Origin of the sequence: Metabacillus mangrovi (assembly GCF_009711125.1) — a bacterium.
GTDB lineage: Bacteria > Bacillota > Bacilli > Bacillales > Bacillaceae > Metabacillus_B > Metabacillus_B mangrovi.
On sequence record NZ_WMIB01000005.1, the window covers coordinates 1 to 55,488 of the forward strand.

Below are 55,488 nucleotides of genomic sequence, written 5' to 3' on the forward strand. Positions count from 1 at the left end.
AACAAGGAAAAAACTGAATAACTACATGATAAAGGATCCACGCCTTCTCTTTAAGGTGTGGATCCTTTTACGCTTACGATAAATCATTAATTTCGGAGATAAAATGTTTTTTTCGAAGATAAGACCGCTGCTGCTGTGTTCAGGCTCAGGATTTGAGCTTCTTACTACGCAGTAAATCCACTTTACCAACTTAAACGCTATTTTACTTGGTCGTTTCTCCACGTTTTTCACCGAAAACCAATCCTTCCGCTGCGATGTCAGGTACCAAGTTTATTACAGCATCCGGAAATTGAGGCCGAAGAGGGTCCTGCCTCCTCCCCTTAGCCGATGACTATGCCGGAATATTAGTCTCAGGAGCCTGGGATCAGACCCACTCCCCTCCTATTTCACCACAAGTTTCACCACCAAAAGGACAGAGACCCTCCTAAAAAAAAAGCCCCCAGAGCCTAACCGCGCTATCACGCCTAAGCTCCGGCACCTTCTAAAAGTTCTGCCGCAATTTATCGGAAATCTTCTTTTTCACAGCCTCGCATACTGCAGAGGCTTTACTTTTGGCAGCAAGTCAAGCGCTGTCCGGAAATCCTCAATCAGGTCCTCTGCTTTTTCGAGGCCGACGCTTACGCGCAAGAGACCGTCGGTGATGCCTCTCCGGTAGCGTTCTTCTCTCGGCATGGCGGCGTGTGACATTTTCGCCGGGTAGGAAAGTATGGTTTCGACTGCGCCGAGGCTGACTGCGAATACCGGGAGCTGTACGTTCTGTACAACTTTCCTTACTGCGTCTTCGTCAGCCAGCCGGAAGGAAAGGACGGCTCCGGGGCCGCTTGCCTGGTATCTCTGCACAGAGCATCCCGGGTGGTAAGAGAGGCCGGGATAATACACTTCTTCAACGGCCGGGTGCTTGGATAAAAAAGCAGCCAGTTTGAGTGCGGATTCGGTTGATTGCTTCAGGCGGACATGGAGGGTTTTCAAGCCCCGCAGTACGAGCCAGGAGTCCTGTGCGCCTAATATGGCGCCGAATGAGTTTTGCAGTTTGTAGAGCTGGTTTCCGAGTTCTTCATCCTTTACCACTGCGAGCCCTGCGACAACATCGCTGTGGCCGGCCAGGAATTTTGTGGCACTATGGAGGACGACATCTACCCCCAGCCCGAGCGGCTGCTGAAGGGCTGGTGTTAAGAAGGTATTGTCTAAAAAGGTGAGGCATTCGTTTGCTTTTGCGAGCTTGACGATCCCCTCTATATCTGTAATTTTGAGAAGCGGATTCGATGGTGTTTCGAGATAGATGACTTTTGTGTTCGGGCGGATTTCGGAGGCTACGTGATGCAGGTCCGACATATCCACGAACGTATATTCAATGCCAAAACGGCTCAGCACTTCCGTTACCATCCGGTATGTTCCCCCGTATACATCTTCCGTCACCAGAACGTGATCTCCTTTTGACAGCAGGAGGAAGGCTGTGGAGATGGCGCTCATTCCAGAAGAAAAGGCGAACCCTCTTACACCACCTTCAAGATCTGCGATGGCGTTTTCGAGCACCTCTCTTGTCGGGTTGCCTGAGCGGGCGTAATCGTATTTTCCAAATGCATCAAAGTCCGACTGGTGAAAGGTGGAGGACAAATGGACCGGAACGCTGACCCCTCCGGTTTCTTTGTCCGTCTTATGGCTATTATGCAGCAGCTTTGTCTGGATGGACCATTCAGTATTGCTCAATTTTCTCCTCCTCCTTTACAGCCTGGAATGCCTGCTTCAGATCGGCTTTTAGATCTTCTGCGTGCTCGATTCCGACCGAGAAGCGCAGAAGCCGGTTACAGACTCCGTTTGCCGTGCGTATTTCTTCTGGTATATCCATATGCGTCTGGGTTGCCGGATAGGTCATCAAACTCTCGACGCCCCCCAGGCTTTCAGCAAATGTAATGACGTTCAGATTTTTCAGGAACGGGTTGACCCACTCCTCCCGGGCGATTCGGAATGACAGCATCCCTCCTCTTCCCGGATAAAGGACGTCAGTCACTTCGGGCAGCTCCTTCAGAAAAGCGGCCACCTTTGCAGCATTTTCCTCATGCTGCTTCATTCTGAGTGCCAGTGTCTTCAGTCCGCGGATCAGCAGCCAGGAATCAAACGGGGCAAGAACGGCACCAATCGCATTATGATGGGATGCGAGCTCCGCACAGAGCTGCTCCCCTTTTGCCACGACAATTCCGGCAAGGAGATCATTGTGGCCGCCCAGATATTTGGTTGCGCTGTGAATGACGATATCTGCCCCGTGGCGAATTGGCTGCTGGATCACCGGTGTATAAAACGTGTTATCGACAATAAGCAGTAAGCCATGCCGTTTCGCAAGCGCAGCTACTTGTTTTACATCTGCTTCCTGCATCAGCGGATTTGTCGGTGTTTCCAGGAAGATCGCTTTCGTGTTTGGAAGGATGCGCGCTTCCGTGCTCTCGAGATCAAGGAAGGTGTCATATTGAAAGCTCAGTCCATACTTGCGCCATTCCTGCTCAAACAGCCGGTACGTGCCCCCGTAGATATCGGAAGACACGATAAGGTCATCTCCTGTTTTGAATAGAGCCATGATCGTCTGGATGGCACCCATTCCCGAACTGAATGCAAAGCCCCGGTCTCCTCCCTCAAGATCTGCGAGGGCTTGTTCAGCTATCGCACGCGTCGGATTGCCGGTCCGTATGTAATCAAATCCGGTAGATTCTCCGATTCCTGTATGCCTGTAGGCAGTTGTCAGGTAGATGGGCGGATTTACGGCTCCTGTCGTCTGTTCACTGCGGTTTCCAATTTGGGCAAGGATGGTTTCTGTATGCTTTGTCATGCGATTCCCTCGTTTCGTTAATATAATTGACTGTGTTAAAGCAAGGTGTGGATCACTTCTTGATTGGAGCGGAAGGCGTGAGCGTTTAACAGGAACAAATAATAAAAGCCCTCCTCTTAAAATAAGAAGAAGGCTTAGCGTTCAAAGGTCTTCCTCTTATCTCCCAAGCTCCGAATTGCTTGCTGGATTTAGCACCTTGGGACGCATATGCATGCGCGTCTACCGGTTGCTGAGGTTTCGCAGGGCCAGTCCCTCCACCTCTCTGGATAAGAATAAATCGTCGGAAATATATGAATTTTTTATAACCTTAACGTACTTTTTCAACTTTTTCAAGGGGTAATACTTAAGTTTTTCCAATTTACTGAAACAGCATTTTTCTGCAAAACATGCTAAAATAGGTGGAAGCGCTTATATTGTATCTTACATCTGGAGGATTTGACGTGGAAAAGCAAACTGGAGTTGTCAAAGAATCTTCTTTTTTCTCAGAATCATTAAACGAAGAACTGACTGTCCTCACTTATTTGCCAAAAAGCTATTCACCGCTGTATAAATACAGTCTGCTGATCGCTCAGGATGGACAGGATTATTTCAGGCTCGGCCGGATCGCGCGCCAGTATGAAGCCCTGCTTGAAAAAGAAGAGGCAGAAAATGTGATCATCGTCGGCATTCCGTATAAGGATGTTCAGGACAGAAGAGCCAAGTATCATCCGGACGGTGAAAAATTCTCAGCCTACAAACGGTTCCTTGCCCATGAGCTCGTGCCGTATCTGGACAATGAATACCCTGTTTATCAGGTTGGACAGGGCCGGGCGCTTATAGGGGATTCACTTGCTGCAACAATTGGATTGATGACAGCTTTTGATTACCCGAATATTTTCGGCAAAGTTATCATGCAGTCTCCATATGTCGATGATTCAGTCATTGAAGCAGCAGAAAATTTCAGCAGTTCTCCTGATATTACGATTTTCCATCAGATTGGAAAAAAGGAGACGGAAGTCAAAACGACGGCAGGAGAAGTACAGAATTTCCTCGAACCGAACCGGATGCTGCAAAAAGCAATCGAAAAAAAAGGATTTCCTTACTTATATGAAGAATTTGATGGAGACCACACATGGACCCACTGGCAGCCTTTGCTTCCAAAGGCGCTGAAGGCCATGTTTAACTAATCTGCTAACCAACATTGGAGGGAACCCGAATGAGATATGGCATAGTTCTTTTCCCGGCAAAAAAATTACAGGATCTGGCGAATTCCTACCGTAAACGTTATGATCCGCATTATGCACTGATTCCGCCGCATCTTACATTGAAGACCCCTTTCGAGGCTTCAGATGAGGAAATCAAAGCGATATCAAAAGAATTGCGGCGTTCTGCCCGCGAGTTACGTCCTGTACAGCTGGAAGTGACAAAGATCAGTTCGTTTTCACCGGTCAATAATGTCATTTATTTAAAAGTGGAGCCGACAGAAGAACTGAAGGAGCTTCATTCCATGCTGCATTCAGGAGCGCTTGAATCCGAGCCGGAATATGCATTTGTCCCGCATATCACGATCGGCCAGAAGCTTTCCGATGCAGAAATGGCCGATGTACTTGGACAGCTGAAGATGCAGGATAACCATCATAGTGAACAGATCGACCGCTTCCACTTGCTTTATCAGTTGGAAAACGGAGCATGGACAGTGTATGAAACCTTTATTCTGGAAAAGGAAGAGATCTAATGCAGGCTAAGATTGCACAGACTGAAAAAGAAATGCAGGATGCTTTTTCGATCCGCATGAAAGTATTTGTGGAAGAACAGAACGTTCCAGCCGAAGAGGAATTGGACGAGTATGATGATACGGCTGTCCATGTCGTTCTCTACGATGAGGAAATGCCGGTTGGCACAGGCAGAATCCGGGAAGCGGATGGTTACGGAAAGCTTGAACGGATCTGCATTTTGGCCTCCTGCCGCGGCAAGGGTGCGGGCCGGATGATTATGAAAGAGCTCGAGTACACCGCAGCACCGAATATTTCCCGATTCAAACTGAATGCCCAGACTCAAGCGGTCCCTTTTTATGAAAAGCTTGGCTATGAGGTCTGTTCAGAAGAATTTCTTGATGCAGGAATCCCGCACGTCACGATGATAAAAAAGCGTACATAGCACGATCCGCAGCAGCCCGGGTATACGATCAGCGTATCCCGGGTTTTTTCTGCTGGCCGCCCGCCTGAGTATAAACTCCATAATCCGTGCATTCTAGTAAGGGTGATCTAAATGGAAATGTATCGGATAGCACTGGAATTGATCGTTGGCTTTTTTGGTCTTTTTTTAATGTCAAGACTGCTCGGCAAAACGCAAATCACACAGATCACTACCTTCGACTTTATCTCGGCACTCGTCCTCGGAGAACTCGTAGGAAATGCTGTTTATGATGATGATATCGGTCTGCTTGAAATCCTGTTTGCCATTACAATCTGGGGAATTCTGATTTTTGTGATCGAGTGGCTGACGCAAAAATCAAATAAAGCACGGATTTTAATGGAAGGACATCCTACGATTATCATACGGAACGGGGTAATCTTAAGGGAGCAGCTGAAAAAAGAAAAGCTCGATTTAAACCAATTGCAGCATCTCATCCGTTCAAAAGGAACCTTTTCTATGAGAGAAATCGAGTATGCAATTTTGGAAACAGATGGAAGTGTGAGCATCCTAAAAAAACCGGAATATGACATTCCAGTCCGGTCCGATTTCTCAATGAGGGGCAGTGTTCCTGTTCTGCCATTCAGCCTTGTTTTGGACGGATCTGTTCAGCGGGATAACCTGGAGGAAGCGGGACTGAGCGAGGACTGGCTGATTCAGGAGCTTTCCAAGAGCGGCATCCAATCCTATAAGGACCTGCTTTATGCAGAGTGGCGCAAGGATGACGGGCTGTATTTTGTGAAAAAAAAATAGACCGGCAGCCGGTCTATTTGCGGCCGCTCCTTCCGTCCGGGGCGGCCTTCCCCCTTTTATAGGTGACAATTAAGCGTTTATGCAATCGGGGTGCCATTCGCGACCGGTTCATCCGGCCTCAGCAGCACGACGTCGCCGCTCCCATCTGCAGCTCCAATGACAAGGACTTCTGACTGAAAGCCCGCGATCCGGAGCGGAGGAAAATTTACTACAGCAGTAATCTGAGAGCCAATCAGCTTCTCAGGAGCATACCGTTCTGTAATCTGGGCGCTTGACTGTTTTATTCCAATATCCGGTCCAAAATCAATCTCAAGCTTAATGGCAGGAATTCTGGCTTCAGGAAAAGCCTCTGCACGGAGAATGGTCCCTGTACGGATGTCGAGTTTTTTAAAATCTTCTATTGCTGCGAAATCATGCTCTGGCATCAAAGCTGATCCCTTTTCCCGGTTCAGAAGGCAGAGCACTCTCAGATGACCGTTTCATGCGGTCCAGTATCCTGGAAAAACGGCTTTCTTCATACTTGCGTTCTTCTTCCATTTTATCCTTTTGCAGATGAATTTTCGAGACACGGTCGAGAGAGGCATAATCATCTTTTACTGAAACTGAACGATTCGCATATTGTATGTACTGGTCGATTTGAACAGGCCCTATCCAGGTCATTTTCCCACTCTCCTTTACTTCGTATATACCCCGATTTTTAAGAAAAAACGCTCCGGTCACCTTTTTCTTTCTCTATGAGTCTGTTAAGATGGTTCTTGTCTATTTACATATAAAGTACGTTCTCAATTGAGATTTTATGGGAGGCACCCAATGTTTTTTGCGAAATTTTCTGATAGATTAATAGATCTCTCTCATTTTCCGAGAGAAGATTACCAGAAGCTGTTTGACTGGAGCCGAAAAGGACTGCTGGAATGCCCGGTCTGCGGAAAACCTGTAGCTATAAGGCTCAGCATCTCGGCTGCACCTGAATTCGAGCATAGCGATCATTCGGCAGCCGCCGGCTGTTTAAACGCTTACACTCCCCAGAAATCCGATCCAACCAATCGGGTGGCGGAACCTTCAGGCGCATTTCGCATTCCGAAAAACAGAAGCATTTCCGATTCCGCGGATCAACCGTCTGCTATTTGGAAAAATCCGAGTTTTCCAGGCATCATTGCTCCATTTACAGAAAAGAGTGATCCACTTATCACCCTTTTCGATGATATTACACTAAATCAAGCCCAGGCAGAAGCAGTGACCTCAAATGCTTCCTCTACACTCGTGCTCGCAGGAGCAGGAAGCGGTAAAACGAGAGTTCTCACTTCGAGGGCCGCTTTCTTAATCCAGGAACGGGCTGCTGCTCCTTCATCGATCATGCTGATTACGTTTACAGTAAAGGCCGCAAAAGAGATGAAAGAACGGATGGCTTCGCTGTACGGCCTTTCGGTCCAGCAGGTAAATGCAATGGTGACCGGCACATTCCACGGCATTTTTTACCGTATCCTCACCCATCATGACCGGAGCCGCTGGGACTCTAAAAACCTGCTGAAGGAATGGCAGCGCGAACAGTATGTAAAGCAGGCAGGCCGGGATTTAAAGCTTGATGAAACGGATTTCCCTTATGATCAGGCCCTGCAGCAGATCGGGCTGTGGAAAAATACCCGCCTTTCTCCAGGAGAAGTAAAGCCTGCCGATGCCTCGGAGGAAAAAAACGCCTACCTCTACAAAAAGTACGAAGAATTTAAAGAAGCGAACGGACAGTTTGATTTCGACGATATGCTTTTGCAGTGCCTGCACCTTCTTGAGAATGACGAAGCGATCCGGACTTCGTACCAAAACCGGTTTGAACATATCCTGATTGATGAATTTCAGGATATTAACCAGGTACAGTATGAAATCATTCAAATTCTGTCAGCCCATCATCAGTCGGTATTCGCAGTCGGGGATGATGACCAGTCAATCTATGCGTTCCGCGGAAGCAATCCCGCTTTTCTGCTCCGGTTTACAAAAGATTTCCCGGATGCAAAAGTGATTCATCTTGCCTCCAATTACCGCTCGAGCCACGAAATTGTAGCAACTGCCAACAAGATGATCGAGCGGAACCGCGAGCGCCATCAAAAGAAAATGGATGCAACCTTTGCGAACGGAATTAAACCGATGTTTTTCTATCCTTACGATGAAGAGGAAGAAGCGACACTGATTGTCAATGATCTGAAAGATAAAATCCGGAGCGGCAGAAAACCGCATGAATTTGCCATCCTCTACCGCACTCACACAGGGGGCCGTGCAATTTTCGAACGGCTGAGCGAGTCCAGCATCCCGTATTCGGTCGACCAGGAGACAGGTTCGTTTTATGAGCGCAAAATGGTCAGAACTCCGCTTGCTTATTTAAGATTAGCTGTTAATCCGGATGACGGGCAAGCGATGAAAGACCTTATTTTTGCCTTATTTTTGAAGTCGCACGTACTGCAGGATATAAAAGCCCTATCTATTCTAAATGATTGCACGCTGCTGGAAGCACTCCTTCATGTACAGGACATAAAGCCCTTTCAGCAGAAAAAAATTCAGGACATTCTTCCTTATTTTAGTAAAATCAAGGCGATGTCTCCGCTGGATGCCCTAAATCTGATTGAAAAGAAAATGGGACTCGCGGATGCAATCAAAAAACGCGGCAACGAAGGAAACAAAATGGATAAAGGTTCAGATGATCTGCAAGATCTGAAAGTCGCGGCCAAAAAGTTCAGTACAGTAGAGGAACTCATTGAGCATGCAGATCATATGACGGCCCTCTCTTCTAATCTTAAGAAAAACGGCCGCAGTCAGGCGAACGGTGTGCGTCTGATGACCATCCACCGCTCGAAAGGGCTCGAATTTCCGTATGTCTATGTTCTTGGTGCCGTCGATGGGAGCATCCCGCATGATTTTTCGCTTGAATCAGCCCGGAACGGAGACTTCACAGCGTTTGAAGAAGAGCGCCGCCTGCTCTATGTAGCGATGACCCGTGCACAGTTTGAACTCTATCTTTCTTCTCCGCAAACCCGGCGCGGAAGAAAAAGTGCCCCTTCAAGATTCTTTCAGGCCATTCAATAACGAGAAAACCCCGGATACTGGTTCCGGGGTTTTTTACCACACGGACTGCCTTGAACTTGTATCGTTTTCATCCGTAATATAGCGAAGATGTTCAAAATCTTTTGATGCTGCATTATGGTATAAGCGTTCGAGTTTTGCATGGCCTTTTCAATACATATCCACATATGTCCTTACTAACAGCACAAGCTAGCACTCACTATTTCCAAATTCCTCTTACGATCCGTTAAGGTGTGGATTTTTCCGTTCGGATATGCTTGCAAAATTACAGAGACGAGATAAAATTCGTTTCCCTCTATTAGATTCCTGAGATTCAGGCCATCCAGCCCGTCCATTTCCTTTGGAGTTTGCAGTTCACTTCCATCTGTTAAATAAAACTCTACTTCTCCGGCCGCCCATACATCGTCATTTATTTCTAAGGGGATCGAGGAATCTCCCATATTCATTATGGATTTCCAAACGGAGCCCTCGTTTCATTCATTATCTCTCCTCTCAAGTGACCCTTCACCCTTCAAAGGCTAAAAGACCCCCTTCAAAGTGACTATTTTCTTCAAAATTCTCACAAAAATAGAATTTTCAGTCTACTTTACTTCGGTAAAATGGTCACTTATTTCGACACCCTAAACAATATACAATAAAAGAGCAAGACTACTATATTTATAGGGGGTTCTGTATGAAAAAAACATTTGCTTCATCGCTTTTGGCTGCCTCTCTCCTGGTAGGGACCGCAGCAGCTCCTCAAGCTGCCATGGCACAGCCCGCACAAAACGGATATGAGTTCAATGTGACAGAAAAGAAGCTGATCAACAAGATCAACGCAAACAAAATGTACAACACGATTGCGGATTTATCCGAGACTCCCCGGGTTGCAGGCACAGAATCGGAATGGAGAGCAGTTCAGTACATCAAAAAGAAATTTGAATCATACGGATACAAGGCAAAAGTACAGCCATTTACCCTTAAAAGCTATAAATCTCCTGACAAAGTATCGTTGTCTGCAGATGGAAAAGACTATCAGCCTGGATTTTTTACATACACGGTAAGCGGCCAAGCCACCGGTGAACTCGTACTGGCAGGTCTCGGCAAAAAAGATGAACTTCAGTCGATGGATCTAACCGGTAAAATCGCTCTGATTAAGCGCGGAGAGATCAGCTTTGGTGAAAAGGTGCTGAACGCTGCTGAACGGGGTGCCGCCGCCGTCATTATCTACAACAATACGAACGGCCCATTAAGCGGTACACTTGGACAAGCCAATAGCAAATACGTCCCTGCTCTTTCTCTTCCAAAAGCAGATGGTGAAGCGCTTGCAGCTAAGCTGACAGCCGGGGAGAAGATTACAGCTTCTGTGCTTGCAGAAGGCTCAAAAATTGAAGAAAAAACCTCACATAATGTCATCGCAGAAAAGAAACCACTCGTCTCCAAAAACCGCAAGAGTGATATTATTGTTGTCGGTGCCCATCATGACTCTGTCGAATCTGCTCCAGGAGCCAATGATGACGCATCCGGAACAGCTATGACGCTGGAACTTGCACGCATTTACAAGGACGTTCCAACTGACAAAGAGCTTCGCTTCGTTACCTTTGGAGCTGAAGAGATCGGACTATTAGGCTCTTATCATTATGTAGACAGCCTGTCCGATGACGAAATCGCACGTACCGAAGCGAATTTCAACCTCGATATGGTCGGAAGCAAAGATGCAGGGGATCTTGTGATGTGGACGCTGGATGGCAAAGAAAACCTCGTGACTCAGCTCGTACAGAAAAAAAGCCAAAAGCTGAATGGCAAAGCTGTTCCTTTTTATCAGGGCGGACGAAGTGATCATGTTCCATTCGCCGAGGAAGGCATCCCGGCTGCTCTCTTTATCCACAGTCCAACGGAGCCTTGGTACCATACTCCAGAAGACACAATTGATAAAATCAGCAAGGACAAGCTCCAGGACGTAGCGGAAATTGTCAGCACAAGCATTTATGAACAAGCGAAGCTTGATATCAAATTGCCGAAGACGAAAGCCCAGTAAATTCAAAAAGCCTTCCGTTCACTTTGAACGGAAGGCTTTTTGCTATTTCTTGTTAATCATCTTGGAGATCGTGTTAAAATCCAGCTTCTCTTTCCCATTTACGATGGAATTGACAATCTTGTCTTCTGTTTCCTTCGGCACTTTTTTATTGGCAATCTGGGCAACCTTGCGGATCACATTTCGGACCGTCGTTTCATCACGGAAATTCGCATTTTGAAGGGAATTGGCCAGAGCCAGGATTTCATTCATGTTTACGCCCGTTTTCTTTTCAATGTTCTTAAAGAACTTATTATCCATTTTTCTGCCTCCTCACTGTTGCTTTATCCTATGAAGGGGCCCAGTCGAGTGTGCATGGGTCCCTCACAAGAACAAAAGCACAAGCGCCTTGCAAGATGAGTTCTTCTAATTAAACAGTGTCCCGCTGCAACGCATAACAGGCCGGCATCAAACGTGAGATCTGCAATAAAAAAGGCGATCGAGGCCCTCTGCCCCCTCGCAGAACGAACCAAGGTTGATGGACTTATGTATTCAGAACCTGCCAGACGCTGGAGCTTGACGAATATGTCCTTCAGTAAAAACAGATTCACACGTTTTCCCTTTAAAAACGGAGAAAGCACGGACACCCGGTCCGTGCTTTCCTGTCTGCATATCTTTGAAGGAGATTGCAAATTGATTAGTTGTAGAAAGAAGCACCAACGATGATCAAAAGAATGAAAAGTACTACGATCAGAACGAAAGTAGAACCGTAGTAACCGCCACCGCCGTAGCCGCCACCGTATCCATAACATCCATATCCGTAAGACATTAGCCATGCACCTCCCTTTCCTTCTTCTCTACAACATATGAAATCCGGCCAGAAAGGGTATGGACATTCGTGCAATTCATTACAGATTTATTTTTCACTCTTTTTTTCCTGCTTCATCCACCTCTCCGCCTCGTTTGCCAGGCTCTCCATTCTGGCCTCGAATTTTTCAGCCTCAGACTCCAATTTGTTCAGGTCCCTCTCTTTGCCAGAGAGCCACTTGTCACTCTTTTTCATGACTTCATCGTGCCCCTTGTAGCGGTTGCCGATGAACACTTCAAATTCCTTGCTCAGCTTTTTGCCCATGACAGCACCTCCCCTTCAGCTTATGCAGAAAAAGAAAGCCCGGAAATAAAAAAAGCAGATTGAAGGAGGTTCTGCTGCGTTCACCTTGTCCAGTTCTTTGTCAGGACTTTAACGCATTTTCAGAACAATAAAAAAAGCAGGAGCCTCCTGCTTTTTTAGTTCAGCGCTTTTTGCCGCAGCCGCAGCCCTTTTTCTTAACCGGCTTGGAAACATGCCGACTGTTCCCTTGAGACTGGGGCATGGATGGATTCATGTATGGCTTGTTCATGCTGCTCCACCTTTCTTCCGGAGATACAGCATTTTATGAATAGCGGACAGAATCCGTACTGAGTCAATAACCTAATCTAACATCCTTCCTACAGCTGTTTCGATGATCCCGGCGAGCCCGGCCAGAGCCAAAATGCAGATCAGCGGCTCCATTCCAACCGGCCACAGCAGCCATCCGCCATACAGCAGCCCCGTGCACCAGACACCGGTGCACCAATAGCAGCTGAGCAGCTCTCCAATCCACTTCCGGATGCCCTTTCCCTTCATCTTAATATAAATCCCATCCCCGGACTTATATTCTTCATGAAAAGGCCGGCGCAGCCAGTCTGTTATCTTGTCATACACGAAAAGACGGGTTAAACGGAAGATCGCAAGCCCAAACAGCACGGCCAGCAGCCAGCTATCTATCATGTTTCTCCACCTGCCATTCCCTTCTAACTTATGAAGGGACGCGGCATTTATGAAAAAAATCGGGAAGAATCTGTATGTTTTCATCAGTCCAAATACAGCTGTGCTGCATTAACTATGTATATATGGGAAAGGAGTGAATCATTTGTCTATGGATCGGCCCATCATGGAGGAAGCAGCACAGGAAGCCGGACAGGATCTTGTACTTTTTCAAGTATCAGATGAGGGAATCTTCATTAAAGATTCCGAAGACGTAACCGTCGAAACAACCGATACCCAGCTCGCCCTGTCCATCCAAGCTGCCATCCAGGTGGCCATCGCCCTTGTAATCAATTTGACGATTGCAGACAGCACGCGTGCAGAGCAAGTGACACAGCAAATCTTGACGAGTGCCGTGACCCAGCAAAGAAAGAAGCAGCGAATCATCATCATCGGATCTGAAAATGTAACCGTCAAAGCGACAGATACAGACGTGGCCATCTCCCTTCAGCTGCTCATTCAAATTCTGCTGGCACTGCTATTGCAGATTGATATCCTCTAACCCTTTCAAAAACCCTAAAGGAGTGAACAACATGTCAAGCAAAAACCTGAACGATATCTCTTCCACATTGATGCAGCTTTTCGTTTCTGATGTATTTAATAAAAACAACATCACAGACGATACGAAAAAGCAGCTGTCTGACGACCAAAAAGAAAAAATCAAAGCCGTAGTCCTTGATCTTCAAGCCAAAGTTGACGAATTTCTATCAGCGCAAACACAAAAGGCTGCTGAAGAAGCTGCCCCGGCTGAAGCACCTAAAAACACCACACTACGCGATATGATGAAAAACAAAAAAGCGAGCGAATAACAAAAATAGGCGTATGACTCAGGATGTTTGTCTAAACAAAAGCGGCCTTTCCAACATTAAATAGTATTACAATGAAAGGAGGAAAAAGAACATGTCAAATTACTCTTGGGTAGCGAACGACAGAAGCTGCTCTCACCCTACAGAAAACAGCAACAGACTTGGTAACTTTTGCGACCGTGATGGTGAAGTAGATCAAAACGCAGATCAAGTAAGCAAAACAGCACAGCTTTCTTCTGAAACCATCATCATCAAAGACTCTTGCGACATCGAGGTAACAACGACTGAAACACAAATCGGGGTTTCTCTTCAAGCAGCCATTCAAGTAGCAATCGCTCTAGTCATCAACCTTACAATCGCAGACAGTGCGCGTGCTGAAATGGTAACGCAAGACCTTCTTCAAAAAGCGACCATCACTCAAGCAAACGCTCAAAAACTGGTTATCGAAAACTCCCGCAACGTAAACGTAAAAACAACCGACACAGACATCGCAGTTTCCCTTCAGTTGCTTATCCAGATCCTTTTGGCTCTTGTCGTATCCATCGACATCTTCTAATTTCCCCGCATCAGCGAGAAAAGCAGGCTCCCCGCCTGCTTTTTTCTATTGAGCAAATCGGAAGCAGCCGCATGTGGCAGCGCCGTGCATTCCTGCCCGCGCTCTTTTGGCATGTACCGGTTTGCTGTTTTTTTATGGAAGGCTGCTTACCAGGCTGAAATCCATACCGGCAGCCCAATCGTATTTTTCTGCAGGGTTCCTCAAGACAGCAGCAGCCTCCTTATCCCGGACACTTATCTTAGCGTCAGTTCAAGTCATAAAGGGATCCTCCGCTTCTTTTTCCGCATCCATCCATGGATCCGTGACGTTCACCCACACCAATAGCCATCTCCCCACATATGTTGTTAAAGACTAATGTCAATCAACCAATATTTAAGGAGATGAAAACATGAGCTGCGGAAAATCCCACGGGAAATACGATTACGAAAGCTGCGTCTGCAAAGCCGTTGAAAACATCCTTGCAGAACAGGAAGCAGTAGAAGAAAGCTGCCCTACCAGCTGCTACAGCAACCTGCTGAGCCCAAGTGCAATGCCTGGCAGAGACACCATTCCGTTCTTGTTATTCGATAAAAAAGGAAAACTATTCTCAGCATTCGGCAACGTTGGCGGATTCATGGACGACGCCACTTGCTTCGAAACGATCTTCTTCCGCGTCGAAAACCTGAGAGACTGCTGTGCAACCCTCTCCCTGCTTAAACCAGTAGACGTAGAAGGCGACACCATCAGCGTATGCGATCCATGCGCCGAAGATTTCTTCGGACTTGAAAAATCCGATTTCTGCATCGAAGTAGACCTGAACTGCTTCTGTGCTATCCAATGTCTTTCCCCTGAACTAGTTAACCGCGTTTCCCCGAACAACAAAAAGAAGCACCACCACCATGGCTAACATTGATTAGACTGCCTAAAAGGTAGTCTATTTTTTTTGGTTCTGGAGGGGGTGGTTGGGTGGGGCGGACTTATCTCGGATTGGTTTCTTTAGTTTGGCGGGTTTTACGTGGGGGCGGTTTTCTTTCCATAGGCGGGGTTTGATGTGGGGCTGGGGGCGGTTTTATTGGGACGAGGCGCTTTATATGGGCGGTACTTACTGAGGACGGTGCCCATTTTTATGGGTAGTTCTTTTATGGGGCAGTTCTTACTGGTGGCTGCTTTTACTTAAGAAGGTTCCCTTTGATGAGGAGATCTTACTGGATGGGGAGTTCCTTTTATAGAGCTGACCGGCTGGTAACCGGGCTGCATATATAGGATCTAGTAATCGCAGGGGAAAAAACCTGAAGCAGAATTCGTCGAATTACCCCGAATAATCGATATATGGATTTTTTCGCCGATATATTTTTATTTTCGTCGATATATCATTTTTTTCGCCGATATATGAAAAAAATCGCCGATATATCTAATTTATCGCTGATAAATTATTTCGCCCCCCATTTTTAGTGGTTTTTAACCTGGTTTGAGGCTCATTTATCAGACCCCTGGCCTCTAATCAATGAAAAAACAGTTCACTCATCCAAATATTCTAAGATAAATCACCCATTCTCTTACGAAAACGGCATTCTTTTGCTCAAATTAAACCCCATGTAGCAACTAACCTCCTTTTGCCCGATAAATCAGTCCCAATTCAACATCTAATCCTATCTAACTGCCAACTTCCTTGGCTGATCTTCCTGGATCCTGCTTTCGAATTAAAATTAAGTCCACATCAGTACCTCTTTTAATCCCGTCCTTCACTGTGCCCATCCCCGGCAGCCTCCAGCTCCTCTGTAATTCCCTATCAGTCCTGACGCTTTCCACCCCATCCCCAAGCGCACCCTCCCCCTCCAGCCCCAACTCCCCTGCAAGCCCTTATCAGTCCCGACGCTTTCGCCCCCCATCCCCAAGCGCGCTCTCCCTCCCGATGACCACCGTTTCTCAACCCCCATTCATAAGCGCTCACCTCATACCCCACCCTCTGTTTCCCGCCTATCAAAAGCCCCGTCCCGTTTTTCCGGATACCTGCCTCCCTTCCCGGGCTGATGGCTATAAATAAATTTGATTTAATGGGCAGTTGCCCTAGCACCTTTAGTCTTGTACCTGCCTATCCTATTAGTGACAATAAATCTTTATCCGGGAGGGATAAAAATGACTCTTTCTAAAGACTTTGGCTGCGTGTGTGATGCAGTGGAAAATATCGCCGACTTGCAAGATGCAGTGGAGGAGCAGTGCTCGACCAGCTGTTACAGCAATCTTCTTTCCCCAGTTAATACATTAGGAGATACGATTCCATTCATTCTATATACGGAAAAAGGGGAGCCTTTTAAGGCGTTTGGGAATGTAGGAGAATTGCAGTCCGGTGATTGCTTCAACACGATTTTCTTCCGTGTGGAAAGCGTGAAGAAGTGCTGTGCGACGCTTCGTTTGCTGATTGCTTTCGATGATAAGAAGCATGTTTTGAATTTCCATAAAAACAGTGCTTGTGATGTGTTCCGTTTGGAGAAAACGGATAATTGCATCGAGGTGGATTTAAAGTGCTTCTGTTCCATTCAGTGCTTGAATCCGCGTTTGATTAATCGTACTCTTAATGGGGACGATTAAGTTAAAATGAAAAAAGAGCTGAAGCCGGAGTGATCCGGTTCAGCTCTTTTTAAAAGCCCAGAGGCTGGATGGCCTTGATGTCTTCTGCTTTTATACTGACTGGCTGAGAGCTTGCGCTTGTTCTCAAAAGGACGAATCCGTCTTTTTCTCCGGTTATGATGCCCCTGTACGTCTGGTCGGCAAGTTCTACCTGGCAGAGGGTTCTTGGAATGTTGCTTGGCAGGCTTGCGAAAAAGCTGATTTTTTCCGTTATGCTCATGGAGTTGAATGATTTTCTTGTTTTCCGTTCATATACCGGGGTTTCCTGGCTTGCGGCTCGTTCGCTTGCCGGTTCCGCCGGTTTTTTTGTTAAATCAATTTTGCCTGTTTCAGCAGGTGCGGCCAGGTCCGCGCTTCCGGCTTTATCGGCTTCCTGTACATTGTCAATTTGCTCGATTTTTTGTTCTTTTTTCGGTTTAGCTGAAACGGACTTTTTAATGGCGACGGCCTGCATGTTTGCCTGGGGCTTCACACTGTCTGGCTGAACAATATACATAAGCGGCTGTTTCGCCTGCTTCTCATTTTTTTCGCTCATCTTTCCACCTCCGGGTCATGAACTGTTCAAAACAGTTTATTCGCCTCGTTTGGAATTCATGACCAATCAGGAAAAGACAACCGTTTTGTTTCCATCGGTAAGAATCCGGTCCTCGAGATGCCATTTTACCGCACGGGAAAGGACACTGCGCTCAATGGATCTTCCGATTCGCTTCAGGTCATCTACATGGTCGTGATGGGTAACACGCTCGATATCCTGTTCGATGATCGGTCCTTCATCCAGTTCGTCGGTCACATAATGGGAGGTGGCGCCGATGAGCTTGACACCTCTTTCATAAGCCCGTTCGTACGGCCTGGCCCCGACAAAAGCAGGCAGGAACGAATGGTGAATGTTAATGATCCGGTTCGGATGAGCAGCTGTAAATTTCTTAGTGAGAATCTGCATATAGCGGGCCAGGATGATCAGTTCAATTTCATATTGCAGCAGCAGCTGCTGCTGTTTTTCTTCTGCTTCCTGCCGGTTTTCCTTAGAGGCCGGGATATGGTAAAAAGGAATGCCGAGCGACTCGACGATCTTACGGCAGTTTTCATGGTTGCTTATGACAATTGCCAGATCTGCAACAATGTCTCCGCTTTGCCATGCCCATAATAATTCCAGCAGGCAGTGCGGTTCTTTTGAAACAAAGATGGCGGTTTTTTTCAGTTCAGTAACACTTGTGATCTTCCATTCCATCTTAAAAGGAGCCGCTGCTGATTCAAATTCGGTTCTCATCTCAGCAAGTCTGCCGGCAAAATCCGGGCAATCAAATTCGATGCGCAGGAAAAAAGTGCCCCCGGAAGGATCTGAGGAGTACTGGCTGGACTCTATAATGTTTGCCCCGTGACTGAATAAAAATTGGGATACCGCCGCAACGATTCCCGGCTGGTCCGGGCATTTAAGCAAAATCCGTCCCCGGTTTCCGTATTTTCGTTTGTACTGTCCGGCATGTGTTTGGCTGAATAATTCCATCATGCAGTCCTCCTTCACGTAAAAAACGTCCTCCCCATTATATAGAAAAGTTGAATGGTTAAAAAGTAAAGCCCCCTTGACATTCCAATAAAAGTAAAGTACGTTTTACTTATCCGTAACTGGGAGGCAGGTATTTGATTTCACTGATTCGTGAAAAAAGGACAGAGAGCCGGATTACGCAGGAGGAACTGTCCCGTATTTTAGACGTCTCCAGGCAGACCATTATTTCTTTGGAACAAGGCAAGTACAAACCATCCCTTGTTTTAGCGCATAAGCTTGCCCAGGTTTTCAAATGCACCATTGAAGATCTTTTTATTTTTGAGGGGGATGAAAACATTGCTGAATAACATGATTGCTTTGGCGGGTTTATCCGGAGGGCTTCTGATTGCCGGAGTGTGTTATCTTTTTGCAAGACGGAACGCACGGAAAAAACGGGGCTTGGATGAACGGTACCGCTATATGATGTCTAACTCTAAAGCGCTTTCCTGGAACGTCACTTTTTTTGCCATTTTGCTGGCATGGGTCCTGGTCATTGCCGTGGAGGGCATTTCGCTTTCGTTTTTTGTAATGAGTGCCATTTATGTCATTCACAGTGTCTCCCTTATTGTGTTTACCTTTTATTTTTCAGGTCAGCATTCATGAAGCCTTCGAACGCCGCTGCCCTTATGGTCTCTCTATTTTTGCTGGCTGCTGTTCCACTCTTCCTGCTTGCCGTTTCCATGAGGACCGGTGAATGGACATTCTTCCTATACGGTCTGTTCCCTTCCTTTTTTGCAGGGTTTACCGGACTGCTGTTTACCCTTCAGCAAATCAGAAAAGAAAAAAGAGCCTGAATCAGGCTCTTTTCTTCATTCAACCGCCGATAATATGATAGCCGGAATCAACATGCAGGTTCTCGCCTGTCATGCCGCGGGAAAGGTCGCTGAACAGGAACAGGGCGGTGTCACCGACTTCTTCCGGATCAGTGGTCCTGCGGAGCGGTGCTTTTTCTTCGATTTCTTTCAGGATGGAGTTAAAATCACTGATTCCTTTAGCGGAAAGGGTCCGGATTGGTCCGGCTGATATGGAGTTCACACGGATTTTATGCTTGCCAAGGTCTTCTGCAAGGTAGCGGACACTGGCATCAAGAGAAGCCTTTGCCACTCCCATTACGTTGTAGTTTTTCACAACGCGTTCTCCGCCAAGATACGTAAGGGTCACGATGCTTCCGCCTTCCGTCATAAGGCCCTTAGCTTCCTTAGCCACAGCTGTCAGTGAATAAGAACTGATATTGTGCGCAAGAAGGAACCCTTCCCGTGTTGTATCCATGTACTCGCCTGCCAGGTCTTCCTTGTTGGCAAATGCGATGCAGTGGGCCACTCCGTGAAGGACACTGACTTCCTGCTTAATTTCTCCAAAGCATTTTTTAATTTCATCATCATTTGTAATGTCACATTGATAAAACAGTGAATCATCCCGCTCAAGTGTTGCAGCCAGGTCTTTTACCGGCTTTTCGAACCTTTCGCCTGCGTATGTAAAAATGACTCTTGCTCCTGCGCTGTGAAGGGATCTTGCAATGCCCCAGGCGATGCTTCGTTTGTTTGCTACTCCCATTACCACAATATTGCGGCCTTGTAAGGAAACGTTCATTTGGGTGTGCCTCCTGTTTTATACATGTTATTAGTACCTGGTTATAATTATAGCAGTTCCCTCATCAAAAAGACAGGCATCAATGATGCCTGTCCAAAGTACTAAATTTGCAGTTCTCTCTTCAGTTCCTGTACATATTCAAGCGACCCCGTTACAAGAAGGCGGTCCCCTTTTTCAAGTCTCGTATCCCCATGAGGAACGATTGATTCGTTGCCCCTGAAAATGCGGACGATGATCAGGTCCCCGGTAAACGGGAAAGATCTCAGTTGGACTCCAGCATACTTGCTGTTGCTCATATTCACATGATACAGCCCGGTTTCCTTATTGGTGAGGATCCGGACGATATCCGGAGATTCAATCCAGGCCTGCAGCAAAATCTTTGTGGAAAGTTCTACAGAGAAAACATCGATTCCATTGCTCTTCAATTTTTCAGCAAGCTCTGCTGAAGCTGCACTTGCCATCACACGGTTAACGCCCTTGTTTTTGGCAAAAAGAGCAATGTCCGCGTTTCTCTCCTCATCACCCGTGGCGGCTACAAGAATGTCAGCCTCAAAAACCTTTTTCTCGGAGAGCCTTTCAACAGAATAGTTTTTCAAATCTCTTATCTCAAAGAGTGATTCGGCAATGCCTTCACTCATCTTGTCTTGAAAAGTATGATAAACGACTGTTTCGTAATAGTCCGCATTCAATTCCCTTGTGACCGGCAATGTCATCTGATTGGCGCCGATCATGGCGATTTTTATTTTTTGCTGACCGAGTGATTTACGCTGAAACAGTTTTTTGAATCCGATCGGTGAAATGATACTTGAGATGACCGCTGTCAATATCAGTGCACCTGACATCTGGCTGTCGATCACCCCAGCCTTTTCACCAATGGTCGCCCCGGCGATAACAAGCGACAGTGTCGCTGTCAAAAGGAATCCGGCCGACAGCGTCGTACGCATGTCATACCATTTCAGCAAATACAAGACCGGCAGTAGTTTAGAAACAAACAGAGCGATCAGCAGCAGCGGGATTAGAATCAGGATTTTAGGGTTTTCAAACAGCTTCCACAAATCCAGCTCTACACCAATCATGACAAAGAAGATCGGGATGAGAAACCCGTAGCCGAAGGAATCGAGTTTCTGGACCATTTCCTTGTTAGGTGACAGCAGAGAGACGAGAACTCCTGCCAGAAAGGCCCCCAAAATATTTTCCGCTCCTATGGTTTCTGAAATTCCCACGAGAATAATGATTAAAGCGAAAACCGCTCTCGTATCAATCTGAACGGTCCCCTTCGACAACGATTCGATAAAGGACCGGTTTTTAAACCGGCTGCCGACAAAGTAAAGGATGACACCAGCCGCAAACAAAATCAGCAGCAGCCAGATGCTTCCTCCCCCATCTCCATACATGGAGGCGAATACCGCGAGCAGGATCATTGTGACTAGATCGGCAATGACTGCGACAAGCAGAATGATCTGGCCGATATTGCTTTTCATGATGTTTGCTTCTTTCAATGTTGGAACAACAACACCGAGCGAGATGGTCGAAATGATGAGCGTCATTAAGAATGCATTCTTAATCAGGCCTGTCCAGGCGAAAAGCAGTGACAGCAGGATGGAAAGAATAAAAATCCCGGCAAAAATAATGCCTGATGCTGCAAACGTATTCGGAACCTGCTTCCTGTTCGGAAGCACCTCCTTTTTCTTGCCGCCCGAAAAAGCAGTAAAATCAATTTCGAGTCCGCTTAAGAACATTAAAAAGATAAAGCCGAGTGTTGAAAGGGTCTGCAGCCATGCATCCTGGTGCACAATATCCAAACCGCTTTTTCCGATGACAAGACCCATCAGAATTTCCGCGACTACTACTGGCATAAAATTGAGTTTAAACCGGTGCATAAGTATCGGAGTCATAAAGGCAACGATGACCACAATCACAAGTGATGTTACGGATGCTCCATGTTCCATCCTGTTCCCTCCTTCCTAATGAAGATTTTGAATAAAAAGAGTGGCCAGTCCCAAATAAATAAGAATACTGATAATATCATTGATCGTCGTAATAAAAGGTCCCGAAGCCACAGCCGGATCGATTTTAAACCGGTGCATGATCAGCGGTACCATCGCTCCCGCCACTGCAGCAACAATCAGCGAGAAAAGAATGGCCGCCCCGACGAGCAGACCGAGGACAAGATCCCCTTTCCAGACAAAGACCACTCCTGTTACCGCCACACCGCAGACTGTTCCGGCGATCAGGCCTGTCCCTGCTTCCCGCATCAGGATTTTAAAGGCTGTCTCTTTTGCTGTTTCGCCAAGCGCGATTCTCCGGATTGCTACCGCCAGCGCCTGTGTGCCAGTATTTCCGGCCATCCCTGCAATTAACGGAATGAATACGGAAAGAATTGCAACTTGATCAAGGGTTTTTTCAAATCTCCCGATCAGGCTTGCTGTCAGCATTCCAAGGAACAAAAGAATGATCAGCCACGGCAGCCGTTTTTTCGCCGCTGAAAATGGCCCCTTATCCTGGGAATCAGCATCTGAGATCCCAGCAAGCTTTGAATAATCCTCCGATGCTTCTTCATCGATGACATCGACGATATCATCGATGGTAATGATTCCGAGCAGCCGGTCATGAATATCGACAACCGGAAGCGCGAGGAAATTGTAATCCCTGATTTTCCGGGCTGCTTCTTCCTGATCGACTGAAACAAGCACCGAGTAGACGCGCTCATTCATAATCTCGGAAATCATCGTATCATCCTCAGAAATAATCAGATCCCTGAGCGATACGACTCCAACAAGCCGTTTATCCTCATCAACGACAAAGGTATAATAAATCGTTTCCGCATTTGGCGCTTCTGTCTTCAGTATCTGCATCGCTGACCGGACCGTCTGCTGAGCATGAATAGCCACAAATTCGGTCGTCATGATGCTTCCCGCAGTAAACTCTTTGTAATGAAGGAGCTCACGGATTTCCTTTGCGGCATCCTCCTCCATCAAGGTAAGATAGCCAGCTACCTGGCTCTGATCCAATTCATTCAGCACATCAACTGCATCATCCGCATACATTTGGGCGAGCATTTGGGCTGCATATATGGAATCCATCTCAGAGAGGTACATTTCAATCTCTTTTTCATCTGTATCCAGGTTCTCAAAAATGGCCGCCATTTCTTCCGGAGAAAGAAACCTATACAGGATCTCTCTTTCTTCCGGCTCTATAGAAGCAAACCATTTCCCCTGGTCATAGGAGTGTCTGTCAAAAAAACGCTCCCGGAATTCATCCATTCTGGCATGCTTCAGATCATTCAGCAGCAGCTCCTGCTCCACCTCGTCCATTCTCTGCACTTCAGCCATAAGCACCCCTCCCGTCCGGCTTTTAAAAATAGCATAATAACATAGAGAATAGAATAACGCATCTCCTTACATTCTTCCACTCATATCCCTTTACTTCATTGAATGTTTACATTCCCTCAACATAGCACTTCTTTCTTCTCCATTTCCGTTTGGGTATAGTTTGTGATAACAGCTGCAAAATAAAACAAACCTAAGTGCGGAGTGAATACACACATGAAAATTGATGTAATCGGAGACATCCACGGCTGCTTCGCAGAACTTCAAACACTGCTCAGCAAGCTCGGATATGAAAATCAAAATGGAATACCCGTCCACCCTGAAGCCAGAAAGCTTTCATTCGTTGGAGATCTAACAGACCGGGGACCTGGTTCTGTGAACGTAATCCGCTGCATTTCAGCCATCATCCGTGCCGGTGCAGGCTATTACTCCCCGGGCAACCATTGTGATAAACTGTACCGTTACTTAAAAGGCAACGACGTCCATATTGTACATGGACTTGAAACAACAGTGAAAGAGCTTCAGCAGCTTGATGAGAAAGAACGCCGGGAAGTCCGCCGGCAATTTATGGAGCTGTATGAACAGTCCCCCATTTATCAGGTCCTGGATGACGGCAAACTGATTGTTGCTCACGCAGGGATCAAGGAAAAAGACATTGGACGATACACGAAGAGAATAAAGGAATTTGTTTTGTATGGTGAGGTTACCGGACGGACACTGGAGAACGGACTGCCGGAACGGGGAGATTGGGCCCGGCATTACAGCGGCAAGCCCTGGATTGTATATGGCCATACCCCGGTACTGGAACCAAGGATGCTGAACAACACCATCAATATCGATACAGGAGCCGTTTTCGGAGGACAGCTGACCGCTTTTCGCTACCCGGAGAAGCAAACCATATCTGTTCAATCCTCGCTGCCTTTTGACAGCGGCCGCTTTAGAGAATTCCCCGGCTTGTTGTAAAAATGGAAAAGGTAAGGTAAAATTTTCTGGATGATAATTGGAAAGAGAGAGGAGAAATATGGCTGAACGCGCAGGTTCCGAAGCTTATGAACAAAAGCAATTCATAGAATCCTTTCTAAAAAGACGCCACCGTAATGACAGTCCAAACCGCACAATTGAAACACCCGCAGTCCTCAAACTGATCGGTGACCCATCCGGTATTCATGTGCTTGATATTGGATGCGGAGACGGCTCACTCGGAAGTTTCCTTCTAGCAAAAGGATGTGCTTCCTACCTCGGAATCGAAGGTTCAGAACAAATGGCGGCCAAAGCTGAAGAACGGCTCGCAGGCACCTCCGGGATGGTCGAGCGAGTATTTATGGAGGAATACTCCTACCCTATGGAAAGCTTTGATTTAGTGGTTTCACAGCTTGCAATCCATTACTGTGCCGACATTGACTCGCTCTTTTCATCCATTATCAGGACACTGAAGCCGGGCGGCCGCTTGGTCTTCAGCATCCAGCACCCGCTTCTCACCTCCTCCTATAAAAGGGCAGAAGCTGGAACAAAGCGAAGTGACTGGATTGTCGATGATTATTTCAAAACCGGCAAGCGCGTGGAAAACTGGATGGGCGAACAAGTCGTCAAATATCACCGAACAGCTTCTGATTATTATGAAGCCTTGACCAAAGCAGGATTTAAGATTGAGAGATTCCTTGAACCAAAACCAGATCCATCTCTTTTTGAAAACCAGCAGGAATACGAGCGCAGACTGAGGATTCCTTTGTTTCTTTTATTTGCTTGCAGGAAGGAAGGAAAGGAAAATGAATAAGAGATTGATTACAGGGATGATCTTGATTTGTGCAGGAATGAGTCTATTGATGAGTGCACTTGTTCTTAAGCCGGCGGGCATAGCATTAGCAGCGCTTCTGGCTCCAAGCATACTATGCAATATCAGCGGAATCACATTTATTGCCCCCTATTTAAAAGAAAAAAGGAGTTAACGCTATTATGGGACTGGAAATGCGAACACAATGTGAAAAATGCAGCGAACCCCTTGCCTCTCAATCCGCAGCCTACATATGTGTACATGAATGCACCTTCTGTGAACCATGCACAAAAGAAATGGTAAACGTCTGCCCAAACTGCGGCGGAGAACTTGTAAAACGGCCGAGGCCTAGAGTGCATTGAAAGACAAGAGAAACGAACACACATTTGAACTTATAACCTATCTCATTCTTTTTGCAGCGGCAGCAGCGATGATTTTCTCATACACCATCACTGCCCAGCCCGAATACGCCATCCTAAGCGGATGCATAGCAGCAGGCACTCTTTATAGAATCGGGAAATCGATGCGAAAAAAACTTTGAAAGTGAGCGCTTGAGACCGAATCATTCGGATAAGGCGCTTTTTTTAAAGTAGCGGTGCCTGAGACCAGTTACACCTACGATTCGGTCTCCAGGGACACTATTTCTGCTAAAACACGCTTTTTTCCCGTGTTTCGGTCTCAGCGGACGCTATTTTCTCTGTTTCGGCTATTTCGGAGCTCTTTTTGGTAAAATAACGGTGCCTGAGACCGATAAGTGCGTTAAACTCCGTTTTTCTCCTAAATAGCGGCGCCTGAGACCGATAAATGCTCAAATCGCCGTTTTTCTCTTAAATAGCGGCTCCTGAGACCGGTTGTACCTGCGATCGGTCTCCAGAGACGCTATTTCTGCTAAAGCACGCATTTTCCCTGTGTTTCGGTCTCAGCGGACGCTATTTTCTCTGTTTCGGCTATTTCAGAGCTCGTTTTGGTAAAATAACGGCGCCTGAGACCGATAAGTTCGCAAATCGCTGTTTTTCTCCTAAATAGCGGCGCCTGAGACCGGTTGTACCTGCGATCGGTCTCCATAGACGCTATTTCTGCTAAAACACGCTTTTTTCCCGTGTTTCGGTCTCAGCGGACACTATTTTCTCTGTTTCGGCCATTTCGGAGCTCGTTTTGGCAAAATAACGGCGCCTGAGACCGATAAGTGCGGAAAACGCCGTTTTTCTCCTAAATAACGGCGCCTGAGACCGGTTGTACCTGCGATTGGTCTCCAGGGACACTATTTCTCCACGATTTGGTCTCCACGGACGCTATTTCTGCAACCCCGAGTTTCCATCACACCGAACGCTATTCCCAGACACATACACACTGTTCCCTACCATCCCCACACCATGCAAAAAGCCCGGAACCCTATCCCGGTTCCGGGCTTTCCACCTTACTCCAATATACTTTCATGTCCTCCGGCATTACCGTTTCAAATCGCATGGTTTTCTCCAGAAAGGGGTGCCGGAATTCCAGGACCTTACTGTGGAGAGCCTGTCTTTTCATGTTTTCGCTGCTTCCGCCGTAAAGGGTGTCACCTGCCAGCGGGTGGCCGATGCTGCTCATGTGCACCCGGATCTGGTGGGTTCTTCCCGTTTCGAGCTTTAGCTCCACAAGTGCCGCTTGCGCTTTGCTGCTGATTACCCGGTATGAGGTGACGGCATGCTGTCCGTCTTCCCGCACTTCTCTTTCCACAATGCTGCCTGCTTTTCTGCCGATCGGCTTTTCGATGATTCCCGATTCATTCGGAAGAGGATTTTCTACGATGGCCCAATATGTCCGGTGGATGCCGATCATTCTTTGCTGTTTTGAAAAAAGCGAATGGCTGAAGCGGTGCTTTGCTGCGAGCATCAGGCCGGACGTATCTTTATCCAGGCGGTTGACGATATGAATCGTGGAGGAAAGCCCCTGTTCCTTCAGGTGAAACAGCAGGCCGTTCGCGAGCGTTCCTTCCGGATAAAGACGGGAAGGGATGACCGGGAGTCCGGCCGGCTTGTTTAAAACCATGCAATGATCATCCTCATACACGATTTCCAGCGGCATCTTTTGGGCGATTAAGCCCGGGCTTGGCTGTTCGGCCGGGAAAAGAACGGTCACCCGGTCACCTTCTGACAGGACGTGGCGGACCGTCTGGGGTTCCCCGTTAACGGCAAGCTCACCTCCCGCAAATTTAATATCGGTCAGTGCACTTTTCGTGAGCTGCTTTTCCTTCAGATACTCTCTTAAAAGCAGGCCGCTCTCTTCTTCCGACACAGTCCATTCCTGCCGGAACTGCTTACTGTCCAATAAAAGAATCCCTCACACGCTTCCAGAACGGGAACTGGCGGAAGCGGGCAAACCGGACGTTTTCCTTCGCTACCCGGCACTGGATCGATTTTACATCTTTATGAAGTAACGTCAGATGATCGATGGTGATCTGGAAATCAGCATCATTGACGGGCTTCAGCATACACGTATGGTGGTCCGGCAGGATAAGCGGGGAACCGACAGTGCGGAACACGCGGTTGTTGATGGATGCCATTTCCGCAAGCTGAATTGCTCTTATGGAAGGGTGAAGAATGGCACCGCCCAATGCTTTGTTATAAGCTGTGCTTCCGGAAGGTGTTGAAATGCAGAGGCCGTCCCCGCGGAACGTTTCGAATTTCTGCCCTTTGATCTCAACATCCATGACAAGAGAATTTTCCACGGCTTTCACAGTGCATTCATTGAGCGCCAGGTACCGGGCCTCTCTGCCCCCGTCATTGTGGCGGATGATTACTTCCAAAATCGGATACTCAACGATTTGGTGCGGAGTTTTCGCGATTGCGATCACAAGCTTTTCAATCTCATCCGGCACCCAGTCGGCATAAAATCCGAGATGCCCTGTATGGACTCCGATAAATGCTGTTTTATCAAGCCTGCTGCGGTAACGGTGAAACGCATACAATAACGTTCCGTCTCCGCCAACTGAGATGACAATGTCAGGCTGGTCCTCGTCGTACTGCAGTTCAAAATCGCTCAGGTACGTTCTCATTTTCTGCATCAGCGTATTCGACTTGTTATCGCCTTTGGAAGTAATGGCAAATTTCATTTCCCGGACCCCTTTCCGCATTCATTTAATACCGGTCGTTATCTTCTGTTTTTCGGGAGAAGATCGCTTGTGCTTCCTGTATCTCCCCTTTAATGAGTGACATTTCTTCGTCCAGCCTGAAAGCGGCCTCTGCTGCACGCTGCAGACGGATGCGAATCGTCTCGGGAAAATTTCCTTTGTATTTATAATTGAGAGAATGCTCAACTGTTGCCCAGAAATTCATTGCCAGTGTGCGGATCTGAATTTCTACAAGAATCCTTTTCTCTCCGCTGATTGTCTGTACGGGATAGCGTGCTACAACATGGTAGGAACGGTACCCGCTATCCTTTTTGTGGGAAATGTAATCGCGTTCTTCAACAATTTCTATGTCTTTCCGTTTACGCAGCATGTTCACGACGACACGGATATCATCTGTAAACTGGCACATCATTCTGAGGCCTGCTATATCCTGCATATCATCGCAAAGTGTTTTCATATCAATATTTTTCCGTTTCGCTTTATCAAGTATACTTGCGATCGGCTTGACCCTGCCTGTGACAAATTCGATCGGCGAATGGCTGCCTTCCAGCTCATACTCGGATCTGGATCCCTTCAGCTTAACCTTCAATTCATCTACTGCCTGTTCATAAGGAGCCAAAAAAAGCTCCCACTCTCTCTCATTCATTCTCCATCGCCCCCGGCAACTTTAGATTTCTCGGTTGTTCAGCCAGCAAATATACCGGAAACCCTGCCTTCCATTTCATCCCCGTAGTTTGCATTTCCGGAAATGTTCTGCACAAGCTCTGTCAATTCCTCATGGAAAGATAAAAGCTCAAGTTCTTCTTCATTGATGACTGCCCATACCGAAACCGAATTCTGTCTGGCGTGCTCCAGATGCTGCCAGTAATCAGGTGAAATGCTTACGTAAGTAAAATGTTCGGGATCTTCCAATATGTATATAAATGCAAGCTGGTCGGAATCAGCCAGGATCTGTCCCTTTGCCTCGAGCCGGTCAGCATGGCCATCATACTTTTCTGCATACAGAAGCAGCTTTCCTTCTCTTTCTGCTGCCTCTATCACTTCGATTCGCTTATTCACATGAAAAACTCCTTCCAATACAAATACTGCACATCCATTTTACCATAAGGTCCCCTTTCAGTTAAAATGGGAGCTTCGCATTGCCTTCAATTGCAGAAAAAGAGATAATAGGCGAAAGAAGCTTAAATGGGGGTACATCATGGCACAGCACATTGAAATTGAATTTAAAAACATGCTTACGAGCGAAGAATTCGGCAGGCTCGAACTTGCTTTCGGCTTTGAAAAAGAAGATTTCCGCGAGCAGGTCAATCATTATTTTGACACGGAAGATTTCCAGCTTAAGCAGAAGCAATCTGCACTGAGAATCCGTCTGAAGGAAGAAAAAAGGGTGCTGACCTTGAAACAGCCTGCCGAGACCGGTTTGCTTGAGACGGAACAGGAGCTGACGGATGAAGAAGCAGACCGGCTCATGAACGGCCAGGGTTTTCCGCACGGTGAAGTGGAGGAACAGCTTAAGCAGATGGGCATCTCTCAATCAGCTATCTGCTATTTTGGCTCTCTTACCACGTGGCGTGCAGAAAAAAATGCAGAAAACGGCTTAATCGTTCTGGATCGCAGCCGATATTTATCAATAGAGGACTTTGAGCTTGAATACGAGGCACATGAAGCAGCGGCAGGTGAGCTTTATTTTGAGCGTCTGCTTGAAATGCATGAAATCCCTACCCGCGAAACAAAAAACAAAGTCCGCCGTTTTTATGAACGCAAATACCAAATAACCAGCCAATAAAGGAGATTGCCATCTATGGAGATTAAACAATGGCAGACGATGATGGAGATGCAGTCCCTCCGTTCCCTGGATTCCATGCAGCCGCAGCAAAACAGCCAGTCTGCAAGCAGCATGTTCAGCTCCCTGCTTGATACGATGCTGCAGTATTATACAGGCCAGCCTGCTGAAGAAACGGCTCCTTCTATCCGGAGCACTCAGCCGCTGTCCTTTGCCCAGCCGCTTCCTTCCCTGGAACAGATCAAATCTTCTTCCGTTAAGCTCCCTCCCGGCCCTGCTTCAATCGAAACCATCATTAAAGAGGCTTCGGAGCATTTTGGGGTCGATGCCAAGCTGATTCGCTCTGTGATTAAACAGGAATCTGGTTTTAACCCAAATGCGGTCAGCGGAGCCGGAGCAATGGGATTGATGCAGCTCATGCCGGCCACTGCTAGAGGGCTTGGAGTGGAAAACGCATTTGATCCTAAAGAGAATGTGATGGGCGGCACCAAATATTTAAAACAGATGCTGACAAAGTACGACGGTAATGTTTCACTCGCTCTCGCTGCTTATAACGCCGGTCCGGGTAATGTAGATAAATATGGCGGAATCCCACCGTTTAAAGAAACACGAAACTATGTCGCTAAAATTTCATCTGCTTACTTTGCTTGATCCGTCAGCCTTTTCCGGGCTGATTTTTTTTGGATTGAATCGCTGATTTGCAGCCTGAAAATGAAAAATAAGTCCCAAATAATGCGATTTGTTTGAGATATATGGTCCTCATTGTTAAAATAACCTTATTACATCAGTTGTGAAGGCATCCCTTCACACAGGATAGAATTCACAGGATCAGAGAAAATACAAAAAGGGGTAATCAACATGGCAGAATCTTTTGCAACTCCGTACGAAGCGATTGGAAAAGAGCTTCTATCCCAGCTTGTTGATGCTTTTTATACCAATGTAGGAAAACACCCGCTTCTCGCTCCCATCTTTCCGGATGAGTTAAGCGAGACAGCAAGAAAGCAGAAACAATTCCTGACACAATATTTAGGCGGTCCTTCCCTTTACACAGATGAACACGGTCATCCGATGTTAAGGGCGCGGCACCTGCCATTTCCTATAACTGAGGATCGCGCGGAAGCCTGGCTTGAATGCATGGACAAAGCAATGGACGAAACAGGGGTAGAAGGAGACATCCGCACCTTCATGTTCGAGCGGCTCACACTAACAGCACATCACATGGTAAATACTCCGGGAAGTGCGGATGATGAGAAAGGAGAAGTGCAGTAATGCCTCTTGGCCAAAAAAAGGATATCGGGCATTTTTTCTCCCATTGTCAAGGCAATGCCAAAAAACCGCTTGAAATTTATCTGTTTATTGACCCTTTATGTCCAGAGTGCTGGGCACTCGAACCGGTTATGAAAAAGCTGCTTATGCACTATGGCCGTTTTTTCACACTAAAGCATATTATCAGCGGAAATCTCGCTACACTTAACACACTATCCAAGCAGCGGCCGGAAAACCTTGCCGCATCCTGGGATCAGACAGGAAGCCGGACTGGAATGTCATGCGACGGATCCGTCTGGCTCGAAAATCCAATCTCCTCCCCTTATGCCTCTTCGGTTGCTATTAAAGCCGCAGAGCTGCAGGGCAGAAAATCGGGGATCCGGTTCCTCCGGAAAATGCAGGAAGTGCTGTTTACTGAAAAACAAAATGTTTCGGATGAAAAGGTGCTCGCTGAGATCGCTGAATGCACCGGCCTTGACCGGGACGAGTTCATTAAGGACCTGCACTCCGACAGCGCCATCAAAGCTCTGCAATGTGACATGAAAATCACTGCGGAAATGGAAGTCAGCGAGATGCCGACCATTGCTTTTTTCAATGAACGGGTAGAAGAGGAAGGCTTGAAAATTGCAGGCTACTACCCATATGAAATGTACGAGGAAGTGCTTTTCGAAATGCTCGGCGACACACCAACGCCTTCTGAACCGCCGCCGCTTCCCGTCTTTCTCTCCTACTTCCGTTTTGTCGCTTCCAAAGAAATCGCGCTCGTATACGGCATGAATATTGAAGAAGCCGAACGGGAAATGAAAAAATTCCAGCTTGCCCAAAAGGTAGAACGCGTGCCTGTCAAGCACGGAACCTTCTGGAGATCACTGGATTAAAAAGCCGCCGAACCCATGAATGGGTCAGGCGGTTTTTTAATTCCGACTTCCAGCTATTCAGCAATTCGAACACCCGGGCATCTTTTTCTTAATTCACTTACAAAATCGGTCAGATCGTTCGGCAAAATTTTTATATTATCACGATGCTTTAGAAACAACTCCAGCCCTCTATTGGATGAAGAAATCTGATAACCAGTCATTTTCTCTTCTGTATGGTAAGCCATTTCAATACTTTGATAAGTGATCCTTTCTTTAAAGGGGCCGCCTTTCACCAAAAGATACTCTTCATAAAAAACATACCTGATTGAACTCGTGTACCACCACATTAAAACTGCAGAAATTATTAAAATCGCAAACATAGAGAGTACAGTAGTGAATGTTGGGATCAAGGAGACGATTGATACAAATCCAATCAGCCAAATCATTGTATAAACAGCAGCCAGTAAAAACACATTTACCTTTGCATGATAAACCATTTGGTAAAGTCCGCCTTTCATACTTAGGTTTCCTTTATGTACAATCCACATAATACCAGCTCTCATTCAGCTGCCTGATTTCCACAATATCAGCCTGCACCTCTTCTTCGGCAGGCGGCTCGCCATCCGGAGAATAAATGTAGCCAGTGAAATTATCGATCACCCCCCGATTTGTGTAAAAAAGCAATTTGTCCCCAGCCTTGCTGATTTCACTCCCGTCTGATAAAGAGGAATCGACCTTGTAAAGCCCTGTACCATCTCTGCTTTGTTCAAGCTTCTTATCTTGAAAAAGGGAGACTGTCTCCATTCGATCCTGATATTTTAAAGAAAACTCGGCGGCTTGAAAAGCAGGCTGCAAAGGGTTTAGGATGATGCCGGCAAGCAAAAGCAGATTGAGCATTAAAGGAAGCAGTTTTTGCAAACTTGTTTCTTTGCCGCTTTTCCAAACGTGCGGAATCGTAATGAAAAGAAAAATAATCCCCGCAATGGCGGCGGCACCGAGCAGCGGGAGATAAAGAAAAAGATACTTAAAAAAGCCTGGGAAGTACACTTGAATTCCTTGCAGACAGAGGATGAATAAACACAGTCCCGCAAGGATCCCACTCAGATTTTTTTTCACTTCAACTCGCTCCTTTACGAGTTATACTTTAGCATATTTTAGGATTTCTGGATTTATTTGTTTTACCCAGGCCAAGATTCATCTAAGGGAACGGGACTTCTGACTAGCTCTATCAACGCTATATGATACTGACAACCTCTCATCCGGTCTCAGGAGACGTTATTTCCCTAAAAAAGGGCCTTTTTAGTGAGGTTCGGTCTCAGAAGACGTTATTTTTATAAATCGGGGTCCTAAACGGGCGGTTTATTAAAAATAAAGTTCCCTGAGACCGAAAGCCTTGCATTTAAAGAATTTTAGTTGAAATAACGGCTCTGGAGACCGAAAGTTCTTTATGCATTATTGTAACCGCTTACTTTATTAATTAAATTAAAAAAGACCATGCCGGGATAAGCATGGTCTCTTCTTGTATGTCTTAACGACAACAAAGGGGATGGGAGAAATTTTTCACGGTCAAACAAAGGGGTAAATGTTTGTTATGTGATCAATTTCACACCCTGAGTATATCAGAATATGTCGAGTTTTGACAAGAGTTTAGTTCTTATTTCACAACTTTGTCACAAACATACTTTTATCTTCTTCCTCATATCGTGAAGGACGGGGGTGAATAAGCATGAAACCTTTTGCTGCCGCTGCCTTCATTGTATTGTTTGCCGGCGCGTTTCTCCTTCAGGTTCTTGGCCTGATGAACATGGTTCCGCTCATTTTTTCTTCCGCTCTTCTCTTCGCAGTATTTGCCGGGATCATTTATTATTTCACACGAAAAAAGATTTTTAAAGGGTATTGAAAAAGCCGCTTATGTATTTCAAGCGGCTCTTTCTTTTACTCAGCTTCATTCAATAGCTTTTCGAGTTCATTCAATTTCTCTTCAAATACCTGGCACGCTTCTTCGACCGGTTTGGAGGAAGTCATATCGACGCCTGCCTTTTTCAATACTTCAATCGGATAGTCAGAGCTTCCGGCACTCAGGAATTCGATGTAGCGCTTGACTGCCGGCTCGCCTTCCTCCAGAATCTGTTTGCTCAATGCTGCAGCAGCACTGAATCCGGTTGCGTATTGATAAACATAATAGTTGTAGTAAAAATGAGGAATCCTTGCCCATTCCAGGCCAATCTCCTCATCCACTGCAATGTTCTCCCCGAAATATTTCTTGTTCAGGTCATAATACAGTTTCGTAAGCAGCTCCGGTGTGAGAGGCTCTCCATCTTGTGCCCGCTTATGGATGGTATGCTCGAACTCAGCAAACATCGTCTGGCGGAATACCGTGCCCCGGAAGCCTTCCAGATAGTTGTTCAGCAGGTACATCCGTTTTTTCTTATCTTCGATCGTGTTCAGCATGTAATCATTCAGGAGCGCTTCATTTGTGGTAGAAGCTACTTCCGCGACAAAAATCGAATAGTCCCCGTAAGGATAAGGCTGATTTTTTCTCGTGTAATAGCTGTGCACGGAATGGCCGAATTCATGAGCCAGAGTGAACAAGTTGTTCACGTTATCCTGCCAGTTCATTAAAATGTACGGATTTGTGCCGTATGTTCCGGATGAATAGGCGCCGCTTCGCTTTCCTTTGTTCTCATGAACATCAACCCAGCGGTTTTCAAAGCCTTCTTTCAATACATTCAGGTAATCCTCACCGAGCGGCTTCAGTCCTTCTAAAAGATAGTCCTTCGCCTCTTCGTACGTCACCTTCATCTTTACGTTCTGGACGAGCGGCGTATACAGGTCGTACATATGCACCTCATCCAGGTTCAGCACCTTTTTGCGGAGCTCCACGTACCGCTGCAGAAGATGCAGGTTTTTCTCAACAGTGGAAACCAGATTATCGTATACTTCTTCCGGAATATTGTTCCCGCTCAAAGCAGCCTGGCGGGCGGATTCATACTTGCGGACGGAAGCGTAAAAATTATCTTTCTTGATGGCACCTGAAAGAGTGCTCGCAAGGGTGTTTTTGAACTTGCCGTATGTGTCATAGACTGCTTTAAAGGCATCTTGTCTGACGCGGCGGTCTTCGCTTTCCATGAAGGTGATAAAGCGCCCGTGGGTCACTTCCACTTCTTCCCCGTCTTCATTTTTAATTGCCGGGAATTCCATATCTGCATTGTTCAGCTTTCCGAAAATGTCACTGGAAGCACGGAGAGCCTCTGATGCCTGGGCAAGGATCGCCTCCTGCTCAGCTGAAAGGACATGCGGACGTTCCCTGTTGATGTCTTCAAGTGAGTGGCGGTACAGCTGCAGGTCATTGTTCTCTTCAATGTACTGCTTCAAGGTGTTCTCATCCATCGAGAGGATTTCAGGAACCATAAAGGATGAAACACTCGATGCTTCGGTATAAAGGGTGGCTGCCCGGTCATTCAGCGCCTGGTACTTCGAGTTTCCTGTATCCTGATCGGATCTCATGTGCGCGTATGTATAAAGCCTGCCAAGACGTTCTGTGACAGAATCCTGGAATTTGAGTCCTTCATATAACGACTGTGAAGAGTCGGCAAGCTTTCCCTGATAGTCCGAAATTTTTGGAATCTCTGCTTTCAGGCTGGCAAATTCTTTTTCCCATTCTTCATCACTTGCAAAAATATCTTCCAGTCTCCACGTATCTTCTGCTGCAATCTCACTTCGAAGCGGTAGTTTTTTTGGTGCTTGCTGTTCTGGCATGGTAATCCCCCTTCTCTTAATAGCCTCAAATTCATCTTGTCTAAAAACAGCCCCGAAGTCAATTAATAAGACTGTTTATAGGTTATGCTTCACCCGTGATATTAGCCTGAAAAATTCATCATCACATGAATGGATTTGCTCTGCGCTGGAATGCCAGATGATTGGAATCAGTTTATATTGTTTATTCTTTCCCTTTTGTAAAAATCCTGCCTGCAGAAGCAAGCTTCCTAATTCACTTAGAACTTCCTCCATTGCCGGCCCACGAATTCCCCTTATGGCCACACGGCCTTCCATGGAAAGCTGCCATAAGCGATCCACAGCTTCTTCCAGCGTAAAAACCTTTCTTGACTCTGCCCATAGAAGAAGCCAGGTTTTCCAAATGTACGGTTCCGTTTCAATTGCATAATCGATTGGAGTCGGTGTGAACACAATAGAGGGAATCATCGATAAAGGAAGACCTTTTTTGGCGTAAAGGTGTTTTTGCAGGGGCAAAGCCTGTTTTGGAGGAGGAAGCTGGCGGTACCGGTACACTTTCCTTCTAAGCCATTCGAGAGGGAATGATTCCCGATAAGATGGGGGCGGGAATAGTACCTGATGTACTGCGAGTAGAGTGACTTGCGCGAAGAAAATCTGCTTGGAAAAGGGGTACAGCCCGCTTACCTGCAGAAGCTGCTGATCATCCGGAGAGTAGAAAAGAAGGTAAGGGGTAGAGGAATAAGGTATCATCTTTGCAAAGCACCAGTGGAACCGATTTAGACGGTATTCCGACGCACTCAATCTGGTCAGCTGATTCGCTCCGAGAATCCAGATCGGCTCAATGCCAATCTTCCGGTACCCGCTGCTGCGCCGCTCGACCTGTTCTGCAGGAATGGACGAGCATTGGTATTCAACAGCGTACTTTTTATCAGGGGTCTCAATAAGCAGATCAGGCCGCTGTCCTATTTCCTTTAAATATGGCTCTAGCAATACAGTTCCTGCAGACTGCAGCTGTTCATAAAGCTGCTGCTTTCCGAGCAGATGCCTCTCACTTTCCGGCTCCGAACTGTAATCACATGCCGATTTCCTCCGGTGGGCAAAATGGTATCTCTTAATGGCACCAAGTTTTAGATCGAGTCTCTCCCTGCATCCGGGGCAGGTAAAGACCTCTATTTCCCTCATTACAGTGAGTTCCTCCAGCGAGTAGGCTTTGCTGAGCAGGGAAAACGGACCTTTTGACGTTATGGATGTAAGCATATAGACCTCCTTATGGTTAGACCTAAAGACCATTCGCTGTGATCGCCTTCATTTCCTTCTTAATGCTGAATATTGAAATTCAGGAGGGAAAAGCAGTGATTTGAAGCAGAAAAACTAGATTTTATCTCTCATTGAGCGGAAGTGAAAAGACACGGCTGTCAGATTCCGGGCTGCATCATTCCATGTGTGCACGTTTTTGCACAAACAAAAAAGCAGCCGCGGCTGCTTTTACTAAGTTATAACATCGGGGACAGTAATCGTGAGAAGGATTCAAATACGCGCTGAAAGAAACTTCGTTTTGTAAAGTCATCCATTTCAAGCTTGATGGACTCTTTCAGATCGTTTTCGTATTCGTTTACAAGAGTTACTGTACTGTCTGTACGGTATAGAAAGGCGTTCACTTCAAAGTTTAAGTGGAAGCTGCGCATATCCATGTTGGCTGTGCCGATGGAGGCCAGCTCATAATCAACGATGACAATCTTGCTGTGCATGAAGCCTTTATCGTATTCGTAAATTTCTGCTCCGGCTTCCATTAACTCTGCGAAATAGGAGCGGGAAGCATAAAAGACGAGCTTTTTATCAGGCCTTTTCGGAACAAGGAGCTTGACGTCGATTCCGCTTAGGGCTGCGACCTTTAAGGCAGACAAGATATCTTCGTCCGGTATAAAGTACGGGGAGGCAATCCAGATGGATTCCTTGGCAGAGACAATCATGGAAAAGAACAGGCTTTTAATGTTTTCCCATTTATTGTCCGGCCCGCCTGCGATCATTTGGACCCCGCCGCTTCTTTCAGGCACCGGTTCAATTTGAACCGGCTGCAGATAAGTAGCTGTGTCCAGTTCCCGTCCGGTCATGTAATACCAGTCCTGAAGAAAAATCATGTGCAGGGTCTGAACAGCTTCCCCTTTAACTTCCATATGAGTATCGCGCCAGAATCCGAAAAAGTCCACTTTGCCAAGGTATTCATCTCCGACATTCAATCCGCCCATGAACGCTGTCTCTCCATCGATCACGACGATCTTCCGGTGGTTCCGGAAGTTGATTTTGTTGCTCAGAAACGGGAGTGTTACAGGGAGGAACGGCACCATTTCAATACCGGCCCGGTGCATCCGGCTGATATACGCCTTTGAGAGCTTCCAGCTTCCAACGGCATCATATAAAAATCGGACCTCTACACCTTCCCGGGCTTTGTCGATGAGGGCCTTCTGCAGATCCATGCCAATTTCATCATGGCGGACGATGTAATACTCCAGATGAATGTACTTCTTAGCGTTCCGGATTGCCTCAAGCATCGCCGGAAACTTTTGGTCCCCGTTGGTCAGAATTTTTGTTTCTGAAGCAAACGACACTGGGCTGTGGCTTAAGTTATGGGCAAGTCTGAACATAAGCTTTTGATGATCGCCCATTTTTTCTGCCTTTTCTTCATAGCTGGAGGAGTCCCCTTCAATCTGCAGAAACACTTGCTGATCGACGAGCGCTTTTTTCTCAAACAGCCTTCTTTTTCTTACATTTCTGCCAAACAGGAGGTAGAACAGAAAGCCGACTATCGGAAATGCCCCGAGCACGATCAGCCAGGTTAATGTCTGATTCGGTTTCCGGTTTTCCATAAAGATAACAAATCCTATAAAGATGATGGAAAGGGTAAAAATGATGCTCAGAGCACCCAGGATCCAGTCTCCCCAAAAATTCTTTGTCAGGAAAACGACACCTGCTACGAATAGGGTAAATATAATTACTTGAATAAATTTTTTCATCTCATCACCTGACTTTTTAACGGCTGCCTGTAGTACGAATTACATTCCCTTAAAGTTTCAAAGTTAATCATCTTATTATACCCAAAAAAAAGAACCGACTTCTGAAGAAATCGGTTTGAAATCTTACGCAAAATGCTGTCTAATTGTATGAAGTGCATGATCTTCCATAATTTTATTGCCGTACTCTTCAAGCCTGTGTACCGTTACCTTCGATTTACTTCCATACTCAGAAATGATGCTCAATACATTGTCCATTTCTTCTTCTGCCTGTTCAGCTGTAAAATCAAGGTACAGATAATATTGGGAGTTTAACGAGAAAAGGCTGTTCGTATATCCGGAAAGTCCTGTTTTCGCAAGCGAGATCAAATCTTCAAAATCTCCGAAGCGGATGACATGCTGCAGCTGCGGAGCTTCTTCTTCCTGATCGGAAGAATTCTTGGAAAAGTGGTCATCCATCAGGCTGTCTATATTTTCTTCAACAGGGATTTCATGATATTTATCATCACTGATTGGAAGTTCAAGCTTCTGTCCATCCTTGGACATCTGTGCTCTGGTGACCACTACCTCGAGTCCCTTGTCCATCGCCTGGACCTGGATCCAAAGCGGACCTTCCATCATGAAGTCTTCTTCTTCATGAACTTCGTCCATCATTTCCCAGAATAATTCTTCACTGCGTTCCCGGTTGTACCAGATTTCGTCACGATCAAACCCTCGGTCTTCTATATCACCATATGAAATGTAAAATTTAACGGTATGCTCATTGATGCGTTCAATTTCCATTTGGATTACACTTCCCTTCTTTTTTTGATGTTGAAGGGACAACTAAACCCCCGATAGTTGCACTTTCCTACACTTTACCCTAAAGTCCCGGATTTTAACCGCCAGCCTGTAACACAAGATGCTCCAATGCGTCAACTATAGGACAAGAAAATCTTGTACTCCTATTTTATGATAAATCAGCCATAAATGAAATAAAAAAACACTGAAATGAGTGAAAACAGTTATAAACCCACGATTAGTCATAATGCCATGAGCCATTCATATATTTGGTACAAGCAGGAGCCTTTAACTGGCATAAACGGGGGTATGGGATGGAGCAGGAATTCTTAATTTCCTTACTAATGATTATCGGAATCGATCTGGTTCTCGGCGGAGATAACGCCATTGTCATCGCGATGGCAAGCAGGAGGCTGCCGGAAAAGCAGCGGCAGAAAGCCATCATCCTCGGTACCCTGCTTGCGATTGCACTGCGGACGGCATTAACGACTGTAGCTGTGTATTTGATGGCCATTCCTTATTTACAGCTGGCGGGCGGGATTTTTCTTCTTTATATTGCTTTTAATCTCATGGCCGGAAAAGAGGAAGAACATGATCAGATAAAAAGCCATACCAGCTTGTGGAAAGCTGTTCAGACAATCGTAGCGGCTGATGTGCTGATGGGACTGGACAACGTTATTGCGGTTGCCGGCGCAGCAAACGGCCATACATTGCTTGTCGTCATCGGCTTGTTTATCTCCATTCCCGTCATTATCTGGGGAAGCAAATTTGTTTTGCAGCTGATTGACCGCTTTCCTTATCTGATTTATGTAGGCGGAGGCATGCTTGCCTATACAGCAGGAAAAATGATTTCACATGAAGATCAGCTTCAGTTCCTGGCTTCAAAGCCTGTTTTTATAGAAGGTATCCCCTATTTTACTGTTCTTCTTCTTATTGCGGGGGGATATTTCATGAAAAAAACCAGTTAAAAAAAGCCTTCATAAGAAGGCTTTTTTTCTGGTTATTCGTTAACGAGACGCTGTGCTTCACGAAGCTGATACGTACGGACTTTTCTCGGAAGGAAGCGGCGGATTTCATCTTCGTTGTAGCCTACCTGAAGACGCTTTTCATCGATCATGATCGGTCTTCTGAGCAGGCCGGGGTGAGCTTGGATTAGCTGATAGAGATCTTGCAAAGGCATGCTTTCCAGATTAACATTCAGCTTTTGGAATATTTTAGAACGGGTGGAGATGATTTCATCTGTACCGTCTTCAGTCATACGCAGTATTTCTTTGATTTCGTTAATAGACATTGTGTCAGAAAGAATGTTTCTTTCCGTATATGGAATTTCATGCTCTTCCAGCCACGCTTTAGCCTTTCTGCATGAAGTACAGCTTGGTGATGTATACAAAGTTACCATGGTACTTTCACTCCTCTGTACAAAGTTTAAAATAAAATTACTTTAAACAAGTAATATCTATTGCCCATTATACTATAAAAAAGTAAGTAAGTGAATATCTTTTCAGCAAAAGTTTGACAAAATGGTTACATTTCGAATGTTTCATTCAAATCCCAATGACTGATTCGCAGTTTAAAAGTGATTTCCTCAGTGTATCATTACATCTAAGTTTCTCAATTAGCTTTCCTCATCGAAAATATTCTTTGATTCATCCTCATCCCGGATTTTCAGCACCTGTGCTACATCCTCATACGATCTTCCGTACCACTCTTTATCCTTATACGTATGAATCTGCTCATAGGTTTCCTTCATCGCCTCAAAAATTTCAGTTTCAGGCCGGTCATTTGGGGACCAGTAAAGGATTTCCATGTGGTTTACCTTATTTGTTGCAAGCGATTTTCTTGAATAGCCAATTGTGCTTGCATGATGAAAGTCTTCCCGCTGATAAAAGCGCAGCCTTTTTGCTGTATCATCATCCGAATCATCTACCGGTTCTACCTCAAGAATAATCGGCTTATTTTTTTCTTTAAGCTTGGAGATCAGCTTATGGCCCAGTCCCTCACCCCTTGCATCCTTGGAGACATATATGTAATCAATAAACAAAAATTCCTCCAGTTCCGCATACATCAAAACATGTTTAGGACCTTCATCCTTATAATAAATATCACCTTTATCTTTAAGCAGGGCTTCGATATGCTCGCGTGACTTCATTTCTTCAATCGGAAAATACTGGCTCAGTTTTTCATACCAATTCATGCATTCTCTCCTGTAAATGTAGTTGTATTGGTAATTTACCCAATTAAAACGCGCATAAACATGAAAAAAGAGGATCCGGATAAATTACTGATAATTCTCATAAATTGAGCTATAATTTAAAGAAAGGAGTGATGGCCATGGCTGACTATTTTACGGATTTTGCACTTGTAGCGCTTTTTGTAATCGGGCTTACTGCAGTGATGGGTGTGCTGGCTAACGGAATTGGTTCTGGACTGTTTGGGGGAAAAACGAAGGACAAGTATTTTCTTCAGTCCGCTAAAACTCAAAAAGGCTGGAATGCTGTGAAAAGGAAATAGCCGCGGTACGTTTCCGCGGCTATTTGCTTACTTTTTTAAAGGTGTGTAGTCCACACCTTTCGTGTAATTGTTGCTTGCATTCCATAGAAGGAACTCATCGATTCCTTCTTCGTTTAAGGCTTTAATTTGGGCTTCCACTTCGTTCTTTCCGTATCTCAAGTAGTTTCCGCTCCCGAGGTACGATGCGGTGAAATCCTGCAGCCATGGTCTGGATACCGGTCTTGACTGCAATTCATCAAGCTTTTTGTTTTCAACTTTAGCATATTCCTTGATCAGCTTGTACGGCTCTTTATCAGGCTTCTCGATTCCGAAGTATGGTCCCCAGTGACTTGGATAGATCATGGATGAAATCACATCTACATTTTCGGAGATTTTCGAGAAATTCTGTCCAATTCCCGGAGCTTCAGGAAGAGTAGCCGAGTACCCGAAAATATCGACGGACACTTTTACTCCGTACGGCTTCAGCTTTTCGCGCGCATACTCTGTAAAGTCTGTTACAGCCTGTACCCTCTTTTGGGTATTATCCCGGCTGTCCTTTTGATAATCCCCTTCACTGAAGGTTAACCGCTTATCCATCGTTTCGAAGCCTTCAGGAAAGCGGACATAATCAAATTGAATTTCCTTAAAGCCCATCTTAGCCGCTTCAATGGCAGCATCCACGTTGTAATCCCAAACTTCTTTTACAAAAGGATTTACAAATTTGGCGCCTCCGCCGTTCTCCCACACCTTACCGTTTTCTTTATACGACCATTCCGGCTTTTTTTCAGCCAGAACATTGTCTTTGAATACGACGATCCGGGCGATCGGATACACCTTATGCTTTTCAAGTTTTTTCATCATTGCATCCGGGTCTTTTATGTACGAATGGCTGATTCCGTAAAAAGGTGACGTTTTATCCGGCTTATACGTCAAATTTCCGTAGTCATCTTTCACATCAATGACCATACTGTTAAGCTCTGTTTCATCCAGCAATTTCAGCATCGAATCCATTTTTTCTCCGCCTGCTGCAGGGCCGGTTGCATAAATTCCCCTTACGGCATCAGGATAGGAAAATTGATAGCCGGAATCGTATGCGAAACGCGGCATCTGATCAGGCAGCTCTTTATCTGTCATACCGATCTTGCTCAAAGCAAGTGTATCCTCTTCTGCTGCCCGTGCTGACTGACTGAACAGAGATGTTCCGCCCAGCATGAGCATACTGGAGAGAACAATGGTATACGTTTTCTTCAAATTGGTTCCTCCCCTTTTGTTTCCTTCTTTAAGTATAAAAAAGATTTTCATAGGCGGACAGAGGCTAAACTGCACATTATCCTCTTCCCTATCCCATGTGAAAAGAATCAGTATTTGGAGGAATTTTTCTTTTTTGAAGGTCTTCGTTCTTGTGAACAGAAAAATCCGCGCCATACCGGCGCGGATTTGTTTATACAGTAGCAGTATACTGTTTTTGATAGTTTTCGAATTCTTCCTTGGAACACATTACGAAGTGGCCGGGCTTAACTTCGCGGAACTCCATTTCTTCCCCGGGCTGTACTTTGTGTTTGGAAGGGTCATACGTTTTTCTTACACGTGTGCGCTCGTAATCCGGATCCGGCAGCGGAATGGCGGATAACAGGGACTGTGTATATGGATGGATCGGGTTCCGGTACAGCTCTTCTGCTGTTGTAAGCTCAACAAGCTTGCCGAAATACATAACGCCGATCCGGTCGCTGATATACTTTACCATGGAAAGGTCATGGGCAATAAACAGATAAGTTAAGCCCTTCTCTTTTTGAAGCTTCTTCATTAGATTGACGACCTGAGCCTGAATGGATACATCCAGAGCAGAAATCGGTTCATCGGCAATAATGAAATCCGGCTCAACAGCCAAAGCACGAGCGATTCCGATCCGCTGACGCTGACCGCCGCTGAACTCGTGCGGATAGCGGTTGGCGTGTTCCCGGTTAAGTCCTACTGTTTCAAGGAGCTCGTAAACACGTTCCATTCTATCTTTTTTGGATTTTGCCAGACCGTGAATGTCGATGCCTTCTGCGATCACGTCTGAAACCTTCATTTTACTGTTCAGGGAAGCAGAAGGATCCTGGAAAATCATTTGCATTTTACGGTTGAACTGCTTCAATTCTTTTTTGGATTTTTTTCCGTGTACGTTTTCTCCGTTGAAAAGGACGTTTCCTTCTGTTGCTTCATACAGACGGATAATGGTGCGCCCTGTCGTGGATTTCCCGCACCCGGATTCTCCAACAAGCCCAAGTGTTTCTCCTTTGAAAATATCAAAGGATATATTATCAACAGCCTTTACCATATTGGATTTGCCGCTGTTAAAATATTGCTTTAAATTCTGAACTTCAAGAAGCTTTTCAGCCATTTACTTTCCCTCCTTAATTTCAGGGAATAATTTCATTCGTTTTTTAACAGCTTCAGGAGGCTCTACTGCAGGCGCATCCGGGTGAAGAAGCCACGTAGCCGCATAGTGTGTATTGGACACTTTAAAGAACGGCGGCTCCTCTTCCATATCAATCTGCATCGCATATTCACTGCGGAGAGCAAAAGCATCGCCAACAGGAGGATTGAGCAGATTAGGAGGAGTTCCCGGAATCGCATAAAGCTCTTCCTCAGATGCATCCAGGCTTGGCATAGAGCTCAGCAGCCCCCAAGTATACGGATGCTTCGGGTTGTAGAAAATCTCATCCACTGTTCCAATTTCTACGATTTTGCCTCCATACATTACAGCTACACGGTCTGCGACATTAGCCACTACACCCAGATCGTGGGTGATGAAGATAATAGAGGTGTCGATCTTCTTCTGAAGATCCTTCATCAATTCAAGAATCTGCGCCTGGATGGTTACATCGAGTGCAGTTGTCGGCTCATCTGCAATGAGAACCTTCGGGTTGCACGCAAGAGAAATAGCGATGACCACACGCTGTCTCATCCCACCGGAGAATTGATGCGGGTATTGCTCAAACCGCGCTTCAGGATTCGGAATTCCTACAAGCCGGAGCAAATCCATTGCCTGCTTTTTTGCAGCAGCCTTACTTGTCTTCTGGTGCTTTAAAATTGGCTCCATTATTTGACGGCCAACCTTCATGGTTGGATTGAGGGATGTCATCGGATCCTGGAAAATCATTGAAATGTCTTTTCCGCGGATTTTCTGCATTTCTTTCTCGCTGACTTTGGTCAAATCTTTTCCATTGAATAAAATCTGACCTTCTTTGTATTCAGAGTTGCTTTCTGGGAGAAGCCTCATAATACTCTTGGTTGTGACTGATTTTCCAGAGCCCGATTCTCCAACAATAGCCAGCGTTTCTCCTTTAGCCAAATCAAAGGAAACCCCGCGGATCGCTTTTACTTCCCCGCCAAATGTGTGAAACGATATATTTAAATCTTTAACTTCCAATATTTTCTCCATTTGATTCACCTGCCTATCTTAATCGCGCATTTTCGGATCCAGCGCATCGCGCAGACCGTCTGCAAGCATATTGAAGCTGATCATAATGATACTCATAATTACTGCAGGGTATATGAGTAGGTGAGGATGAAGCCTCATCGTACGGTAACCGTCATCGATAAGCGTACCCAAAGAAGCGAGCGGATCTTTTAGACCCAGTCCAATAAAGCTTAAGAAAGCCTCAAAGAATATGGCACTTGGAATGGTAAACATCGTGTTGATGATGATGACCCCAACAAGATTCGGCATTAAGTGTTTCAGCATAATTTTCAGGTTTGATGCACCTAGCGTCTTGGATGCAAGGACGAATTCCTGATTTTTATATTTGATTACCTGGGCACGTACAACCCGGGCCATTGTCGTCCAGCCGGTAATGGATAAGGCAATCGTAATGGAAAGAATCCCTGGCTTCAAAACGATAATCATTAAGATCACGACGACCAGGTTAGGAATCCCTACAAGAATTTCTATGATCCGCTGCATGAATGAATCGATGCGTCCTCCGAAATAGCCTGAAGCAAGACCGAATGCTACACCGATGACCATGTCAATTGCTGCGGCCAGGAACGCGATGTACAGGGATACTTGAGTCCCTTTCCAGATCCTTGTAAATTGATCTCTTCCAAGTGCGTCTGTGCCGAACCAATAATACTCTTCTACTTTTTTCATTTCATACGCATCATACTGTGTTCCGTTTTTTCTCTCAGCCATTCCGTCAAACGGCAGCCAGCTTACATTTTCAAGCCCTTGAATTCTAGGGGGAAGGTTATTATGGGATACATTTTGCGAATCAAAATCTTTGCCGCTCACAAATGGCCCTAAAAACGCCATGATGATCAGCAGGGATAGAGCGACCAAGCTCAATATCGCTGCTTTATTTTTCTTGACCCTCAGCCATGAATCCTGCCAAAAACTGAGGCTCGGTTTATTAATGACCTCTGCTTCATGCGACGAAATTTTAACAGGCTGAAACTTTTCGTAATCCGTATTTTTATTAAGCTGCGGCATTATTTCTTCCCTCCTGCTATCCTGATACGCGGATCAATCACACCGTACAAGATGTCGACTACAAGTACGATAAAAATAAACAGTGCCGCGAAGAGGATCGTCGTTCCCATGATTACAGGGTAATCATTTACATTAATCGAGGTAACAAACTGTTCTCCAATTCCTGGAACTGCAAAGATTTTCTCTACAACCAGAGATCCTGTCATTAAGCTGATGGCAAGCGGACCCAAAACGGTAACGACCGGGATCAAGGCATTTCTCATCGCATGTTTGAATGCAACTTCCCAGTAGCTGGCCCCTTTTGCTTTCGCTAGAGTAATATAATCAGAGTTCAATACATCTATCATTTCGGTTCTCATAAAACGGGCGGCAATCGATAATGGGAAGATCGCCAATGCAATGGTCGGCAAAATGCTGTACTCAGGTCCGTTCCAGAATGCAACAGGAAGCCAGCCTAATTTTACCGCAATGAAATATTGAAGCAGGGCAGCAAATACAAATGAAGGAACTGATTTGCCAAGGATCGCAATCATTGTAGACCCGTAATCCACCCATGTGTTCTGTCTCAGCGCAGAGATTATTCCAAGCAGAATCCCTAAAAAGCCTCCAAGCAGCATTGCCTGAAACCCAATCGTTGCAGACGGGCCAATCCGGTCGGAAATTAAATCAGTAACTGGAGTATTATCAAACGTGAAGGAAGTACCTAAGTCTCCTTTAACAACACTCACCATATATTTTGTGTATTGGACCGGCAGCGGTTCGTTCAAACCGTACTGTTCCATTAATATCTCGAGCTGATCAGGTGACAGTTTATTGGCATTTGTAAACGGAGTACCCGGTATAATTTTCATGAGGAAAAAAGTAATTGAAGTAATGATAAACAGCGTTATCAGCATAAATAAAATACGCTGTGCTAAATATTTAACCATGCTCGCACCTCCTGGCAACACTTTAATAAGTGCCAAAAATTCATTTTTCGACAAAATAAATGGAGAGAAAAAGGAGTATAACTAGAGCTTATACTCCCTTTTCTCTATATAATGCTATTTTTCTTTCAAACTTGGATTACTCTGCGTCAGTAACCTCAATCCATTTGTAAGAGTATTCAGGCCCGTTCAAGTGGTAAACGAATCCTTCTACTTTTGGTGCTACAAGTACGTTAGATGCACGCTGGTAAACCGGAGCAAGACCTGCTTCATCCATCAATACTTTTTCAGCTGCCTGAAGTGCTTCGAAACGCTTGCCTGGTTCTGCAGCAAGATCACCTTGAGCCTGCTTCAGCAATTTGTCATACTCAGGGTTGGAGTAACCCATTCTGTTTGAACCGCCATCTGTGATCCAAAGGTCAGAGAAGGAGATCGCATCTGCATAGTCAGGACCCCATCCAGCAAACTGGATGTCATAATCCATCTTGTTATCAAGATCCAAACGGACAGCGAATGGAACACTCTTAACATCTACTTTTAATCCAGGAAGGTTTTTCTCAAGCTGGTTTTTGATGTACGCATCTGTTTTCTTGGCATTATCTGTGTCTCCACCGATGTACTCAAGAGTCAGCTCTTTTTTACCGATTTCTTTCAGGCCCTGCTCCCAAGCTTTTTGAGCTTCTTCAAGATTGAAAGTAAGCATATCTCCGTTTTTCTCGCGGAAATCTTCTCCAGTTTCAGGGTGTTTAACGAATTCTTTCGGTACAGCATAGTTCGCTGCTACAGATCCATTGTTAAGGATGCTTTTAGCAAGATCATCTTTATTGAAGCCTTGGGCAATTGCTTTACGGATGTTTACATTTGCAAGTGCTTCATTCTTCTGATTCAGCTTCAGCCAGAAAACAGTCGGCTCAAGCCATTTTACCATTCTTTCATCGCCTTCATACTGAGGAACAACGTCAGAAGCCAGTTTTCCAGTTATATCAGCTTCACCACTATCAAAAAGGTTGGCAGCTGTAGCTGGATCTTTCACTACATTGAAGTTGATTTTTTCAAGTTTCACGTTGTCTTTATCCCAATAGTTTTCGTTCTTTGTCATCGTCCATTTTTCTTTTGTGTTTCCGCCCCAGTCAGACATTACGAATGGTCCGTTGAACACAAGGTTTTCAGCATTTTTGCCGTACTCTGCGCCTTTTTCAGTTACGAACTTCTCATTTTGAGGGTAGAAAGAAGCAAATCCCATTAAGGATTCAAAGAATGCGATAGGCTTTACAAGCGTGATTTCAAGTGTAGTATCATCTACTGCTTTAATTCCAAGCTCTTCCGGTTTCTTTTCTCCGGCTGCGATTTCTGTAGCGTTAAGAATTTTGTTGGACATCATGTAAGGACCGTAAGGAGATTTCGTTTTAGGGTCGATCGCACGCTGCCAAGCAAAAACGAAGTCGCTCGCTTTGATTTGGTCTCCATTGGACCATTTAGCATTTTCATTCAGTTTAACGGTTGCAACAGTTTTATCTTCATTCCATTGCGGCTCGCCTTTAGCTACGCCGTCCACAACTTCCTGATTTTTATCCGTACGGTAAAGGCCTTCACCAACATTGTTCAGCATTGTCAAGCTGACAGTATCCTCAGCCAGTGCACTGTCCAGGGAAGGGATAGCTGAAGTTTCCAGAACCGTAATTTCCTGAGGAACATTTGAAGCAGTTTCTTCTGATTTGCCTTCGCTGCTTCCGCCGGCAGGTTTTGTAGTCTCTTTCCCGCCTCCGCCATAGCAAGCTGATAGGAACAAGCTTAGTACTAGTGTCAGTACTAAAAGTAGTGAAAATTTAGTCTTTTTCACAAAGTTGACCTCCCTTTTATTTTCTGAGAATTCTTACAAGGACTATTATACAATTTTTCGAATGTTTGTACATGTATTTTTTTTAAAAAGTTTACAATATTGAAATAAAATTAAGAATTCCAGCCTAGTAATATGGTCAATTAGCACTAATAACTGCTTATTTCTCAAGGGTTTGAGGAGTATAAAACACTTACAGACTCAATCAAGTCAGGTTTTGTAAACTTCCCGTAAAATTTGGTAAAGTATTGTAATGAAGGTGGGATGGTCAGTATAATAGTAGGAATATTATCCCTTGCCCTATTTTTGCTCAATAATGTTTTCACGTCTATTTGTTATGGCTATACTAGTAATAAAAGTTCTGAAGGGAGTATTTGGATGAAAAAGGGAGTTTATATTTTTGCAGGCGGGGTTATAGCTGCTGTTGTGATTTCGTTTATCTTCTATAGAGAGATTACGCTTCTCTCTTTTATAAATATCCTGTTTTTGATCAGCGGAATGATGATTTTTGCTTCCTTGTTTGCACTGGTGGCTCAGGGGGGATTCTTCGATGGAATCAGCTACAGCTTCAGAAAAACCTTTGCAGTGAAAGAAATGAGCAGGGAGGAGCTGGAGGAAATGAGGCCGTTTTCAGAGCTGGTGTCCTTCCGGTACACCCCCCTGCTCGTCGGCGGCGGCACTCTTGCTGCTCTGATGCTCGTCTGTCTTGGTATTTTTTATATGTAGTTGCACCAATGAAGAAAGTTTCTTATAATATGAAACATCTAAAGAGCACCGGCTGTGAAAAAGAGTAGTACACGAAACCTTCATCTAATCAGAGAGCCCGGGACGGTGGGAGCCAGGCAGTGAACTTCGTGGAATGGACTTTGGAGCCGCATTCCGAACGATCTACAGTAGGCAATGCCGTAATTCCTGCGTTAAAGGATTCTAAGCGGCTCTCTGTTTTTTGAGAGCAATTAGGGTGGCACCACGGTTCATTCGTCCCTTATTCAGGGATGAATGGGCCTTTTTTATTTTATTTAGGGAGATGACAATAGTGAAAACGATCTTTTCAGGCATTCAGCCGAGCGGTACGGTGACACTCGGAAATTACATCGGAGCGATGAAACAGTTCATCGAACTCCAAAATGATTACAACAGCTATTTTTGCATCGTGGATCAGCATGCGATTACCATCCAGCAGGATCCGCAGCTGCTGCGCAAAAACATCCGCAGTCTTGCTGCTCTGTATGTAGCGATCGGCCTCGATCCGGAGAAGGCCACTCTGTTTATCCAGTCAGAGGTACCGGCGCATGCACAGGCCGGTTGGATGCTTCAGTGCGTAGCCTATATTGGAGAGCTTGAGCGCATGACGCAGTTTAAAGATAAATCAGCCGGAAAGGAAGCAGTGTCTGCGGGCCTGCTGACGTATCCGCCGCTTATGGCAGGAGACATCCTTTTGTACGGAACAGACCTAGTGCCGGTTGGCGAAGATCAGAAGCAGCATATTGAATTGGCGCGGGATCTCGCCGAAAGGTTCAACCGGAAATACAACGACATCTTTACCGTTCCGGAAGTCCGTATCCCAAAAGTCGGGGCGAGAATTATGTCACTTGCTGAGCCAACGAAAAAAATGAGCAAATCTGATCCGAACCAGAAGGCATTTATCAGCCTGCTGGACGAACCGAAAGTCATTGAGAAAAAAATTAAAAGTGCAGTGACGGATTCAGACGGCATTGTAAAATTCGATAAAGAAAATAAGCCGGGTGTAACAAACCTCCTTTCCATTTATTCCATCATTACCGGAGAATCTATAGAAGAACTGGAAGCTAAATATGAAGGAAAAGGCTATGGAGATTTCAAAGGTGATCTTGCAAAAGTCATAGTGAATGAACTGGAACCCATCCAGAAGCGCTATCATGAACTGATGGAATCCGAAGAGCTCGACCGGATTCTGGATGAAGGTGCAGAACGGGCGAACCGCGCCGCAAGCAAAATGGTAAAGAAAATGGAGCGGGCCATGGGCCTCGGCCGGAAAAGACGATAATCTAAAACAGGAACGGCACTCGGTGCCGTTCCTGTTTTTCTACATGGGCTGTTTGGATCCTGCTCTGTACTCCGACTACAGATGAGAATTTTTTGACAACTCTTGCATTCCCAGTATGTGATAGTACCGATTCCTATGCAAAGGGCAATTCAACTCCAATCGTTTCAGTGAACGCTCCCATACATGTATACCTTACAGACTCTCCCAATTGCATAACAAAACAAAAACCTCCTGTCACGGAGGCTTGTCCTGAGTCTAATTCACTTTTGTTTCCTGCTCGGTTTCCCAAAGCTTTTCAAAGAAAGGCTGTCCTTTTACTAGGTGTTCGCAAAGGGTCATATGCTTTATCGACCAGCCGCTCAATGTTTCAAGATAAAGCTTCTCGAACACTTCGTGAAACTCCATTCCTTGAATCTGTTCATATTCCTGAGGGTTCCATTCTGTGTACCAGTATTTAATTTCAGCTGTATTTTTATCAGCCTGCAGCTGATCGAGCGCCATAAATAAGAGCTGTTTCAGCTGGCGCTCCTTCCGCGTCAGCCCTCTCATATGGTCCGGGGAGAGGGAAAGAATATGAAATTCTTTATCTTCTCCATGAAGAGGTCCCTGAAACGGATAATCATCCGCTTCAATATCCTTCACCATCTCGTAAACGAGCTGCTCCTGGCGTGGAATCAGCCGGCTTTTGCGGACCGGAATGCTGTAGCCGATCGTATCAACTGCAATAATGCCTTGCCCGTCCGTTACAACGAAGCAGTAATCCAGTTGAATTCGTTCATGATTTTTCCGGATATAGGCTTTCTGATGAATGTCTTTCAGGAGACTTTGCGGGATTTCCGAAAGGTCATTCTCGATATACTTGAACAGCAGGGGATTTACTTTCAGAAGCGGCACCTGATCAAGAAGCTCTACACTGTCATCTTTGCGCCATTCATGAAACTGGCACACATTGTATCCATTCTCTTCACCTTCAAACCAATTCACCCATACATCATGAAGAAACAACATGTCTTACCCTCACCTTCCGATTCTATTTGTCAATCAGTATAGGCAGGACAAGCTGAAAATATTCCATTTTATTCTGGATTTGGAGAGGATTCCTTACGTATCTTCAAGCTGCATCTCTTTTATGATCTGCTCAGCAGGAAGTGTAAATAAAGTCTTCGTATCCGCATTGGTTTTCTTCATATAAGCTTCCACCGCATAATAGCCAGCCGTGTACCCCAGCATGTTAGGGTACATCCCCAGTCCATACATCAGTTTGTCAAAATCTCTGTGATCCTGCTTTATTTTCCCGTTGGGTACAATATGTTTTTTCCAGAACTGCTTTAGCTGAGGATCTTTATACAGACGCGTCCAGCTGGCTGTTTTTCCTTCTCCCAGCATCTCCCTGACCGCATTCTCGGCAAGTCCCTCCATTATCACAACATCAGTCAATGTGTAATCCTTCTCTTTTTTCTCAAACTTCTCAATCCGGCAGATATGATGATACTCATGGATCAGGAGGCCTTTCAGTTCCTCCTTCGGGACACCCGGGGAAAGGAACAGAAACAATTTATCAAAAAAGGCAAGTCCCGATTTCCCCCCGTGATCACGCTGGATTTTGGCATTATTCAGGTCACAGGGAAGCAAAAATACCGCAGGATCAGGACCATCCCACTTTTTCTGAAGTTTCTTCATTTCTTTGCTTACGTATTCCCAAAGCTTCTCTTCCTTCAGCTGCTTCATCGTCCTATGGGCAGACTGGCTGCTCCTGTATAATCCAAACAGATTCAAATATGGAACAATCGATTTTTCGCTGCGATCCGGAAAATAAGGCTTCAGCTTTTCAGCGAGTTCAGATGTGCCTAAAGGCTTCTCAAACCATTGATGTGTAGCGATAACCCCCACTTTCCCTCACCTCTTTTAGTAAGGTATGCGAGGAACGGGATTTGTGAGACGAAAAATGGGGTGGAAAAGCAGAATGGCCGGGGCAAGGCTTTTTATAATGATTTTGAGGAGTTTATGATGGATTTAGCATCGTCCTCTCCCTTAAAAAGGAAAAAATCGTTTTTATGAAGAATAGTATCTTATACAGATAAACAAAGGGGGAAACACGGTGGCAAAAGGGATTTCGGCTTTTGTTACGTTTCTTGCTCTTGCTCTCCTCAGCTATGGAGCAGCCGAAGCTGTTCACGTCCATTTTTTAGATTTGTCCTCTCTCGTTGGGGTTATTGGAACTGCCCTCATCTGGTTTTTTACTTCTAAAGGGGGTTTTGCATCCAAGAACGCTGATATGGCGGTTCAAAGTACAACAGGAATAAAAATGAATCAGCAGAAGTTTGAATTTACGCCAGGCGCTGCTTTTTTCGCAGCTTTGGCTTATACCCTCCTCTCAATAGGAGCAATGTTTTACTTTTATCGGGATTACTTTTCTTAGGAAAAAGAGGGCGGGGACTGTCCCGCTCTACTTTAAAGCAGCGGGGGACAGAGACCTGGCTGTAAAAACCCTTGCACAGCAAGGGCTTGAAGATGTGGTGCCGGAGCTTTAGTACGGCAGAGAAAGTGGGGACTGGCACGGTGCCAGTCCCCACTTCCTTTAAAGCAGCAGGGGACAGAGACCTGACCTTTTCAACCCTTGCGCTGCAAGGGACTGCAGAGAGGGTGCCGGAGCTTTAGTGCTTTAGCAGAGTGAGGGTCAGACACCGCACACATCTCATTCCCCAAATCAGACCCCATACCGCAGATAAATCAAAAAAACCGCCAATCGGCGGTTTTTCCCATTCTTACTTATATTTCTTAAACAAAATCGTGGCATTATGTCCGCCGAAGCCGAGTGAGTTGCTGAGGGCTACGTTGACTTCGGTTTTGCGGGCTTCGTTCGGCACGTAGTCGAGGTCGCATTCCGGGTCCGGATTTTCCAGGTTAATGGTTGGCGGGATAATGCCTTCCTCGATGGATTTCACGGCAAAGATCGCTTCGACTCCTCCGGCTGCTCCAAGCAGGTGGCCGGTCATGGATTTAGTGGAGCTGATGGCCACTTTTTTCGCATGGTCACCGAATACTTCCTTAATTGCCAGTGTTTCAAATTTATCGTTGTACGGCGTGCTTGTTCCGTGGGCATTGATGTAATCCACGTCTTCAGGCTTTAGCTGTGCCGTTTCGATGGCTTGTTTCATGGCGCGGACGCCGCCTTCTCCGCCAGGTGCCGGTGCTGTAATATGGTAAGCGTCGCCTGTTGCACCGTAGCCTACGATTTCCGCGTAGATTTTTGCACCGCGGGCAAGGGCATGCTCAAGTTCTTCGAGAATCAGGATTCCAGCCCCTTCCCCCATGACGAAGCCGTCGCGCTCTGCGTCAAATGGACGGCTCGCTTTTGCCGGGTCCGGATTGGTTGAAAGTGCTTTGCTGGAACTGAATCCTGCAAAAGCCATTTGAGACAATGGAGCCTCTGCTCCGCCAGATACCATAACATCGGCATCTCCGCGTTCGATGACGCGGTAGGCGTCGCCAATTGAATTGGTTCCGGTTGCGCAGGCTGTTACGGTACAAGCATTAAAGCCTTTCGCACCCAGCGCAATGGAAACCTGGCCTGCCGCCATATCCGGAATCATCATCGGGACGAAGAACGGGCTGACACGTTTCGGTCCTTTTTCCATCAGGATCCGGTGCTGCGTCTCGAACGTTTCCATTCCGCCGATTCCGGAACCGACCCATACGCCGACACGCGGCGCATTTTCATCTGTAATTTCAAGCTTCGCATCCTTAACAGCCATAAAGGAGGCTGCCACTGCATATTGCGTGAAGCGGTCCATTTTACGCGCTTCTTTTTTATCCATATATTGTTCGGGATCAAAATCAGTAATCTCCCCGGCTACTTTTGCCGGATAATCATCCGGATTAACGCGTGTGAGCGGCTTGATTCCGGATACTCCGTTAATCGCATTTTTCCAGGTGGTTTCAGCATCCAATCCAAGCGGACTGACTGCACCGATCCCTGTTACAACAACTCTTTTCTTTTCCATAAAGAAGACACCTCATCTTTAGATTAGAATTAGTCCGTTATTTTAGCGGCCCCATCTCATGGCGATAGCGCCCCACGTCAGGCCGCCTCCGAATCCTACCATGACCAGCAAATCACCGTCTTTTATTTTACCAGCTTCCAGCTCTTCTACAATACTTAACGGAATGGAAGCAGCAGAGGTATTGCCATATTTGTTCACGGTCTTGGACATTTTTTCTGCAGGGAGCTCCAGGCGCTCTCTTGATGCTTCCATGATGCGGATATTGGCTTGGTGAGGGATGAGCATGTCGACGTCTGCCTTAGTCAGTCCTGCTTTCTCCAGAACTTTGACGCTTGATTCC

General features: G+C 45.8%; 63 protein-coding genes, 1 riboswitch and 1 other annotated feature (1 of these 65 only partly in view). Of the genes, 28 read left to right on the plus strand and 35 right to left on the minus strand.

What is annotated here, in order from left to right; all coding sequences use genetic code 11:
* Positions 1 to 519: 519 nt before the first annotated feature.
* Together metC and GKZ89_RS07190 are read right to left on the minus strand one after the other, a co-directional pair.
* Positions 520 to 1,707: a cystathionine beta-lyase gene (gene metC / locus GKZ89_RS07185; RefSeq protein WP_155111732.1), complete on the minus strand. Its 1,188-nt coding sequence runs from the start codon at positions 1,705 to 1,707 to the stop codon at positions 520 to 522.
* A complete protein-coding gene (locus GKZ89_RS07190) occupies positions 1,694 to 2,818 on the minus strand; it encodes a methionine biosynthesis PLP-dependent protein (protein ID WP_155111733.1) in 1,125 nt (374 codons plus the stop codon). The genes metC and GKZ89_RS07190 overlap by 14 nt, the downstream gene beginning before the upstream one ends.
* A gap of 153 nt (positions 2,819 to 2,971) precedes the next feature.
* A riboswitch (SAM riboswitch) is annotated at positions 2,972 to 3,091 on the minus strand.
* 167 nt (positions 3,092 to 3,258) lie between these two features.
* Here GKZ89_RS07190 and GKZ89_RS07195 point away from each other — a divergent pair.
* The 4 genes from GKZ89_RS07195 (at position 3,259) to GKZ89_RS07210 (ending at position 5,743) form a co-directional block, all read left to right on the plus strand.
* Positions 3,259 to 3,984: an alpha/beta hydrolase-fold protein gene (locus tag GKZ89_RS07195; protein ID WP_162356568.1), complete on the plus strand. Its 726-nt coding sequence runs from the start codon at positions 3,259 to 3,261 to the stop codon at positions 3,982 to 3,984.
* A 29-nt stretch (positions 3,985 to 4,013) separates the two neighbouring features.
* Entirely contained in the window at positions 4,014 to 4,532 is a 519-nt protein-coding gene (locus GKZ89_RS07200; RefSeq protein ID WP_155111735.1) for a YjcG family protein, read from the plus strand.
* Complete coding sequence (locus GKZ89_RS07205; protein WP_155111736.1) at positions 4,532 to 4,954, plus strand: GNAT family N-acetyltransferase; 423 nt, start codon at positions 4,532 to 4,534, stop codon at positions 4,952 to 4,954. Before GKZ89_RS07200 ends, GKZ89_RS07205 begins: the two co-directional genes overlap by 1 nt.
* Before the next feature lie 111 nt (positions 4,955 to 5,065).
* Positions 5,066 to 5,743 carry a DUF421 domain-containing protein gene (locus GKZ89_RS07210; RefSeq protein ID WP_155111737.1) on the plus strand — a complete coding sequence of 226 codons (678 nt, stop codon included), beginning with the start codon at positions 5,066 to 5,068 and terminating at the stop codon, positions 5,741 to 5,743.
* 77 nt (positions 5,744 to 5,820) lie between these two features.
* Here the strand turns inward: GKZ89_RS07210 and GKZ89_RS07215 are convergent, their stop codons facing one another.
* Positions 5,821 to 6,168 carry a tRNA-binding protein gene (locus GKZ89_RS07215; RefSeq protein WP_155111738.1) on the minus strand — a complete coding sequence of 116 codons (348 nt, stop codon included), beginning with the start codon at positions 6,166 to 6,168 and terminating at the stop codon, positions 5,821 to 5,823.
* Positions 6,155 to 6,403 (minus strand): hypothetical protein, encoded by a 249-nt coding sequence (locus GKZ89_RS07220; protein WP_155111739.1) that lies wholly within the window; start codon positions 6,401 to 6,403, stop codon positions 6,155 to 6,157. Before GKZ89_RS07220 ends, GKZ89_RS07215 begins: the two co-directional genes overlap by 14 nt.
* A 150-nt stretch (positions 6,404 to 6,553) precedes the next feature.
* On the opposite strand from GKZ89_RS07220, the gene GKZ89_RS07225 reads away from it, so the two are divergent.
* Complete coding sequence (locus tag GKZ89_RS07225; RefSeq protein ID WP_155111740.1) at positions 6,554 to 8,812, plus strand: UvrD-helicase domain-containing protein; 2,259 nt, start codon at positions 6,554 to 6,556, stop codon at positions 8,810 to 8,812.
* Between the two features lie 670 nt (positions 8,813 to 9,482).
* A complete protein-coding gene (locus tag GKZ89_RS07235; RefSeq protein WP_155111741.1) occupies positions 9,483 to 10,826 on the plus strand; it encodes a M28 family peptidase in 1,344 nt (447 codons plus the stop codon).
* Positions 10,827 to 10,868: 42 nt separating this feature from the next.
* On the opposite strand, the gene spoVIF is transcribed toward GKZ89_RS07235, so the two are convergent.
* From spoVIF to GKZ89_RS07255, 4 genes are all read right to left on the minus strand, one after another.
* Positions 10,869 to 11,123, minus strand: coding sequence for a sporulation-specific transcription regulator SpoVIF (spoVIF, locus tag GKZ89_RS07240; protein ID WP_035409216.1), 255 nt, complete (start codon positions 11,121 to 11,123; stop codon positions 10,869 to 10,871).
* A gap of 376 nt (positions 11,124 to 11,499) precedes the next feature.
* The gene (locus tag GKZ89_RS07245) at positions 11,500 to 11,631 is read right to left on the minus strand and encodes a YjcZ family sporulation protein (protein WP_155111742.1); all 132 of its coding nucleotides are present in this window, start codon (positions 11,629 to 11,631) and stop codon (positions 11,500 to 11,502) included.
* Between the two features lie 87 nt (positions 11,632 to 11,718).
* Positions 11,719 to 11,934, minus strand: coding sequence for a hypothetical protein (locus GKZ89_RS07250; protein ID WP_155111743.1), 216 nt, complete (start codon positions 11,932 to 11,934; stop codon positions 11,719 to 11,721).
* Positions 11,935 to 12,273: 339 nt separating this feature from the next.
* Entirely contained in the window at positions 12,274 to 12,612 is a 339-nt protein-coding gene (locus tag GKZ89_RS07255; RefSeq protein ID WP_155111744.1) for a DUF1360 domain-containing protein, read from the minus strand.
* 148 nt (positions 12,613 to 12,760) lie between these two features.
* On the opposite strand from GKZ89_RS07255, the gene GKZ89_RS07260 reads away from it, so the two are divergent.
* From GKZ89_RS07260 to GKZ89_RS07280, 5 genes are all read left to right on the plus strand, one after another.
* The gene (locus GKZ89_RS07260) at positions 12,761 to 13,150 is read left to right on the plus strand and encodes a spore coat protein (RefSeq protein WP_155111903.1); all 390 of its coding nucleotides are present in this window, start codon (positions 12,761 to 12,763) and stop codon (positions 13,148 to 13,150) included.
* Positions 13,151 to 13,181: 31 nt separating this feature from the next.
* Positions 13,182 to 13,457 carry a spore coat protein gene (locus GKZ89_RS07265; protein ID WP_155111745.1) on the plus strand — a complete coding sequence of 92 codons (276 nt, stop codon included), beginning with the start codon at positions 13,182 to 13,184 and terminating at the stop codon, positions 13,455 to 13,457.
* 91 nt (positions 13,458 to 13,548) lie between these two features.
* On the plus strand, positions 13,549 to 14,010 hold the full coding sequence (locus GKZ89_RS07270; protein ID WP_155111746.1) for a spore coat protein: 462 nt from the start codon (positions 13,549 to 13,551) through the stop codon (positions 14,008 to 14,010).
* A gap of 388 nt (positions 14,011 to 14,398) precedes the next feature.
* Complete coding sequence (locus tag GKZ89_RS07275) at positions 14,399 to 14,896, plus strand: CotY/CotZ family spore coat protein (protein WP_155111747.1); 498 nt, start codon at positions 14,399 to 14,401, stop codon at positions 14,894 to 14,896.
* 1,229 nt (positions 14,897 to 16,125) lie between these two features.
* Positions 16,126 to 16,578, plus strand: a complete 453-nt coding sequence (locus GKZ89_RS07280; RefSeq protein WP_155111748.1) for a CotY/CotZ family spore coat protein — start codon at positions 16,126 to 16,128, stop codon at positions 16,576 to 16,578.
* 49 nt (positions 16,579 to 16,627) lie between these two features.
* Here GKZ89_RS07280 and GKZ89_RS07285 read toward each other — a convergent pair whose 3' ends face one another.
* Together GKZ89_RS07285 and purU are read right to left on the minus strand one after the other, a co-directional pair.
* Positions 16,628 to 17,152, minus strand: coding sequence for a CotO family spore coat protein (locus tag GKZ89_RS07285; protein ID WP_155111749.1), 525 nt, complete (start codon positions 17,150 to 17,152; stop codon positions 16,628 to 16,630).
* A 66-nt stretch (positions 17,153 to 17,218) separates the two neighbouring features.
* Entirely contained in the window at positions 17,219 to 18,121 is a 903-nt protein-coding gene (purU, locus tag GKZ89_RS07290; protein ID WP_155111904.1) for a formyltetrahydrofolate deformylase, read from the minus strand.
* 134 nt (positions 18,122 to 18,255) lie between these two features.
* On the opposite strand from purU, the gene GKZ89_RS07295 reads away from it, so the two are divergent.
* Genes GKZ89_RS07295 through GKZ89_RS07305 form a run of 3 tightly spaced genes read left to right on the plus strand, consistent with a single transcriptional unit; the run spans position 18,256 to position 18,954 of the window.
* The gene (locus tag GKZ89_RS07295) at positions 18,256 to 18,468 is read left to right on the plus strand and encodes a helix-turn-helix transcriptional regulator (RefSeq protein ID WP_155111750.1); all 213 of its coding nucleotides are present in this window, start codon (positions 18,256 to 18,258) and stop codon (positions 18,466 to 18,468) included.
* Positions 18,458 to 18,763, plus strand: a complete 306-nt coding sequence (locus GKZ89_RS07300) for a DUF2178 domain-containing protein (protein ID WP_155111751.1) — start codon at positions 18,458 to 18,460, stop codon at positions 18,761 to 18,763. Before GKZ89_RS07295 ends, GKZ89_RS07300 begins: the two co-directional genes overlap by 11 nt.
* Positions 18,760 to 18,954, plus strand: a complete 195-nt coding sequence (locus tag GKZ89_RS07305; protein WP_155111752.1) for a hypothetical protein — start codon at positions 18,760 to 18,762, stop codon at positions 18,952 to 18,954. The genes GKZ89_RS07300 and GKZ89_RS07305 overlap by 4 nt, the downstream gene beginning before the upstream one ends.
* A 19-nt stretch (positions 18,955 to 18,973) precedes the next feature.
* On the opposite strand, the gene fabI is transcribed toward GKZ89_RS07305, so the two are convergent.
* The 3 genes from fabI to mgtE form a co-directional block, all read right to left on the minus strand.
* On the minus strand, positions 18,974 to 19,750 hold the full coding sequence (gene fabI, locus GKZ89_RS07310) for an enoyl-ACP reductase FabI (protein ID WP_155111753.1): 777 nt from the start codon (positions 19,748 to 19,750) through the stop codon (positions 18,974 to 18,976).
* Positions 19,751 to 19,851: 101 nt separating this feature from the next.
* Positions 19,852 to 21,699, minus strand: a complete 1,848-nt coding sequence (locus tag GKZ89_RS07315) for a cation:proton antiporter family protein (RefSeq protein ID WP_155111754.1) — start codon at positions 21,697 to 21,699, stop codon at positions 19,852 to 19,854.
* Positions 21,700 to 21,714: 15 nt separating this feature from the next.
* The gene (gene mgtE / locus GKZ89_RS07320; protein WP_155111755.1) at positions 21,715 to 23,082 is read right to left on the minus strand and encodes a magnesium transporter; all 1,368 of its coding nucleotides are present in this window, start codon (positions 23,080 to 23,082) and stop codon (positions 21,715 to 21,717) included.
* Between the two features lie 213 nt (positions 23,083 to 23,295).
* Here mgtE and prpE point away from each other — a divergent pair, with 213 nt between their 5' ends.
* From prpE to GKZ89_RS07340, 4 genes are read left to right on the plus strand one after another with little or no spacing between them, the layout of a single operon-like run.
* Entirely contained in the window at positions 23,296 to 24,042 is a 747-nt protein-coding gene (gene prpE, locus GKZ89_RS07325) for a bis(5'-nucleosyl)-tetraphosphatase PrpE (RefSeq protein ID WP_155111756.1), read from the plus strand.
* 58 nt (positions 24,043 to 24,100) lie between these two features.
* Positions 24,101 to 24,853, plus strand: coding sequence for a class I SAM-dependent methyltransferase (locus GKZ89_RS07330; protein ID WP_155111757.1), 753 nt, complete (start codon positions 24,101 to 24,103; stop codon positions 24,851 to 24,853).
* Positions 24,846 to 25,025: a hypothetical protein gene (locus tag GKZ89_RS07335; RefSeq protein WP_155111758.1), complete on the plus strand. Its 180-nt coding sequence runs from the start codon at positions 24,846 to 24,848 to the stop codon at positions 25,023 to 25,025. The genes GKZ89_RS07330 and GKZ89_RS07335 overlap by 8 nt, the downstream gene beginning before the upstream one ends.
* 7 nt (positions 25,026 to 25,032) lie before the next feature.
* A complete protein-coding gene (locus tag GKZ89_RS07340; RefSeq protein ID WP_155111759.1) occupies positions 25,033 to 25,212 on the plus strand; it encodes a DUF1272 domain-containing protein in 180 nt (59 codons plus the stop codon).
* Positions 25,213 to 26,242: 1,030 nt separating this feature from the next.
* Here the strand turns inward: GKZ89_RS07340 and GKZ89_RS07345 are convergent.
* The 4 genes from GKZ89_RS07345 to GKZ89_RS07360 are packed head-to-tail and all read right to left on the minus strand — an operon-like array spanning position 26,243 to position 29,021.
* Entirely contained in the window at positions 26,243 to 27,160 is a 918-nt protein-coding gene (locus tag GKZ89_RS07345) for an RluA family pseudouridine synthase (protein ID WP_155111760.1), read from the minus strand.
* Positions 27,150 to 27,944, minus strand: coding sequence for an NAD kinase (locus tag GKZ89_RS07350; RefSeq protein WP_155111761.1), 795 nt, complete (start codon positions 27,942 to 27,944; stop codon positions 27,150 to 27,152). The genes GKZ89_RS07345 and GKZ89_RS07350 overlap by 11 nt, the downstream gene beginning before the upstream one ends.
* Positions 27,945 to 27,969: 25 nt before the next feature.
* Positions 27,970 to 28,608 carry a GTP diphosphokinase gene (gene yjbM, locus GKZ89_RS07355; protein ID WP_155111762.1) on the minus strand — a complete coding sequence of 213 codons (639 nt, stop codon included), beginning with the start codon at positions 28,606 to 28,608 and terminating at the stop codon, positions 27,970 to 27,972.
* Positions 28,609 to 28,646: 38 nt separating this feature from the next.
* Positions 28,647 to 29,021: a UPF0738 family protein gene (locus GKZ89_RS07360; protein ID WP_155111763.1), complete on the minus strand. Its 375-nt coding sequence runs from the start codon at positions 29,019 to 29,021 to the stop codon at positions 28,647 to 28,649.
* A gap of 139 nt (positions 29,022 to 29,160) precedes the next feature.
* Here GKZ89_RS07360 and GKZ89_RS07365 point away from each other — a divergent pair, with 139 nt between their 5' ends.
* The 4 genes from GKZ89_RS07365 to GKZ89_RS07380 all read left to right on the plus strand — a co-directional run bounded on the left by GKZ89_RS07365 (position 29,161) and on the right by GKZ89_RS07380 (position 31,889).
* Positions 29,161 to 29,748: a CYTH domain-containing protein gene (locus GKZ89_RS07365; protein WP_155111764.1), complete on the plus strand. Its 588-nt coding sequence runs from the start codon at positions 29,161 to 29,163 to the stop codon at positions 29,746 to 29,748.
* Positions 29,749 to 29,763: 15 nt separating this feature from the next.
* Positions 29,764 to 30,396, plus strand: a complete 633-nt coding sequence (locus GKZ89_RS07370) for a lytic transglycosylase domain-containing protein (RefSeq protein ID WP_155111765.1) — start codon at positions 29,764 to 29,766, stop codon at positions 30,394 to 30,396.
* Positions 30,397 to 30,603: 207 nt separating this feature from the next.
* Positions 30,604 to 31,014 (plus strand): globin domain-containing protein, encoded by a 411-nt coding sequence (locus GKZ89_RS07375; protein WP_155111766.1) that lies wholly within the window; start codon positions 30,604 to 30,606, stop codon positions 31,012 to 31,014.
* The gene (locus GKZ89_RS07380) at positions 31,014 to 31,889 is read left to right on the plus strand and encodes a ClpXP adapter SpxH family protein (RefSeq protein ID WP_155111767.1); all 876 of its coding nucleotides are present in this window, start codon (positions 31,014 to 31,016) and stop codon (positions 31,887 to 31,889) included. Before GKZ89_RS07375 ends, GKZ89_RS07380 begins: the two co-directional genes overlap by 1 nt.
* A gap of 53 nt (positions 31,890 to 31,942) precedes the next feature.
* Here the strand turns inward: GKZ89_RS07380 and GKZ89_RS07385 are convergent, their stop codons facing one another.
* Complete coding sequence (locus tag GKZ89_RS07385) at positions 31,943 to 32,386, minus strand: PH domain-containing protein (RefSeq protein ID WP_162356570.1); 444 nt, start codon at positions 32,384 to 32,386, stop codon at positions 31,943 to 31,945.
* Positions 32,387 to 32,399: 13 nt separating this feature from the next.
* Positions 32,400 to 32,984, minus strand: coding sequence for a hypothetical protein (locus GKZ89_RS07390; protein ID WP_155111769.1), 585 nt, complete (start codon positions 32,982 to 32,984; stop codon positions 32,400 to 32,402).
* 610 nt (positions 32,985 to 33,594) lie between these two features.
* Here GKZ89_RS07390 and GKZ89_RS20975 point away from each other — a divergent pair.
* Positions 33,595 to 33,768, plus strand: a complete 174-nt coding sequence (locus tag GKZ89_RS20975) for a hypothetical protein (protein ID WP_164502877.1) — start codon at positions 33,595 to 33,597, stop codon at positions 33,766 to 33,768.
* A 35-nt stretch (positions 33,769 to 33,803) separates the two neighbouring features.
* Here GKZ89_RS20975 and pepF read toward each other — a convergent pair whose 3' ends face one another.
* The 4 genes from pepF to mecA all read right to left on the minus strand — a co-directional run bounded on the left by pepF (position 33,804) and on the right by mecA (position 39,394).
* Positions 33,804 to 35,627: an oligoendopeptidase F gene (gene pepF, locus GKZ89_RS07395; RefSeq protein ID WP_155111770.1), complete on the minus strand. Its 1,824-nt coding sequence runs from the start codon at positions 35,625 to 35,627 to the stop codon at positions 33,804 to 33,806.
* Positions 35,628 to 35,702: 75 nt separating this feature from the next.
* A complete protein-coding gene (locus tag GKZ89_RS07400; RefSeq protein WP_162356572.1) occupies positions 35,703 to 36,860 on the minus strand; it encodes a competence protein CoiA in 1,158 nt (385 codons plus the stop codon).
* 236 nt (positions 36,861 to 37,096) lie between these two features.
* Positions 37,097 to 38,614, minus strand: coding sequence for a cardiolipin synthase (gene cls, locus GKZ89_RS07405; protein ID WP_155111772.1), 1,518 nt, complete (start codon positions 38,612 to 38,614; stop codon positions 37,097 to 37,099).
* A gap of 123 nt (positions 38,615 to 38,737) precedes the next feature.
* A complete protein-coding gene (gene mecA / locus GKZ89_RS07410) occupies positions 38,738 to 39,394 on the minus strand; it encodes an adaptor protein MecA (protein WP_155111773.1) in 657 nt (218 codons plus the stop codon).
* Between the two features lie 311 nt (positions 39,395 to 39,705).
* Here mecA and GKZ89_RS07415 point away from each other — a divergent pair, with 311 nt between their 5' ends.
* Entirely contained in the window at positions 39,706 to 40,359 is a 654-nt protein-coding gene (locus GKZ89_RS07415) for a TerC family protein (RefSeq protein WP_155111774.1), read from the plus strand.
* A gap of 32 nt (positions 40,360 to 40,391) precedes the next feature.
* Here the strand turns inward: GKZ89_RS07415 and spxA are convergent, their stop codons facing one another.
* Together spxA and GKZ89_RS07425 are read right to left on the minus strand one after the other, a co-directional pair.
* Positions 40,392 to 40,790, minus strand: coding sequence for a transcriptional regulator SpxA (spxA, locus tag GKZ89_RS07420; RefSeq protein ID WP_155111775.1), 399 nt, complete (start codon positions 40,788 to 40,790; stop codon positions 40,392 to 40,394).
* 216 nt (positions 40,791 to 41,006) lie between these two features.
* Positions 41,007 to 41,585, minus strand: coding sequence for a GNAT family N-acetyltransferase (locus GKZ89_RS07425; RefSeq protein ID WP_155111776.1), 579 nt, complete (start codon positions 41,583 to 41,585; stop codon positions 41,007 to 41,009).
* Positions 41,586 to 41,722: 137 nt separating this feature from the next.
* Here GKZ89_RS07425 and GKZ89_RS07430 point away from each other — a divergent pair, with 137 nt between their 5' ends.
* A complete protein-coding gene (locus tag GKZ89_RS07430; RefSeq protein ID WP_155111777.1) occupies positions 41,723 to 41,902 on the plus strand; it encodes a hypothetical protein in 180 nt (59 codons plus the stop codon).
* 27 nt (positions 41,903 to 41,929) lie between these two features.
* Here the strand turns inward: GKZ89_RS07430 and GKZ89_RS07435 are convergent, their stop codons facing one another.
* From GKZ89_RS07435 to GKZ89_RS07460, 6 genes are all read right to left on the minus strand, one after another.
* Entirely contained in the window at positions 41,930 to 43,099 is a 1,170-nt protein-coding gene (locus GKZ89_RS07435; protein WP_155111905.1) for a putative glycoside hydrolase, read from the minus strand.
* Positions 43,100 to 43,322: 223 nt separating this feature from the next.
* A complete protein-coding gene (locus GKZ89_RS07440) occupies positions 43,323 to 44,264 on the minus strand; it encodes an ABC transporter ATP-binding protein (RefSeq protein WP_155111778.1) in 942 nt (313 codons plus the stop codon).
* Positions 44,265 to 45,308 carry an ABC transporter ATP-binding protein gene (locus GKZ89_RS07445; protein ID WP_155111779.1) on the minus strand — a complete coding sequence of 348 codons (1,044 nt, stop codon included), beginning with the start codon at positions 45,306 to 45,308 and terminating at the stop codon, positions 44,265 to 44,267.
* An 18-nt stretch (positions 45,309 to 45,326) separates the two neighbouring features.
* Positions 45,327 to 46,355, minus strand: a complete 1,029-nt coding sequence (opp3C, locus tag GKZ89_RS07450; RefSeq protein WP_155111780.1) for an oligopeptide ABC transporter permease — start codon at positions 46,353 to 46,355, stop codon at positions 45,327 to 45,329.
* Complete coding sequence (gene opp3b, locus GKZ89_RS07455) at positions 46,355 to 47,284, minus strand: oligopeptide ABC transporter permease (protein ID WP_155111781.1); 930 nt, start codon at positions 47,282 to 47,284, stop codon at positions 46,355 to 46,357. The genes opp3C and opp3b overlap by 1 nt, the downstream gene beginning before the upstream one ends.
* Positions 47,285 to 47,420: 136 nt before the next feature.
* Positions 47,421 to 49,121 (minus strand): ABC transporter substrate-binding protein, encoded by a 1,701-nt coding sequence (locus GKZ89_RS07460; protein WP_162356574.1) that lies wholly within the window; start codon positions 49,119 to 49,121, stop codon positions 47,421 to 47,423.
* 375 nt (positions 49,122 to 49,496) lie between these two features.
* On the opposite strand from GKZ89_RS07460, the gene GKZ89_RS07465 reads away from it, so the two are divergent.
* Both GKZ89_RS07465 and trpS read left to right on the plus strand, forming a co-directional pair.
* Positions 49,497 to 49,844 (plus strand): DUF3899 domain-containing protein, encoded by a 348-nt coding sequence (locus GKZ89_RS07465; protein WP_162356576.1) that lies wholly within the window; start codon positions 49,497 to 49,499, stop codon positions 49,842 to 49,844.
* 45 nt (positions 49,845 to 49,889) lie between these two features.
* Positions 49,890 to 50,107 (plus strand) — a binding site (T-box leader).
* A 44-nt stretch (positions 50,108 to 50,151) separates the two neighbouring features.
* Positions 50,152 to 51,144, plus strand: coding sequence for a tryptophan--tRNA ligase (gene trpS, locus GKZ89_RS07470; RefSeq protein WP_162356596.1), 993 nt, complete (start codon positions 50,152 to 50,154; stop codon positions 51,142 to 51,144).
* Positions 51,145 to 51,399: 255 nt separating this feature from the next.
* Here trpS and GKZ89_RS07475 read toward each other — a convergent pair whose 3' ends face one another.
* Both GKZ89_RS07475 and GKZ89_RS07480 read right to left on the minus strand, forming a co-directional pair.
* A complete protein-coding gene (locus tag GKZ89_RS07475) occupies positions 51,400 to 52,152 on the minus strand; it encodes a YjbA family protein (protein ID WP_155111784.1) in 753 nt (250 codons plus the stop codon).
* 93 nt (positions 52,153 to 52,245) lie between these two features.
* The gene (locus GKZ89_RS07480) at positions 52,246 to 53,034 is read right to left on the minus strand and encodes a DUF2268 domain-containing putative Zn-dependent protease (RefSeq protein ID WP_155111785.1); all 789 of its coding nucleotides are present in this window, start codon (positions 53,032 to 53,034) and stop codon (positions 52,246 to 52,248) included.
* A 208-nt stretch (positions 53,035 to 53,242) separates the two neighbouring features.
* On the opposite strand from GKZ89_RS07480, the gene GKZ89_RS07485 reads away from it, so the two are divergent.
* Entirely contained in the window at positions 53,243 to 53,563 is a 321-nt protein-coding gene (locus GKZ89_RS07485) for a hypothetical protein (protein ID WP_155111786.1), read from the plus strand.
* A gap of 346 nt (positions 53,564 to 53,909) precedes the next feature.
* Here the strand turns inward: GKZ89_RS07485 and fabF are convergent, their stop codons facing one another.
* Positions 53,910 to 55,148: a beta-ketoacyl-ACP synthase II gene (gene fabF / locus GKZ89_RS07490; RefSeq protein ID WP_155111787.1), complete on the minus strand. Its 1,239-nt coding sequence runs from the start codon at positions 55,146 to 55,148 to the stop codon at positions 53,910 to 53,912.
* Positions 55,149 to 55,190: 42 nt separating this feature from the next.
* Positions 55,191 to 55,488, minus strand: the final stretch of a protein-coding gene (locus GKZ89_RS07495) for a beta-ketoacyl-ACP synthase III (protein ID WP_155111788.1). The gene runs 635 nt beyond the window's last position; 298 of the gene's 933 nt are visible here — the last part of the coding sequence; its start codon lies beyond the right edge, outside the window; its stop codon occupies positions 55,191 to 55,193.

Coding starts and splice junctions, on each gene's coding strand:
- GKZ89_RS07200 (WP_155111735.1), top strand. CDS start 4,014: ATGAGATATGGCATAGTTCTTTTCCCGGCAAAAAAATTACAGGATCTG.
- GKZ89_RS07440 (WP_155111778.1), bottom strand. CDS start 44,264: ATGGCTGAAAAGCTTCTTGAAGTTCAGAATTTAAAGCAATATTTTAAC.
- fabF (WP_155111787.1), bottom strand. CDS start 55,148: ATGGAAAAGAAAAGAGTTGTTGTAACAGGGATCGGTGCAGTCAGTCCG.
- GKZ89_RS07415 (WP_155111774.1), top strand. CDS start 39,706: ATGGAGCAGGAATTCTTAATTTCCTTACTAATGATTATCGGAATCGAT.
- spoVIF (WP_035409216.1), bottom strand. CDS start 11,123: ATGGATAATAAGTTCTTTAAGAACATTGAAAAGAAAACGGGCGTAAAC.
- opp3b (WP_155111781.1), bottom strand. CDS start 47,284: ATGGTTAAATATTTAGCACAGCGTATTTTATTTATGCTGATAACGCTG.
- prpE (WP_155111756.1), top strand. CDS start 23,296: ATGAAAATTGATGTAATCGGAGACATCCACGGCTGCTTCGCAGAACTT.
- GKZ89_RS07225 (WP_155111740.1), top strand. CDS start 6,554: ATGTTTTTTGCGAAATTTTCTGATAGATTAATAGATCTCTCTCATTTT.
- GKZ89_RS07465 (WP_162356576.1), top strand. CDS start 49,497: ATGAAAAAGGGAGTTTATATTTTTGCAGGCGGGGTTATAGCTGCTGTT.
- GKZ89_RS07305 (WP_155111752.1), top strand. CDS start 18,760: ATGAAGCCTTCGAACGCCGCTGCCCTTATGGTCTCTCTATTTTTGCTG.
- opp3C (WP_155111780.1), bottom strand. CDS start 46,355: ATGCCGCAGCTTAATAAAAATACGGATTACGAAAAGTTTCAGCCTGTT.
- purU (WP_155111904.1), bottom strand. CDS start 18,121: ATGGAATTATTCAGCCAAACACATGCCGGACAGTACAAACGAAAATAC.
- GKZ89_RS07220 (WP_155111739.1), bottom strand. CDS start 6,403: ATGACCTGGATAGGGCCTGTTCAAATCGACCAGTACATACAATATGCG.
- mecA (WP_155111773.1), bottom strand. CDS start 39,394: ATGGAAATTGAACGCATCAATGAGCATACCGTTAAATTTTACATTTCA.
- fabI (WP_155111753.1), bottom strand. CDS start 19,750: ATGAACGTTTCCTTACAAGGCCGCAATATTGTGGTAATGGGAGTAGCA.
- GKZ89_RS07350 (WP_155111761.1), bottom strand. CDS start 27,944: ATGAAATTTGCCATTACTTCCAAAGGCGATAACAAGTCGAATACGCTG.
- GKZ89_RS07425 (WP_155111776.1), bottom strand. CDS start 41,585: ATGAATTGGTATGAAAAACTGAGCCAGTATTTTCCGATTGAAGAAATG.
- GKZ89_RS07435 (WP_155111905.1), bottom strand. CDS start 43,099: ATGCTCATGCTGGGCGGAACATCTCTGTTCAGTCAGTCAGCACGGGCA.
- yjbM (WP_155111762.1), bottom strand. CDS start 28,608: ATGAATGAGAGAGAGTGGGAGCTTTTTTTGGCTCCTTATGAACAGGCA.
- GKZ89_RS07365 (WP_155111764.1), top strand. CDS start 29,161: ATGGCACAGCACATTGAAATTGAATTTAAAAACATGCTTACGAGCGAA.
- mgtE (WP_155111755.1), bottom strand. CDS start 23,082: ATGGCTGAAGTGCAGAGAATGGACGAGGTGGAGCAGGAGCTGCTGCTG.
- spxA (WP_155111775.1), bottom strand. CDS start 40,790: ATGGTAACTTTGTATACATCACCAAGCTGTACTTCATGCAGAAAGGCT.
- GKZ89_RS07255 (WP_155111744.1), bottom strand. CDS start 12,612: ATGATAGATAGCTGGCTGCTGGCCGTGCTGTTTGGGCTTGCGATCTTC.
- GKZ89_RS07340 (WP_155111759.1), top strand. CDS start 25,033: ATGGGACTGGAAATGCGAACACAATGTGAAAAATGCAGCGAACCCCTT.
- GKZ89_RS07330 (WP_155111757.1), top strand. CDS start 24,101: ATGGCTGAACGCGCAGGTTCCGAAGCTTATGAACAAAAGCAATTCATA.
- pepF (WP_155111770.1), bottom strand. CDS start 35,627: ATGCCAGAACAGCAAGCACCAAAAAAACTACCGCTTCGAAGTGAGATT.
- GKZ89_RS07250 (WP_155111743.1), bottom strand. CDS start 11,934: ATGGGCAAAAAGCTGAGCAAGGAATTTGAAGTGTTCATCGGCAACCGC.
- GKZ89_RS07275 (WP_155111747.1), top strand. CDS start 14,399: ATGAGCTGCGGAAAATCCCACGGGAAATACGATTACGAAAGCTGCGTC.
- GKZ89_RS07380 (WP_155111767.1), top strand. CDS start 31,014: ATGCCTCTTGGCCAAAAAAAGGATATCGGGCATTTTTTCTCCCATTGT.
- GKZ89_RS07280 (WP_155111748.1), top strand. CDS start 16,126: ATGACTCTTTCTAAAGACTTTGGCTGCGTGTGTGATGCAGTGGAAAAT.
- GKZ89_RS07260 (WP_155111903.1), top strand. CDS start 12,761: ATGGATCGGCCCATCATGGAGGAAGCAGCACAGGAAGCCGGACAGGAT.
- cls (WP_155111772.1), bottom strand. CDS start 38,614: ATGAAAAAATTTATTCAAGTAATTATATTTACCCTATTCGTAGCAGGT.
- GKZ89_RS07375 (WP_155111766.1), top strand. CDS start 30,604: ATGGCAGAATCTTTTGCAACTCCGTACGAAGCGATTGGAAAAGAGCTT.
- GKZ89_RS07315 (WP_155111754.1), bottom strand. CDS start 21,699: ATGGAACATGGAGCATCCGTAACATCACTTGTGATTGTGGTCATCGTT.
- GKZ89_RS07235 (WP_155111741.1), top strand. CDS start 9,483: ATGAAAAAAACATTTGCTTCATCGCTTTTGGCTGCCTCTCTCCTGGTA.
- GKZ89_RS07445 (WP_155111779.1), bottom strand. CDS start 45,308: ATGGAGAAAATATTGGAAGTTAAAGATTTAAATATATCGTTTCACACA.
- GKZ89_RS07400 (WP_162356572.1), bottom strand. CDS start 36,860: ATGCTTACATCCATAACGTCAAAAGGTCCGTTTTCCCTGCTCAGCAAA.
- GKZ89_RS07475 (WP_155111784.1), bottom strand. CDS start 52,152: ATGTTGTTTCTTCATGATGTATGGGTGAATTGGTTTGAAGGTGAAGAG.
- GKZ89_RS07215 (WP_155111738.1), bottom strand. CDS start 6,168: ATGCCAGAGCATGATTTCGCAGCAATAGAAGATTTTAAAAAACTCGAC.
- GKZ89_RS07245 (WP_155111742.1), bottom strand. CDS start 11,631: ATGTCTTACGGATATGGATGTTATGGATACGGTGGCGGCTACGGCGGT.
- GKZ89_RS07370 (WP_155111765.1), top strand. CDS start 29,764: ATGGAGATTAAACAATGGCAGACGATGATGGAGATGCAGTCCCTCCGT.
- GKZ89_RS07205 (WP_155111736.1), top strand. CDS start 4,532: ATGCAGGCTAAGATTGCACAGACTGAAAAAGAAATGCAGGATGCTTTT.
- GKZ89_RS20975 (WP_164502877.1), top strand. CDS start 33,595: ATGAAACCTTTTGCTGCCGCTGCCTTCATTGTATTGTTTGCCGGCGCG.
- GKZ89_RS07270 (WP_155111746.1), top strand. CDS start 13,549: ATGTCAAATTACTCTTGGGTAGCGAACGACAGAAGCTGCTCTCACCCT.
- GKZ89_RS07210 (WP_155111737.1), top strand. CDS start 5,066: ATGGAAATGTATCGGATAGCACTGGAATTGATCGTTGGCTTTTTTGGT.
- GKZ89_RS07385 (WP_162356570.1), bottom strand. CDS start 32,386: ATGAAAGGCGGACTTTACCAAATGGTTTATCATGCAAAGGTAAATGTG.
- GKZ89_RS07335 (WP_155111758.1), top strand. CDS start 24,846: ATGAATAAGAGATTGATTACAGGGATGATCTTGATTTGTGCAGGAATG.
- GKZ89_RS07430 (WP_155111777.1), top strand. CDS start 41,723: ATGGCTGACTATTTTACGGATTTTGCACTTGTAGCGCTTTTTGTAATC.
- GKZ89_RS07285 (WP_155111749.1), bottom strand. CDS start 17,152: ATGAGCGAAAAAAATGAGAAGCAGGCGAAACAGCCGCTTATGTATATT.
- GKZ89_RS07265 (WP_155111745.1), top strand. CDS start 13,182: ATGTCAAGCAAAAACCTGAACGATATCTCTTCCACATTGATGCAGCTT.
- GKZ89_RS07190 (WP_155111733.1), bottom strand. CDS start 2,818: ATGACAAAGCATACAGAAACCATCCTTGCCCAAATTGGAAACCGCAGT.